Annotated in this window: 49 protein-coding genes (1 of these 49 running past the window's edge); 27 read left to right on the forward strand and 22 right to left on the reverse strand. The window is 56.3% G+C overall.

Features of this window, described 5'->3' with window-relative positions; translation table 11 throughout:
- On the forward strand, positions 1–199 hold a 199-nt coding region (locus VFE46_15860), incomplete at its 5' end, for a hypothetical protein (GenBank protein HZZ29474.1).
- Positions 200–372: 173 nt separating this feature from the next.
- On the opposite strand, the gene VFE46_15865 is transcribed toward VFE46_15860, so the two are convergent.
- A complete protein-coding gene (locus tag VFE46_15865; protein ID HZZ29475.1) occupies positions 373–2,199 on the reverse strand; it encodes a PHP domain-containing protein in 1,827 nt (608 codons plus the stop codon).
- A gap of 95 nt (positions 2,200–2,294) precedes the next feature.
- Positions 2,295–4,499 carry a methionine--tRNA ligase gene (metG, locus tag VFE46_15870; protein ID HZZ29476.1) on the reverse strand — a complete coding sequence of 735 codons (2,205 nt, stop codon included), beginning with the start codon at positions 4,497–4,499 and terminating at the stop codon, positions 2,295–2,297.
- 578 nt (positions 4,500–5,077) lie between these two features.
- Here metG and VFE46_15875 point away from each other — a divergent pair.
- The 3 genes from VFE46_15875 (at position 5,078) to VFE46_15885 (ending at position 9,692) form a co-directional block, all read left to right on the forward strand.
- Positions 5,078–6,763 carry a thioredoxin domain-containing protein gene (locus tag VFE46_15875; protein ID HZZ29477.1) on the forward strand — a complete coding sequence of 562 codons (1,686 nt, stop codon included), beginning with the start codon at positions 5,078–5,080 and terminating at the stop codon, positions 6,761–6,763.
- A gap of 187 nt (positions 6,764–6,950) precedes the next feature.
- The gene (locus VFE46_15880) at positions 6,951–8,300 is read left to right on the forward strand and encodes a diguanylate cyclase (GenBank protein ID HZZ29478.1); all 1,350 of its coding nucleotides are present in this window, start codon (positions 6,951–6,953) and stop codon (positions 8,298–8,300) included.
- An 18-nt stretch (positions 8,301–8,318) separates the two neighbouring features.
- Positions 8,319–9,692 carry a PAS domain S-box protein gene (locus VFE46_15885; GenBank protein HZZ29479.1) on the forward strand — a complete coding sequence of 458 codons (1,374 nt, stop codon included), beginning with the start codon at positions 8,319–8,321 and terminating at the stop codon, positions 9,690–9,692.
- A gap of 64 nt (positions 9,693–9,756) precedes the next feature.
- Here the strand turns inward: VFE46_15885 and VFE46_15890 are convergent, their stop codons facing one another.
- Both VFE46_15890 and cdd read right to left on the reverse strand, forming a co-directional pair.
- A complete protein-coding gene (locus tag VFE46_15890) occupies positions 9,757–11,508 on the reverse strand; it encodes a nucleoside transporter C-terminal domain-containing protein (protein HZZ29480.1) in 1,752 nt (583 codons plus the stop codon).
- A 103-nt stretch (positions 11,509–11,611) separates the two neighbouring features.
- On the reverse strand, positions 11,612–12,049 hold the full coding sequence (gene cdd, locus VFE46_15895) for a cytidine deaminase (protein HZZ29481.1): 438 nt from the start codon (positions 12,047–12,049) through the stop codon (positions 11,612–11,614).
- A 17-nt stretch (positions 12,050–12,066) separates the two neighbouring features.
- Here cdd and VFE46_15900 point away from each other — a divergent pair, with 17 nt between their 5' ends.
- The 5 genes from VFE46_15900 (at position 12,067) to VFE46_15920 (ending at position 15,021) form a co-directional block, all read left to right on the forward strand.
- Complete coding sequence (locus tag VFE46_15900; protein HZZ29482.1) at positions 12,067–12,705, forward strand: class I SAM-dependent methyltransferase; 639 nt, start codon at positions 12,067–12,069, stop codon at positions 12,703–12,705.
- 121 nt (positions 12,706–12,826) lie between these two features.
- Entirely contained in the window at positions 12,827–13,663 is an 837-nt protein-coding gene (locus tag VFE46_15905) for a hypothetical protein (protein HZZ29483.1), read from the forward strand.
- A gap of 60 nt (positions 13,664–13,723) precedes the next feature.
- Positions 13,724–14,284: a pyridoxamine 5'-phosphate oxidase family protein gene (locus tag VFE46_15910; GenBank protein HZZ29484.1), complete on the forward strand. Its 561-nt coding sequence runs from the start codon at positions 13,724–13,726 to the stop codon at positions 14,282–14,284.
- Positions 14,285–14,379: 95 nt separating this feature from the next.
- A complete protein-coding gene (locus VFE46_15915; protein HZZ29485.1) occupies positions 14,380–14,694 on the forward strand; it encodes a YciI family protein in 315 nt (104 codons plus the stop codon).
- Between the two features lie 108 nt (positions 14,695–14,802).
- Positions 14,803–15,021, forward strand: coding sequence for a hypothetical protein (locus tag VFE46_15920; GenBank protein ID HZZ29486.1), 219 nt, complete (start codon positions 14,803–14,805; stop codon positions 15,019–15,021).
- 286 nt (positions 15,022–15,307) lie between these two features.
- Here VFE46_15920 and VFE46_15925 read toward each other — a convergent pair whose 3' ends face one another.
- The 4 genes from VFE46_15925 to deoC are packed head-to-tail and all read right to left on the reverse strand — an operon-like array spanning position 15,308 to position 18,606.
- Positions 15,308–16,597: a thymidine phosphorylase gene (locus VFE46_15925; GenBank protein HZZ29487.1), complete on the reverse strand. Its 1,290-nt coding sequence runs from the start codon at positions 16,595–16,597 to the stop codon at positions 15,308–15,310.
- Entirely contained in the window at positions 16,594–17,430 is an 837-nt protein-coding gene (locus VFE46_15930) for a purine-nucleoside phosphorylase (protein ID HZZ29488.1), read from the reverse strand. Before VFE46_15930 ends, VFE46_15925 begins: the two co-directional genes overlap by 4 nt.
- A gap of 56 nt (positions 17,431–17,486) precedes the next feature.
- Positions 17,487–17,846, reverse strand: coding sequence for a four helix bundle protein (locus VFE46_15935; GenBank protein HZZ29489.1), 360 nt, complete (start codon positions 17,844–17,846; stop codon positions 17,487–17,489).
- A gap of 49 nt (positions 17,847–17,895) precedes the next feature.
- Complete coding sequence (deoC, locus tag VFE46_15940; GenBank protein ID HZZ29490.1) at positions 17,896–18,606, reverse strand: deoxyribose-phosphate aldolase; 711 nt, start codon at positions 18,604–18,606, stop codon at positions 17,896–17,898.
- A gap of 208 nt (positions 18,607–18,814) precedes the next feature.
- On the opposite strand from deoC, the gene hisI reads away from it, so the two are divergent.
- Positions 18,815–19,210 (forward strand): phosphoribosyl-AMP cyclohydrolase, encoded by a 396-nt coding sequence (hisI, locus tag VFE46_15945; GenBank protein ID HZZ29491.1) that lies wholly within the window; start codon positions 18,815–18,817, stop codon positions 19,208–19,210.
- Between the two features lie 49 nt (positions 19,211–19,259).
- Here the strand turns inward: hisI and VFE46_15950 are convergent, their stop codons facing one another.
- Positions 19,260–19,667, reverse strand: coding sequence for a thioesterase family protein (locus VFE46_15950; GenBank protein ID HZZ29492.1), 408 nt, complete (start codon positions 19,665–19,667; stop codon positions 19,260–19,262).
- 296 nt (positions 19,668–19,963) lie between these two features.
- Between VFE46_15950 and VFE46_15955 the strand changes: the two genes are divergently transcribed.
- The 4 genes from VFE46_15955 (at position 19,964) to VFE46_15970 (ending at position 22,525) form a co-directional block, all read left to right on the forward strand.
- Positions 19,964–20,455 (forward strand): acetolactate synthase, encoded by a 492-nt coding sequence (locus VFE46_15955; protein HZZ29493.1) that lies wholly within the window; start codon positions 19,964–19,966, stop codon positions 20,453–20,455.
- A 4-nt stretch (positions 20,456–20,459) separates the two neighbouring features.
- Entirely contained in the window at positions 20,460–20,630 is a 171-nt protein-coding gene (locus VFE46_15960) for a hypothetical protein (GenBank protein ID HZZ29494.1), read from the forward strand.
- A 13-nt stretch (positions 20,631–20,643) separates the two neighbouring features.
- Complete coding sequence (locus VFE46_15965; protein HZZ29495.1) at positions 20,644–21,429, forward strand: CPBP family intramembrane glutamic endopeptidase; 786 nt, start codon at positions 20,644–20,646, stop codon at positions 21,427–21,429.
- Positions 21,430–21,781: 352 nt separating this feature from the next.
- Positions 21,782–22,525: a hypothetical protein gene (locus tag VFE46_15970; protein ID HZZ29496.1), complete on the forward strand. Its 744-nt coding sequence runs from the start codon at positions 21,782–21,784 to the stop codon at positions 22,523–22,525.
- Between the two features lie 117 nt (positions 22,526–22,642).
- Here VFE46_15970 and VFE46_15975 read toward each other — a convergent pair whose 3' ends face one another.
- Entirely contained in the window at positions 22,643–23,218 is a 576-nt protein-coding gene (locus tag VFE46_15975; GenBank protein HZZ29497.1) for a hypothetical protein, read from the reverse strand.
- Between the two features lie 567 nt (positions 23,219–23,785).
- Between VFE46_15975 and VFE46_15980 the strand changes: the two genes are divergently transcribed.
- The 3 genes from VFE46_15980 (at position 23,786) to VFE46_15990 (ending at position 28,449) form a co-directional block, all read left to right on the forward strand.
- Positions 23,786–25,261 carry an aldehyde dehydrogenase family protein gene (locus VFE46_15980; protein ID HZZ29498.1) on the forward strand — a complete coding sequence of 492 codons (1,476 nt, stop codon included), beginning with the start codon at positions 23,786–23,788 and terminating at the stop codon, positions 25,259–25,261.
- A 196-nt stretch (positions 25,262–25,457) separates the two neighbouring features.
- On the forward strand, positions 25,458–26,090 hold the full coding sequence (locus VFE46_15985; GenBank protein ID HZZ29499.1) for a Uma2 family endonuclease: 633 nt from the start codon (positions 25,458–25,460) through the stop codon (positions 26,088–26,090).
- Between the two features lie 61 nt (positions 26,091–26,151).
- A complete protein-coding gene (locus tag VFE46_15990) occupies positions 26,152–28,449 on the forward strand; it encodes an FdhF/YdeP family oxidoreductase (protein ID HZZ29500.1) in 2,298 nt (765 codons plus the stop codon).
- Between the two features lie 37 nt (positions 28,450–28,486).
- Here the strand turns inward: VFE46_15990 and VFE46_15995 are convergent, their stop codons facing one another.
- The 5 genes from VFE46_15995 to VFE46_16015 all read right to left on the reverse strand — a co-directional run bounded on the left by VFE46_15995 (position 28,487) and on the right by VFE46_16015 (position 35,947).
- The gene (locus VFE46_15995; protein ID HZZ29501.1) at positions 28,487–30,178 is read right to left on the reverse strand and encodes a S8 family serine peptidase; all 1,692 of its coding nucleotides are present in this window, start codon (positions 30,176–30,178) and stop codon (positions 28,487–28,489) included.
- Positions 30,179–30,339: 161 nt separating this feature from the next.
- Entirely contained in the window at positions 30,340–33,078 is a 2,739-nt protein-coding gene (gene mutS, locus VFE46_16000; protein HZZ29502.1) for a DNA mismatch repair protein MutS, read from the reverse strand.
- A 71-nt stretch (positions 33,079–33,149) separates the two neighbouring features.
- A complete protein-coding gene (fliG, locus tag VFE46_16005) occupies positions 33,150–34,151 on the reverse strand; it encodes a flagellar motor switch protein FliG (GenBank protein ID HZZ29503.1) in 1,002 nt (333 codons plus the stop codon).
- A gap of 383 nt (positions 34,152–34,534) precedes the next feature.
- Positions 34,535–35,026 (reverse strand): 6-pyruvoyl tetrahydropterin synthase family protein, encoded by a 492-nt coding sequence (locus VFE46_16010; GenBank protein HZZ29504.1) that lies wholly within the window; start codon positions 35,024–35,026, stop codon positions 34,535–34,537.
- Between the two features lie 9 nt (positions 35,027–35,035).
- Positions 35,036–35,947: an alpha/beta fold hydrolase gene (locus VFE46_16015; GenBank protein ID HZZ29505.1), complete on the reverse strand. Its 912-nt coding sequence runs from the start codon at positions 35,945–35,947 to the stop codon at positions 35,036–35,038.
- Positions 35,948–36,168: 221 nt separating this feature from the next.
- Between VFE46_16015 and ppk1 the strand changes: the two genes are divergently transcribed.
- Positions 36,169–38,439 carry a polyphosphate kinase 1 gene (gene ppk1, locus VFE46_16020; protein ID HZZ29506.1) on the forward strand — a complete coding sequence of 757 codons (2,271 nt, stop codon included), beginning with the start codon at positions 36,169–36,171 and terminating at the stop codon, positions 38,437–38,439.
- A gap of 13 nt (positions 38,440–38,452) precedes the next feature.
- Here ppk1 and VFE46_16025 read toward each other — a convergent pair whose 3' ends face one another.
- A complete protein-coding gene (locus tag VFE46_16025) occupies positions 38,453–40,084 on the reverse strand; it encodes a hypothetical protein (protein ID HZZ29507.1) in 1,632 nt (543 codons plus the stop codon).
- A gap of 215 nt (positions 40,085–40,299) precedes the next feature.
- On the opposite strand from VFE46_16025, the gene VFE46_16030 reads away from it, so the two are divergent.
- Positions 40,300–41,286 carry a DnaJ C-terminal domain-containing protein gene (locus VFE46_16030; GenBank protein HZZ29508.1) on the forward strand — a complete coding sequence of 329 codons (987 nt, stop codon included), beginning with the start codon at positions 40,300–40,302 and terminating at the stop codon, positions 41,284–41,286.
- 20 nt (positions 41,287–41,306) lie between these two features.
- A complete protein-coding gene (gene rnpA / locus VFE46_16035; GenBank protein ID HZZ29509.1) occupies positions 41,307–41,738 on the forward strand; it encodes a ribonuclease P protein component in 432 nt (143 codons plus the stop codon).
- 2 nt (positions 41,739–41,740) lie between these two features.
- Here the strand turns inward: rnpA and VFE46_16040 are convergent, their stop codons facing one another.
- Positions 41,741–42,577, reverse strand: a complete 837-nt coding sequence (locus VFE46_16040; protein HZZ29510.1) for a segregation/condensation protein A — start codon at positions 42,575–42,577, stop codon at positions 41,741–41,743.
- 155 nt (positions 42,578–42,732) lie between these two features.
- Here VFE46_16040 and sucC point away from each other — a divergent pair, with 155 nt between their 5' ends.
- On the forward strand, positions 42,733–43,917 hold the full coding sequence (sucC, locus tag VFE46_16045) for an ADP-forming succinate--CoA ligase subunit beta (protein HZZ29511.1): 1,185 nt from the start codon (positions 42,733–42,735) through the stop codon (positions 43,915–43,917).
- Between the two features lie 18 nt (positions 43,918–43,935).
- Entirely contained in the window at positions 43,936–44,814 is an 879-nt protein-coding gene (sucD, locus tag VFE46_16050; protein HZZ29512.1) for a succinate--CoA ligase subunit alpha, read from the forward strand.
- A 19-nt stretch (positions 44,815–44,833) separates the two neighbouring features.
- Here sucD and VFE46_16055 read toward each other — a convergent pair whose 3' ends face one another.
- Both VFE46_16055 and VFE46_16060 read right to left on the reverse strand, forming a co-directional pair.
- Positions 44,834–46,048, reverse strand: coding sequence for a DUF6268 family outer membrane beta-barrel protein (locus tag VFE46_16055; protein HZZ29513.1), 1,215 nt, complete (start codon positions 46,046–46,048; stop codon positions 44,834–44,836).
- An 8-nt stretch (positions 46,049–46,056) separates the two neighbouring features.
- The gene (locus VFE46_16060) at positions 46,057–47,232 is read right to left on the reverse strand and encodes a hypothetical protein (protein HZZ29514.1); all 1,176 of its coding nucleotides are present in this window, start codon (positions 47,230–47,232) and stop codon (positions 46,057–46,059) included.
- A 322-nt stretch (positions 47,233–47,554) separates the two neighbouring features.
- On the opposite strand from VFE46_16060, the gene VFE46_16065 reads away from it, so the two are divergent.
- Positions 47,555–48,754 (forward strand): phosphatase PAP2 family protein, encoded by a 1,200-nt coding sequence (locus tag VFE46_16065; GenBank protein HZZ29515.1) that lies wholly within the window; start codon positions 47,555–47,557, stop codon positions 48,752–48,754.
- A 65-nt stretch (positions 48,755–48,819) separates the two neighbouring features.
- Here VFE46_16065 and VFE46_16070 read toward each other — a convergent pair whose 3' ends face one another.
- Positions 48,820–51,294 carry a HEAT repeat domain-containing protein gene (locus tag VFE46_16070; protein HZZ29516.1) on the reverse strand — a complete coding sequence of 825 codons (2,475 nt, stop codon included), beginning with the start codon at positions 51,292–51,294 and terminating at the stop codon, positions 48,820–48,822.
- A gap of 166 nt (positions 51,295–51,460) precedes the next feature.
- A complete protein-coding gene (locus VFE46_16075; protein ID HZZ29517.1) occupies positions 51,461–52,852 on the reverse strand; it encodes a hypothetical protein in 1,392 nt (463 codons plus the stop codon).
- A 152-nt stretch (positions 52,853–53,004) separates the two neighbouring features.
- On the opposite strand from VFE46_16075, the gene VFE46_16080 reads away from it, so the two are divergent.
- From VFE46_16080 to VFE46_16090, 3 genes are all read left to right on the forward strand, one after another.
- Entirely contained in the window at positions 53,005–53,997 is a 993-nt protein-coding gene (locus tag VFE46_16080) for a histone deacetylase (GenBank protein HZZ29518.1), read from the forward strand.
- 243 nt (positions 53,998–54,240) lie between these two features.
- Entirely contained in the window at positions 54,241–54,795 is a 555-nt protein-coding gene (locus VFE46_16085) for a prepilin-type N-terminal cleavage/methylation domain-containing protein (GenBank protein HZZ29519.1), read from the forward strand.
- Between the two features lie 133 nt (positions 54,796–54,928).
- Complete coding sequence (locus tag VFE46_16090; GenBank protein ID HZZ29520.1) at positions 54,929–55,522, forward strand: hypothetical protein; 594 nt, start codon at positions 54,929–54,931, stop codon at positions 55,520–55,522.
- A 26-nt stretch (positions 55,523–55,548) separates the two neighbouring features.
- On the opposite strand, the gene VFE46_16095 is transcribed toward VFE46_16090, so the two are convergent.
- The gene (locus VFE46_16095; protein ID HZZ29521.1) at positions 55,549–57,393 is read right to left on the reverse strand and encodes an adenylate/guanylate cyclase domain-containing protein; all 1,845 of its coding nucleotides are present in this window, start codon (positions 57,391–57,393) and stop codon (positions 55,549–55,551) included.
- Positions 57,394–57,427: 34 nt separating this feature from the next.
- Here VFE46_16095 and VFE46_16100 point away from each other — a divergent pair, with 34 nt between their 5' ends.
- Positions 57,428–57,671 carry the start of a hypothetical protein gene (locus tag VFE46_16100; protein HZZ29522.1) on the forward strand. It continues 494 nt past the right edge of the window, so only the first 244 of its 738 coding nucleotides appear in the window; the start codon lies at positions 57,428–57,430; its stop codon lies beyond the right edge, outside the window.

Here is a 57,671-nt window from a genome sequence, read left to right on the forward strand (position 1 = left end):
CTCGGCCCGTTACGATTGCGGCGGCGAAGATCATTACCACCTCCGCGATTTGAAAACCGGCGAGGTGCGAGATCTGCCGGTTGATTTCGACCCGCGATTGCTGGAAAAGCTCAACCCGCAACTCTTGGAAAAACTCGCCCGCGACGGCTTTCAAGTGACCGGTTACCGCCTGGAAGTGCTGGGACGCTTCAAGCGGTAGCGCGGAATGTTTAACCACAGAGGACGCGGAGGAACACGCAGGCCGGAAATTTATAAGGAAACCAGGAACCTAGGAAAGCAAGAAAGGAAGATCGGACAATCTCTTTGCTCCTGCTTTCCTGGCTTCATTATAAAATCTTTCTTCTCTCCATCCTCTGCGGTTAAAAAATCCGCTCACTTGCGTCCCAGCAGTTTTTTGATTTGCGTCCACGGCCGGGTGTTGGCCACGTCGGCTTTGGTTAGCCCTGCTCGCCGGGCTTGCAGAATGCCGAACCGCATGACGTCCAAGCCCGCCACGCTGTGGGCATCAGTCGAAATAACCACCGGAATGCCGCGCTGCCGGCAGGCGGCGCAGTGAATGTCGTCCAAATCGAGCCGAGCGGGATTGCTATTGAGTTCCAAGATTTTTTTGTGCTTGAGCGCGGCTTCGTAAACCGCTTCCAAATCGACATCGTACGATTTGCGGCGGTTGATGATGCGGCCTGTCGGATGGGCGATGGCGCACACGTTCGGGTTGGCCAACGCATCGACAATCCGCTTGGTGATTTGCTCGCGCGGTTGGTTCTGGCCAAAGTGAACGCTGGCGACGACCCAATCGGCCTGGCTGAGGCATTGATCGTCCAAATCGAGCGAGCCTTTTTCCAGAATGTCGACTTCTACGCCTTTGAGCACCGTGAAGCCTCGCAGCTTTTCGTTGAGCTTGTCGATTTGTTCCCACTGTTTTTTCAGCCGGTCCGCATTCAAGCCGTTGGCCACGCTCACACGGGGCGAATGATCGGTAATGGCAATGTACTTCAGCTCCAGCGATTGAGCGGCGGCAACCATTTCTTCCAGCGTGGCCTTGCCGTCGGAGGCATCGGTGTGCATGTGCAGGTCACCGATCATGTCGCTCAGCTCGATGAGGTGCGGCAATTTGTTTTCCGCCGCCCAGGCAAATTCCCAGCGATCTTCTCGCAATTCAGAGGGAATCCAGGGCAAATCGAGCGTGGCGTACACGTCTTCTTCCGTGCGCCCAGCGATGTAAATTCCCTCGACGCTGTCGTCATTCGATTCTGCGACCGCCGCTTTTTTCGTTGGTTTGGTTTTCGTTTTTTCAGTCGAGGCGGTTTTTTTCTTGTCCTTTGCTGGCACAACTACTTGGAACACGCCGTATTCATTGATTTTCAAACCCCGATCTTTCGCCATGCCGCGGAGCACCACGTTGTGTGCCTTGGAGCCGGTGAAATAAACCAAGGCCGCGCCGTATGACTTGGCGGGCACAATGCGTAGATCCACCTGCAGGGCGTTGGCCAACTGGACCGACATTTTTGTTTCGCCGCGCGCAAGCACGCTAATGACGCTTTCAAACGCGCCGAAGTGATCCATCACTTCCGTCACGCGGTCGCTTTCGACCAGCATGTCCAAATCGCCGATGGTTTCTCGCCCGCGGCGGTAGCTGCCGGCCAATTCCATTTGCTGCACATGTTTGCAAGCCTGCATGTGCGCTAGCAGCGCCTGGGCATACACGTCGGCTTCGGCCCAATACAACCGAGCCACTTCCGGCGAAGCAGCGAACGCCAATCCGGCGAGAATGGCCGCCTCGGTCTTTTCACCAAAGCCCTTCAGTACTCGCACCTGCTGCGCTTCGCAGGCTGCTTTCAACTCTTCGAGGGTTTTAATTCCCAACTCTTTGTGCAGAAGCGCCGCTTTTTTCGGCCCCACGCCGGGAATGCGCAACAGCGCCAGCACGCTGCTTGGCACCTGGGCTTGCAATTCCACCAGCATGGGAAGCGAGCCGGTGGCCACCATGACTTTGATTTTCTCGGCCAGCTCCGCGCCGACGCTGGAAATTGCCGTTAGCTTTCGCTCTGGATCCGCCGCAATTTTTTCCAGCGGCTCCGATAAATCGCCAATCGTGCGCGAAGCATTTCGATACGCTCGCACCCGGAATGGATTGGCATTTTGAAATTCCAGAATGTCGGCGACCAAATCGAAGGCAGTGGCAATCTCGGCGTTTTTCATACAAAAGCAGGCGGCATGCGGCGGGGGGCAAAAGTTCGGATTTCAATTCACCCGATTTTGAACCGCCTGCTGCCTGCTGTCTACTGCCCGCTTCGCTAGTGCACGCGGTGGCCGGGTTTGGCGCCGCTGTCGGGCGAAAGCAAAAATACTTCGTCGCCGCCGCCACCGGCTGCCGTAACCATGCCTTCGCTCAAGCCAAACTTCATTTGCCGCGGTTGCAAATTGGCCACGCAAATTACGAGCCGGCCCACGAGTTTTTCCGGCTGCGGGTATGCTTTTTTGATGCCGGCAAACACGGTTTTCCGCACATCGCCGCCGAGGCTCAGCGTGAGCTTGAGCAACTTGCGGGCGTCGGGAACTTCCTCGGCAGTGAGAATGCGGGCCACTCGCAAATCGATTTTAGTGAAATCGTCGATGGTGCATTCCGCGGCGAGCGGCTCGGCGGCCAGCGCCTCGGGACCATTGTTGGAAACAGACGAGGTTTGAGCTGCGAGGGAGGAGGGATTAGCCCCGGCGGCCACGCCGGGTGAAGCGGATGTAGTCGACTCGGTTGGTTTACTCTCTTCGATCATGGCTTGCACCTGTGCAGGTTCAACTCGGGTGAGCATTGGTTTGAATTTGTTGACGCGCGTGCCTACCAGTGGCGTTTTGGCTTGGTCCCAATGCGTGATTGGATCGTTGAGCAATTCGCCGGCTTGCTTGGCCAGTTCCGGCAAAACCGGAGCGAGGTAAATGGCGAGTTGGCGGAAGAGATTCAAGGCGACTGTGCAAATATCTTGTAGCTCTTTGGCGCGAACCGGATCTTTTCGAAGCGCCCAGGGAGCTTTTTTGTCGACAAATACATTTGCTTGGTCGGCCAAAAACATGGTTTCGCGCATTGCACTGCCGAAATCACATCGCTCATACGCATCTGCAATAATGTCCCCATAATCCCTAGCCGAATTGAAATAACTCCAACCTGTTCGTACTTCAAGACTTTCTGGGCCTGAATCTTTCTCTGAGTAAGGAACGTAGTTATTCGACAATCCCGTCTCTTCCACAAACCTCGCGGTGCGGCTGGCGAGGTTCACGACTTTGCCGACGAGGTCGGAATTCACTTTCATCACAAACTCGTCGGGGTTCAAGTCAAGGTCGTCGACGCGCGAACTGAGTTTGCTAGCGTAGTAATAGCGCAAGTAGGCCGGATTCAGATGCTTCAAGTAAGTCGACGCTTGGATGAACGTGCCCTTACTCTTAGACATTTTCTCGCCGCCGACGGTGAGAAAGCCGTGAATGTGAACTTTCGTCGGCAATTGAAAGCCGGCGATTTGTAACATGCCGGGCCAAAACAGCGTGTGGAAGTAGGTGATGTCTTTGCCGATGAAGTGATGAATTTCGGAAGCTGGCGCGTCATCGCTCCGCTGCGCATCGCGGCTAAACGGTGAGCCGATTTGCGAATTCCCGTTCCGCGGCCACCACGTTTCAAACTTCTGGCCATTTTTTTGGCACCACTCGGTGAGCGAGGCCATGTAGCCGATCGGGGCGTCGAACCATACGTACCAATAATTGCCGGGGCTGTCGGCAATTTCGAAGCCGAAGTACGGCACCGGGCGGGAAATATCCCAATCGTGCAGCGGCTCGTTGAGAAAATGCCCTTTCAAATAATTGGCCACTTCGGATTGCAGCGGCGAGTGTTCGTCGCCGGTCTGTGACCACTGGCTCAAGAATGCGTGCAGCTTTTCCAGCTCAATAAATAAATGTGGCGCACTGCGCAGCTCCGGCTTGGCCCCCGAAAGCGTGCTGACGGGGTCGATCAAATCGCTGGGGCTGTAGGTTGAGCCACAGTTGTCGCACGTATCGCCGTATTGATTGGGCGATTTACACTTGGGGCACGTGCCCTTCACAAATCGATCGGCCAAAAATGTTTTTGCCGCCGGATCGTACAATTGGGTAACTTCGCGCTCGCGCACCATATCGGCGGCCCGCAGCGATTTCCAAAATTCGCCGCACAGCCGCCGGTTTTCCGAACTATGCGTGCTGCCGTAGTTGGCAAAATCGATGTGAAAGCCCGTGAAATCGCGCAGGTGCTGCTCGCGCATGTCGGCAATCAGCGCTTCTTCGCTGCGGCCTTCTTGCCGGGCGCGAATCATAATGGCCGTGCCGTGTGTATCGTCGGCGCAAATGAAAATGCAGTTATTGCCACGCAGCTTTTGGAACCGCACCCAAATGTCGGTTTGGATGTACTCGACCAGGTGGCCCAAATGGATGGGCCCATTGGCGTAGGGAAGCGCGGCGGTAACAAGAATTTGGCGAGCGGTCATGTGAACTTGGGCTGGGCTGCTGGCGCAATCGACTGGTGAAGCCGGACATTGTAGGGCAGATATGGCCTACCACGGAATGGGAAATTTTGGCCGCGTTTTCACCACAAGCGCGCAGTCAGCGAGAGAGCAGGATTAGCCGCAAATGAACGCGAATGCACGCAAATAAAAACGGAAGGCCGGCAATGCGTCACAAGTTGTTTATGTTCATCCTTATATATTCGCGTTTATTTGCGTTCATTTGCGGCAGTAACGAAAGCTGCTCCGTGTCTCGGTGCCTCCGTGGTGAATTTCCGTTGAAAAAATCGGAAAGCTGCTCTTGCACTGAAAATGGGCGGCGGTTGCTCTTGTGACAACGACGCCGGTCTACGATGATCTCACCTCCCAGACTCCAGGGAAGGGTGTTGGGTTCGCGGCAACGAGCCGTGTCAGCCTGTTCCGAGGAACGCAATTCAGCCTGCCATGCGGACTGAATGTGAGCCATCGGTGGTCGGCAAGGAAGCCGACTTCAGGCAGACACCGGCCGCGTTTTCGTGTTTGCGCTCCCTGGAGGACACCATTGCGATCCAAGGAGGGAGCGCATGAATTTGGCATTCCTTGCGGCGGCGATGATTTCGTTGGCCGCCCCGGGCGATAGTACCTTCATTCCGACAGCCGAGCCGCAAGCTGCAGCACTGGGCGATTGGCCAATTTCGCGCGGCGGCGAAATGCAATTCGTGCAGTTGGGCTATGCGCCAACCGGCGACACGATGCTTTTGGATTTTGGCGCCGAATGGTGCGGCTTCTGCCGGCAAATGAGCCCCGTCGTTGGCTCCATTCAGGCCGAAGGCTACCCAGTGCGCCGCGTGAATGTCGATCAGGAGCGCGCACTGGCCAATCGCTTTGGCGTGCAAGGGCTCCCCTGCTTCATCATGCTGGTGAACGGCAAGGAAGTGGATCGAGTGGAAGGGGCCACGGATCGCAACCGGTTAATGGCCATGTTTACCCGCAACGGCGTCGGGCCGGCGGTGAATGCAGCGCGCGGGCAATCGCCGGGAATGGTCGCCACTTCCGGCGCGGCAATTCCCTTCCCGCCCACGCAGCCAGCTTCGGCTTCGCCGGGCGATCCAAATGTGGGATCCGGCGGCCGTTTTGTTTCCCGCACCGATACATTGGCCAGCAATGGCACTTTTTCCGCGCGCAATTCAGCGATTCCTCAATACAACGATCAGCGAAACGATCCGCGAGATAACCTGCCCGTCAGTTCGCCGATGGAGAGCACTACCAGTTTGCCGCAAGCATACGATGCTTTATTGCGGGCTAGTGTGCGTTTGAGAATCGAAGATGAAACTGGCATTTCGCGCGGTTCGGGAACCATAATTGACTCCCGGCAAGGCGAAGCGCTGATCATTACCTGTGGCCACATGTTCCGCGAAGCGGCGAAAGATGGAAAAATTTGGGTCGATTTATTCGGGCCTGGCGCTCCGCAAGGCGTGGCGGGGAAAGTGATCGATTACGATTTGAATTCGGAAGTAGGCTTAATTCGCATTGCCACGAAGTATCCTCTGACAGCCGCCCGGTTAGCGCCGGCCGGTTATGTGGTCCGAGCTGGAGATAAAGTGATCAGCATGGGCTGCGATGGCGGAGCTGACGCCACGCCGCGGGAAACCCGGGTGACTTCCATCAACCGTTATGCGGGCGCAGCCAATTTGCAGGTGGCCTTTCAACCGGTGCAAGGCCGCAGCGGAGGCGGGCTGTTCACTCCCGAGGGTTGGGTGGTGGGCGTGTGCTTTGCAGCCGATCCCATAGCAGGCGAAGGATTGTTTTCTGCTTTGCCAACGCTGTGCGCAGAGTTGGATCATGTCGGCTTGTCGTTCGTGTATACAGGGCCATCGGCCGAAGGGGTCCAGCTTGCAGCCGGCGGCCGACAACCGCGGCATAGCATTGAAACCGCACAAGTCGAAAGCCAAAGCTTCGATGGCAAGCGGTATTCGCCAGATGGCGGCAATGTCATGCGCGATCGCCAAGTGCAATTGACCGGCCAAATTCAGTCGGTTGGAGTGACGCCCACGGCATTATCGGACCGCGGTGGGCAGCAATTATCGCCCGACGAACTGGCGGCACTGCAAGCGATTAGTCATGAAACCGAAGGGGCCGAAGTCATTTGCATTGTGCGGCCGCAAGGAAATCCGCAAGGGGCGAGCGAGTTTATTGTCATAAACCACGCCTCGCCCGCCTTGTTGGAGCAACTGACGGCCCAACAGTCCCCAGCGACCGAGCGGCGCTAAGACCCGGCGGTGATCTGCGCCCAGCGGTGGTTCGATCGGACCATCTGAATTGATCGGCTTTGCCGGCACATTCGGCATCGTCGGCGAATCTGCTGTAATCTTGGGGCCAAGCACGCTCTATGGCCTAAAGTTCCCTAGGCGCGATGCCACGTAAATGGGGCGGACATCGAGGGGAGCTTTGCACATTGTGTTGGGCTTTTTGTTGTTGATCGTCATTAATTTGACCGTTGGGTACGCGCTGGCCTTGTGCTTGCACCGGCCAGATTTGCTTCCCGCGGCGGTGCGCGAACGATTCCCCGCATTCGCGTTGCCGACGCTAACTTCCGCCGCCGCGATGCCAAACGTTGCTTCCGCATCGCTTGTGCAAAATTTCCCGGCGGCCAATACCAACATGACGAAGCCGTTCCCTTCGCCGACAGCCGATCCTGCATTGTCAACAACTATTACGCCGCTGGATTCACCCCGGGCCAAACCGGCTAGTCAGCAACCATCTTCGGCCCCGCAGACTGGCGCGGCGGAACACGCGGTGGTGAAGTTTCAAGACGATTTGCAAGGTTATCGCGACAATCTGAACACGCTGAACGAGCAAGTACGCCAGCAATCGGCCGAGCCAAATCCACGCAATGTGCAGGGCTTTGTCACCCAATTCGATCAACTGACCGACCATTATCTGCAGCGGCAAGAAGAGCGGTTGCAATCGCTCCAAGGAAATTCGGCTTCAGCCGACCCTGCTTGGGCCCAGCCGTGCCTGGCTGCCGCACAGCACCAGGCGGCGGCAATCGAAAGCACTCGGGAAACGTTGTCGGGGACGGGCGAGTTAGCCGACGCGGCTGCCGCTTGCCGCCAATTCCTGTTGGCGACCGGCAACTTAGCCAGCGCCAACCAATCACTGCAGGAGGAGCTCGATCGTACTTTGAACCGCGTGCGCGCAATGCCGCCCACCGCAGGCAACGAATCTTTAATTTCGAGCGAAGCATCCGCGCCCGAGGCTGGCGCCGAGGCGCCCGAAGTAATGTCGTCAGATAATTTGGAGCGTGCGGTCGCGGAATTCATTGAACTGCAGGCCGAGGGCGCGCAAAAATTCAGCGTGGCCCTGGTCGAAATTGATCAATTGGCCACGATTAACGCGCAACATGGCCAGGCAGTCAGCAATCGCATTTTGCAGGCCATCGAGCAAACTTTTATTTCGCTTACGCCCCGCAGCACATTGGCCAAAGATTCCCAACGGCAGCAGTTGCTCTATTTTCAGCTTGATGTTGCCGTTCGCGATGCCACGCGCGGCGTGGAACAAGTACGGCAACGCATTGCCGCCGCCAACTTTCAGCACGACGAAAACCGGGTATTGGTGACCATCAGTTGCGGCGTGGCTGAAGCCATCGGCGAGGAGCAACCCCAAGACATTGTCGCACGATTGCTGGCCATGCTCCGCGAAGCTCAGCGATATGGACGCAATTGCACGTTTTTCCAAGAAGGCAAACATTCCGCGCCTGCCATTCCACCCACGGTGGTTGTGGAAGCCCGGGTAATCGAAGTGTAGCGAAAGATTGAAATTACCATGAACACGATCTCCAGCAATTCCGACGCTGTGGCCAATCCATCGGGCGTGGCGACTTTAAGCAATGGAAGCCAAGAAGCCGCCAATCAATTGCAGCGACGAGGCGAAGTGCTGGTAGCGCTGGGACGCCGGGCAGTTGCCGTGCCCGGCTGGCGTACGCTGGCGTACGATGCGGCGGCATTGGTGGCGGAAACACTGAATACGGACCAATTCGGCGTGGCCGAGCTCTCGACCGATCGCACCAGCCTCACCGTGCGCATGGCCGCCACCGACAACGAAGCCCAAGAACATGCGCTGCCGCAGGCCATACCGTTCGCCGAAGCGACATCGCTGGCTGGTTACGCGCTGAGCATGGCCCAGCCCGTGGCGACAGACGATCTTTCCATCGAGTCGCGCTTTCAAGACCGGTTGCTGCGGCATCGCGGTCTGCAATCTGCCGTGGCAACCCCGCTGTTGCACGGCAATGCCTCGTTCGGCGCGCTCATCATTGCCGCCAAGCAGCCTAGGGTGTTCGCGATTGACGAACTGCAATACTTCGAAACCATCTCCCACATGGTCAGCGCCACCATCGCGCATGAACGCGCTCGTGAGGAATTGGAGCAGGAACGACGCTTTCAAGGCGCCATGCTCGATTCCACCCCCGCGCTCATCCTGACGCTATTGCCCGGTGGCCAAATTGCTCAGGTAAACAAAACGGCTTCGAAAATTTTAGGGTTTAAGTCGGGCGAATTACAGGAACAAACCCTGTGGAACGTATTACTCCCGTCCGACGAGTTAAAAGCCTTTCAGCAGGCCTTCGGACAAGTGGCTCCTGGCGGCAATCCCGTGCTCGTGGAAAGCTGGACACTGACGAAAGCGCACGAACGCCGCAAAATCCATTGGTCGCTGGCCGGATTAGCGAACAAAATCGGCCAGCTGGATCGCATCGTCATGACGGGAATTGATGTCACTCGTCAACGTGAAGTGGAGGCCGAGCTGGCTCAAGTTCGTGGTTCCACCGCCGGCGATGCCAGCCAAGAGCCCCAGCCGTTTAGTGTCATTCCGGCCGGCAAGCACGGCGATCGCCGGCAGCGCACCCGCCGGGCCTTCCCCTACGTGCAAAAAATTGCCCCGCTGATCCCTGGAACATCACCTGAAAATCATGAATACCGCTCGGTCCGCTGCCGCGACATTTCGCCGACGGGTTTTTCGTTTCTCTCGCCCACGCCGCCCGATTTCCAAGATTTAATCGTGGCGCTGGGCGCCGATTCCACGACGACCTATTTGGCCGCCCGGGTCATGCACGCCACGATTGTGGAGCGCGACAACAAAGTTGCGTACATTGTCGGCTGCCGCTATTTGTCTCGCGCTGAACCGGATGGTCCCCAAGCGTAATCAGACAGCTTCGACGATCGCCTGAAGGCCCAGCCTGCCGGCTAATTTTAAATAGCGAGCGTAACTACTTCGCGGCGGCCGATTTCTTGTCCGTCGAGCCTTTCGCTGATGGGGCCGGGACGGACGGGGCCGGCGCGGATGGGGCTGGGGCGGACTTCGCGGGCGATGCTTTCTCCGACGATGTTTTATCGGTCGCGGACTTTTCCGTCGAAGCCTTGTCGGAAGGCGCCACCTGACTTTTTTCTGACGATGCAGGAATAGCATTTCCCACGGGAATGGCTTGTTTTTGATCCGTCGCGGCGGCGGTTTCCGCACCGGTAGTCGAAGTGGCCGCTGAGGGTGCTTCGGCCGTGCTGGGCAAAAGTATCCCGGCAATCGACGCATTGAGCAGCGTGGCAGTAAAGCCCACGAATAATGCTCGCATCCCCAACCGCGCCAAATCGTGCCGGCGATTGGGCGCCATGCCGCCGATGCCGCCGAGCTGTATGCCCACCGAGGAGAAATTTGCAAATCCGGTTAAGGCAAAAGCGGCCAATTGAAACGACCGCGCACTCATTTCATTGCCCGCAATCATGTCCTTCATTTTCAGAAATGCAACGTGTTCGTTGATGGCCAATTTCGTTCCCAGCAAACTGCCAACGTGCCCTGCATCTTTCCACGCCACGCCCATCAAAAACGCAACTGGCGAAAAGATCCAACCGAACATTTTGCTGAGCGAAAGGCCTTCCATCCACGCCGGCGCGGTTTCCACCGTGAAGACGTGCAGCCAAATCAACAGTGGCCGAATGCCCGAAAGCAGCGCGTCGAACATAGCGACAAAGGCAATGAACACAATCAGCATGGCGGCGACATTTAGTGCCAGGCTCAATCCGTCCGAAGTACCAGCGGCACACGCATCCACCGTGTTCACATACGGCGATTTGTCCATTTTCATTTCGCTTTGGCCGCCCGTTTCCGGCTTGCTGACTTCCGGCAAAAACAGCTTCGACAAATACAAGCTGCAGGGGCAAGCCATGACGCACGTGGTAATCACCGCCACGGGATTGGCCCCATAGCTGATGTAAACCGCCATCAAGCCGCCGGAAATGTGCGCCATGCCGCTGGCCATGAGTACAAACAATTCGGAATTCGTCATCCGTGGCACGTAGGGCCGCACAATCAGCGGCGCTTCGGTCTGTCCCATAAACACGTTGGCGGCGACCGAAAGCGTTTCCGCGCCGCTGGTGCGCATCAAGTACAACATCACTTTGGCAAATAGCTTGACCAACCGCTGCAAAACGCCAAGGTGGTAAAACACCGTGAACAGTGCCGAAAAGAACAGAATCGGTGGCAGCGCCACAAACGCAAACTGAAAAGCGTATCCGGTCGGAAATAGCCGCGCCCACGTGCCTCCGGCATCCGCAGGCCGTGGATCATACAAGTTGCCAAATACAAACTTTGAACCTTCCTGCACAAAGTTCAACATCTGCTGCACTACCCAGCCCATGCCCTCAATTGCCGTGTGCACAAATCCTACTTTCAGCACCAAGATCGCCAGTATCGCTTGCAGTCCAATTCCCCAAACAATCGTGTGCCAATTCACGGCCCGTAAATTGGCGGAGAATACGGCCACAATGCCAAAAAAGAAAATCACGCCTGCCACAGCCTGCCCATGGGGACCAATGGTCTCGCGTGCATAAAATGCGGCCAAGCCGATTCCAACAATCACGGCCAAAATCGCCAAGCGCCAACTGATGGGCGTCGGCTTGTAAATTTCCGCGGGCGGCGGAGCATCGTGCACATCGACGGGGGTTTCCAGCGATTTCGGCGGCTGCATGCGATTGAACCTAGATAAGGCCAGCGTGCGGGTTAGAAAAGAGAGGCGTAAAAAGATGATAACTTGCCGTTTGCCGCTGCACCACGGGGTGAGGCAAAGCCATTCAGGTCGAGAAAACAAACCGCCCCGGCAGTAGGGTTTGCATATTGGTCTCCTGCACACCTTGGGGGGCGTTGGGCCGGTCGGAATCGACGAGCAGAATCGGCAATTCGGGGGCAAATTCCACCAGCACCTGCCGGCACGCTCCGCAGGGCGAATGTCCGCCGGGCGTGGCCACGGCCATGGCAATCCAATTGTTGTCTGGGCCCGTTTTGCCTTCCCCCGCAGCCACCGCACTGACAATTGCCGACCGCTCCGCACAAATGGTCAGCCCGTAGGAAGCATTTTCGACATTGCAGCCAGTGAAGATTTTTCCAGACGCCGTAACCAAAGCCGCTCCCACATGAAACTTGGAGTACGGCGCATGGGCCTGTTGGCGAACTTCACAGGCGGCCAAAATCAGCTTTTGACGCTGATCTGGGGTCAGAGTTTTTGTGGCCATGATGCTTGTTGTATAACATGCAAACTGCCATTCCTCAACAGGCCAACTTTCCGCTGTGGTCTTCCATGGATCTCAAAACTTTGCGCGCTTACGAGCAACATGCCCATGCGTTTGCCAGCGATTGGCACGCACAGCCGCCGCCAATCGATTTGCACGCGGTTGTTCGAAAGTATTTTGTACCCGGGGGCCGTACCGCCGATATTGGCTGCGGCAGCGGGCGCGATACGGCCTGGCTGGCGGCCGAGGGATATCCTGCCGTCGGCTTCGATTCTTCCGCCGCGCTATTGGCCGAAGCCCGGCGACGCTACCCGCACCTGCGGTTTCAACTGAGTGCGCTACCCGATCTGCCGGACATTGCAGACAACAGTGTTACGAATGTTTTGTGCGAAACCGTCATCATGCATTTGGATTCCACGCTGATCGATCTGGCTGTTCGCAGGCTGATGGCTATTTTGGAGGCTGGGGGAACGCTGTATCTCAGCTGGCGGGTGACCAGCGGCTCCAATCAGCGCGATGAACACGGCCGGCTTTACACGGCTTTTAATTCCTCGTTGGTCGTCAACGCGCTGCCGAATACAGAAATTTTGCTCGATGAGCAAGTCAGCAGCGCGTCATCCGGAAAAACCGTTCATCGCGTGGTGGTCAGAAAGAAATAATGGTTTGCACCCAGACAGCATGATGGCCTGCTTCACGGCATGAATTTGGCCTGCCCGCTGCAAACCTGCTATGCTGTTTCCTGCGGAAGCGATCAGGCAAAGTAGTACCAGGAGATTTTTGATGAACGCCGCGAAGTGGTTCGTCCCGTTAATGTTATTTGCCGGCGCAACTTGTTGCTTCGGCCAAACCACACCTCCGCCGACTAGCGCGCCCGCTGCAAAAGCCGCCTATGCCGCGGCAGCCAAAGCGTACGATATTCCCACGCGCAAGGGCGTGACCGACAGAGTGCTGGTTCTTGCACCCAACGAACCCAAAGCGGCCGTTATTTTACTGGCCGGCGGCAATGGCGGCCTGCAATTAACTCCCAGCGGCGGCATCACCACGCTGGCGGGAAATTTCTTGATCCGCAGCCGGCAGATGTTTGTCGACGCGGGATTGCTCACCGTGATTGTCGATGCTCCTTCCGACCATCAAACGGCGCCGTTTTTAATTGGCTTTCGTGTCACACCGCAAAATGTGGCCGATATGCAGGCGGTGATTGCCTGGGTGAAGAAACAATATAAATTGCCCGTGTGGCTGGTCGCGACCAGCCGCGGCACGCAATCGGCAGCGTATGTGGCGACTTCGCTGACGGGCGCCGACGGCCCAGACGGCCTGGTGCTGACCTCAAGCATTCTTAACGACAACAAGGAAGCGGCGGTTCCCAGCATGGCTTTGAATCGGGTGCGCATTCCCGTGCTGATTGTGCACCACACGCAAGATGGCTGCAGCAAATGCCCCTACAGCGACGTGCCGGCCCTGCTGGCCAAATTTTCCGCCGCGCCTAAAAAGCAATTGATCCCCATTAGCGGCGGGCAAAGCACCGGCGACCCCTGCGAAGCCAGGTCGCACCACGGCTTCAACGGGAACGAGCAGGAAGTGGTGACGCAAATCGCGAATTGGATTACCGCAAAATAGTTTGACCTACACTTGCATGGGGCATTCATCTCGACGGAAACGAATCGGAGGCGCCGGCCCATGGCCAAGTTTTACAACGAACTGAACGACATGCTGCGCGAATTCATCGCCGCGCAACACATGTTCTTTAATGCGTCGGCGCCCAACCAGGGCCGCTTGAACATGTCGCCCAAGGGGCTCGATACGTTCCGGATTCTCAGCGATCGTCGGGTCGCATATCTCGACCTCACCGGCAGCGAGTGCGAAACTGCCGCTCACCTAGCCGAAAACGGCCGGCTGACGCTGATGTTTTGCAGCTTTGACGAAAAGCCGCTCATTTTGCGGCTGTATGGCCGTGGATGGGTCGTTCATCCGCGCGATGAGCAATGGGCCGAGCTGCGGCCAAATTTCCCCGATCTTCCCGGCGCGCGACAAATTATTGTGCTGGATATCGAATCGATTATGACCACTTGCGGCTTTGCCGTGCCCCGGTACGAGTTCCTTGGACAGCGCGCCACGCTGAACGAATTCGTGTGCAAAATGGGGGACCAAAAAATGGACGAATACCGCCGCCAAAAAAATCAAACCAGCATCGACGGCCTGCCGACGCTTTTGTTTGAAGACGCGCCGCAACAAGTTTAATCCGCGGTTCAGCCGCGAGAGCGTCATAAAGCCGGCGATGGTATCGCCGCTCGTTTAGGGTGGTAGCATTTAGCGGAGCGCGCAAAAACCCAACCATGCACTACTTATTATCTTACGAAAAAGCCCTCGACCACGCCCAGCGCGAGCCGCCGCATCAGGCTGCCCATCGCGATCATGTTCGCTCAGCACTGTCTCGCGGCGAGTTGGTTCTCGGCGGCCCGCTGCTCGATCCGGCCGACGGCTCCAACATGCTTTTATTCCGCGCCGACTCCGCCAGCGCAGTGGAAAAGTTTGCCAAAACCGATCCGTACGTGACCGGCGGCATCATCACCCGCTGGCACATCCGCCCCTGGCAAACCGTCTGCGGCAAAGGCGCCGAATGTTTGCTGCCGGATTTTAAGGTTCAGTAGGTTAGGAAGGAACATCATGCGCGAACGGAGGGACCTAAACGGCGTATTGAAAAGCAAATTGTGCGATCCAAATCACAAGGACTATAATAGTTCTAGCAGGAGAACAAGATGACTGATTCACTTCAACAAGCCTTCGCCGAGGCAGCAAAGCTTCCAGCAGCGGAGCAAGAGCTTTTGGCCACACGAATGCTTGCCGAAATGGCAAGTGAAGATGAATTCGATCACCACATTGCCCGTACGTCCGACAAACTTGCAATATTAGCGCGTGAAGCACTGGCCGAGTACCGAGCCGGATTGACCGAAGAACTCGACCCGGATCGTCTATGATTTCCCGCACGACGCGCGGCTTTCGAGAATTGTTCGCGACATTGCCGGCACAAGTCCAGCGGCAAGCAAGGCATTCCTATCGACTGTTTCGGAATAATGTCGAGCACCCTGGTTTGCACTTCAAGCAAGTCCACACCGACCCACCAACGTTTTCAGCACGCGTAGGTATCAGTTATCGGGCAGTCGGCGTAAAAGATGGCGACGTAATAACGTGGTTTTGGATTGGTTCACACGCTGATTATGAAAAGCTGCTTAAACAGCTATAAGGCGATCCCTGCAAGAACCACTAATTCGCTCCAATCCGCTCGACGATTAGCAGCGAGGGAGAAATCGGCTGCTCGGAAACGGTGATCGCCTCGGTCACCATTTTTTTAGCCGTCTCGGCTTTGGCGGGCGGGGCGAAGAGGCGCACTAGCGGTTGCCCCTTTTCGATTTTGTCTCCCAGGCGAACCAGCATTTCCAGGCCAGTGGAAAAATCGAGCTTGTCGCCCAGCTTTTGCCGGCCGCCCCCAAGTTCGATAATCGCAAAGCCAAGCTGCTCGACGTTCATGGTGGCAATGCAACCGGCACGGGAAGCAGTGACTTCGGAAGCCGGGGCGATCGGGCGTTTGGCATCGAGATTGCCGCCTTGGGCTGCGACCATTTCGCGGAATTTTTCCAGGGCTTTGCCGGAGCGGATCAATTCCAGCAAGCGATTGCCGGCGGCGGTGGGCGATTGTTCCAGCCCGGTCGAAACCAGCAGCTCCGCGGACAGCGCAATGCACAGCCCGAGCAAATCGTTGGGGCCTTTCCCTTGCAGCGTGGCCACGCTTTCGTCCACTTCCACGGCGTTGCCCGCCATGCGGCCATGCGGCTGATTCATGTCGGTCAGCAGGGCCGTGGTGCGTACGTTCATTCGCTCACCGGTGGCCACCATGGCCTGAGCGAGCGCGCGGGCATCTTCTTGTTTTCGCATGAACGCGCCGCTTCCCCATTTCACGTCGAGAACCAAGGCGTTCAATCCCTCGGCCATTTTTTTGCTCATGATGCTGGCGCAGATGAGCGGGATGCTGGGCACGGTACCGCTGACATCGCGCAGGGCGTACAGTTTTTTGTCGGCTGGCACCAGATCGGCGGTGGCGCCGGTAATGACGCAGCCGACTTTTTCCACAACCTGGTGAATCTCTTTTTCGTTCAAATTAGTGCGGAAGCCGGGGATCGATTCCAGCTTGTCGAGCGTGCCGCCGGTAGCCCCCAGTCCGCGGCCGGAAATCATCGGCACTTTCAGGCCGCAACAGGCCAGCAGCGGCGCGATGACGAGCGAAGTTTTATCGCCAATGCCACCGGTGGAATGCTTATCGACCAGCGTGCCAAAGCCTGCCGGCCACTGTAATGTGGCGCCGGAGCGAAGCATCACGTCGACCAGGGCGGCCGTTTCCGCTGGATCCATGCCGCGGAAAAAAATGGCCATGGCCAGGGCCGACATTTGATATTCCGGCACTTCGCCGCGAACGAAGCCCCCCATGAATTCAGCAATTTCGTCGGTCGAAAGCGCATGGCCGTCGCGCTTTTTCATGATCACGGCGACAGGATTCATGATTTTGCCTCTTGCTCCAACACGCCCAGCACGATGGTGCGCACCTTGTGTTCGGCGGCGGCGCCAATGGCGACCACTTCCTCGCCGGTGGTTGGCTTGGGATTGGGATCGTCGGGCCGGCACTCGTTGGTCACCGTCGAAAGCGCCAGCACGCGCAAGCCAGCATGAACGGCCACAATGACTTCAGGCACGGTCGACATGCCCACCACGTCGCCGCCGATTTTACGCACGAAGCGCTGCTCGGCCCGGGTTTCGTAATTCGGCCCGGAGACGGCCGCATACGTGCCACAATGGGCCACAAAATTCGATTTCCGCGAGATTTCCAGCGCACGGCTGATCAGATCACGGTCGTAGGGCTGGCTCATGTCGGGAAAGCGCGGGCCGAGCGAATCTTCGTTGATGCCGATCAGCGGATTGCCCAACATCAGGTTGATGTGATCTTCCATCACCATTACATCACCGGAGCGATAGAGCGGGTTCAATCCGCCGCAGGCGTTGGAGACAATCAGCAGGTTGATGCCCAAGGCCTTCATCACGCGCACCGGCAGCGTGATTTTCCACATGGGATAACCTTCGTAAAAATGAAATCGGCCTTGCATGGCCACTACCGGCAGCCCGGCGAGCGTGCCGCACACCAGTTGCCCTTTGTGGCCGATGGCGGTGGACACAGGAAAGTGTGGGATTTCTTTGTACGAAATGTTCGTGGGCGATTCGATGGAAGCGGCCAGATTTCCCAGTCCCGTGCCAAGGATAATGCCCGCTCGGGGTGTTTGCGGCCAGCGAGCGCGAATGAACGCAGCGGCGTCGGCGATTTTGGGAAGTTGGTGGAGCATAAGGAAATGCAGAAAGCAGAAGGCAGAAGGCAGAAACAGTTGGAGAACTGGTTTGACTACTCCTCTTTTGCGTTTTTAATGATGGTGACAAAAATTGCGATTAACTCTTCGGCTTCCGCTCTCAGCGATACCAACCGATCGGGCGTAATAATTTCTCCGTCTTGCAACAATTCAAACCAGTACGAAACTTCTTCCAATTCCATCAATGCAATGTTTACTTTAGCAGCGAATTCATGACCGCTACGTGCTCTCGTCGCTTCCCTAAAATTTGCGCCGACTCCCATGCCCGCGCGAAGCAATTGATCGGCGATCCGTTGTCCTTCAAGCGTTTTAGGCAAAGCCCGAGCAAGCCGCAAGATACGCAGAGCAAATTCTTTTGTTCGCAGTTTTAGATCTGCCCAGCGCTCATTTGGCATTTCAACAGTTCTTTCTAATCTGCCTTCTGCTTTCTGCCTTCTGCCTTGGTTAGTATCCGGCGCCGGTCGATTTTCCGCCGCCGATGATTGGTTCCGGTGCGCTGGTGCCAAGGCGCGTGCAGCCCAGTTCCTGCATTTTGAGCGCTTCAGCCTGCGTGCGCACGCCGCCGGCCGCTTTAATGCCCACTTGCTTTGGCGAGTGCTTCCGCATCAAGGCCACATCTTTTTCCGTGGCGCCTTTGTAGTTGTAATCGCCGCTGGCTTGCTTGACGAATCCGAAGCCGGTGGAAGTTTTCACGTAATCGACTCCCAGCTTGCCGCAGATTTCGCAGAGCTTGATTTTCCACTCGTCCTTGGTGAGATAATCATTCTCGAAAATCACTTTCAAAACGGCTTTATGCTGCCGGGCTACGTCGAGGACAGCTTTGACGTCGCGCTCCACAAAATCCCAATCTTCGCTCATGACTTTGCCGATGTTCACAACCATGTCGAGCTCGGTGGCGCCGTGCTCGCAGGCCAGCTTGGCTTCGGCGGCCTTGATTTCCGGAGCGTTGCTGCCGTGTGGAAAGCCAATGACCGTGCCCACCGCCACGCCAGAACCACGCAGGCGGTCGGCAGCCAGCTTCACGGCGTACGGTTTAATGCACACGCTGGCCACACTTAATTGCTTGGCCTTTTCGCAGCCTGCGTGCAGTTCCTTATCGGTCAGCGTGGGATGCAACAGGGCTAGATCGATCAATTTGGCAAGATCAGCAGACATGGGCTCACTCGCAAATGAATTGATGGGATGAATCCTGCATTTTACGCGGCAGAAACTCAGTGCCAAGTGGCGAGAACCGAAACATGCGTGCTGCGAGCGTGGCCATTCGCCGGCCGCGCTGGCCGGTGAACCGTTCGTCGGCTATCCTTGTCTTGCCCTTCGCAACTGCCATATTCTTTTGTGGGCCCTCCACACGGAACCGCAGTCCATGGAACTATCGCTAAACATTCCCGACTTTTCCAAGGGGGATGGCCTGCTGCCGGCCATCGCTCAAGATGCCCAAACCGGCGAAGTGCTGATGCTCGCTTGGATGAACGCAGAAAGCTACGCCCAAACAGTCGCCTCGGGACAGGCGGTTTATTACAGCCGATCGCGCGGGAAGCTGTGGCGAAAAGGAGAGGAAAGCGGGCACACGCAGCAAGTCGAAGGAATTTTCGTCGATTGCGACGCCGATACCATTTTGCTCAAAGTGCGGCAAGTTGGCCCTGCCTGCCATGAAGGCTATCGCAGCTGCTTTTTTCGCCAACACTCGCCCCAAGGGTTTGAGATTGTGGCCCAGCGGCTGATCGATCCGTCGACGGTGTACAAAAGCGGCCATCCATGATGGGCCGGATTAATTCGGCCGTGCATTGATCATGACGCTTTGCTCTGATTCATTTTCCTTCACTCTCCGACGCGTCGGGCAGCAACCAATCGGGAATGCGTTTCGGCTTGCCACTGCGATCAATGCACGCCACAATGCTGCGGCCCCGGGCCAGCAACTCGCCATCTCGGAACACTTCGTAAGCATGCTCCATGCGCGCTCCTTTGGCTCGCACCACACGGCACCGCACGGTAAGCAAATCGTCGAAGCTGGCGGGCAGAAAATATTCGCAGCCGATTTCCACTACCACGAGCATTAAGCCCGACTCTTCAACCGCACGATAGCTTTTCCCCACGGCACGCAAAAACTCCACGCGGGCCTGTTCAAAGTAGATGAAATAATTTGCATGATGCAGCCGGCCTTGGCCGTCGGTTTCCTGGTAACGCACTCGAATCTGCGTATCGTGCTGGGAAAGCATGGGGTGGGGAACTGGTGGTCTGGTGCCTGGTGGTCTGGTGTCTGGACCTGAAAGTCTAACGTGGATGCGGTTTGAGCATCGACAACAACCTTAATCGATTTTCTGGACCGATGCGATTGCGAAGTCTGGCTTTGCTGTCCGGTGAGCGCGCCCTTTAACCCTAAGGCCGCTTTACCGCAGCACGTTGACGGAACTTTTAGCAGCCTTTATATTTGCAGTTCGTACGCATGCATCCTGGGAAAGGTTTACTCGACGGTTTGCCGCCGGCTGGCTCTTTCTAGCGTTACAAATACCGCATGAGTTTTGGAGAAGGCACTAGCACCGATTTTGCCACCATGCGAGGACGAAACTATCCGTCCATTCGCCAATTCACGGTTTTTTTGGAGAACCGCGTTGGCCAGTTGCTGGAGGTGGTGCGGCGGTTCGAGGGAAGCCGGGTCAAAATTGTCGCGCTGTCAATTACCGATTCCTCCGAGTGCTGCTTCGTGCGGTTCTTGCTCAGCCATCCAGAGCAAGGACGGGAAATCTTAGAACGGGCCGGCCTAGCGATGATCGAAAGCGATTTGATCGGGGTAGAACTGCCCGAGGGGCATCAGCCGCTATTGCAAGTGTGCACCGCCCTGCTGCAGGCCGAGGTGAACATCATTCAGGCCTATCCACTACTGGTGCGTCCGCATGGGCGGCCGGCGGTGGCGCTGATGGTCGACAACATCGAAATGGGCTTGGAAACGCTGGGCAGCAAAGGTTTCACCATGATTACCGAAGCCGATTTATCAGAAGACGAGTGACCAAATGGCAAGCAGGTTTGTTGCCGCGCTGACGTTGGTGATTGGAATTGTGGCACTCGTCCTCGGATTTTTAGATGGCAACTCACTGGAAGCGGTAAAGTTCGGCATCGCCGGTTCGATTTTGATGGCCGGAAGCACCATCGCCTTGGCAATGATCGAAAGGCCAAGAGCATAATCCGCCGGCCGAGATGACAAACTCCGGAACCGCTTGGCGATGCTTGAATTGGACAGCGTTGATATTTGCGCTGGTTTATCCGGCGCTGCTCACGTGGGTCTACTTCACTCTCTTGGCCAGCGCAACGGAGGCAGTCCAGCGGGACGCGTATGGAATCGGCAAAGCAATTCAATTCGGCCTGCCGCTGGTGTGGGTTGGCTGGGTTTGCCGGCTGCCGCTGCGCTGGCCGAAATTTACTACCCGCGGTCTGGCGGCAGGCATTATTTTTGGATTGGTGTTCGGCGGCGCGGCGGTGGCGATTTATTTCGAGTGGTTCAAATCTGCAGGGTATTTCCACGATGCCGCCGGAAAGATGAGCCGCCGGTTGGCCGAAATGGGAGTACAAAAGCTGGCCATTTATGCGGCCGTGGGGTTGTTTTATTCGCTGATTCACTCGCTGCTGGAAGAATATTACTGGCGGTGGTTTGTGTTTGGGCAACTGCGGCAATGGCTTTCGTCACGTAGCCCAGTTTCTCCGAAACTGGGGACCGAGTCTCGGAGAGACTCGGCAACGTGGACGGCCATCGCCATTTCCAGCCTCGCTTTTATGGCGCATCACGTGATTGTGCTGGGCACGTATTTTGGTTGGGTCAGTCCTTGGACGTATTTGTTTTCGATCGCCACGGCCATTGGGGGTGCCTTTTGGGCCTGGCTCTATCAGCGCAGCGGCTCAATTTACGGCCCTTGGATCAGCCACTTGCTGCTGGATGCTGCCATCTTTGGCGTGGGTTATGACTTGATGCGCACGGCGACGGGCTAAAGTCATTCGCGGGTGCCGGCTCAAGCAGCGAGCGAAGGCAACATGCGATGTTGCCAACCAGCCACCGGGTTTCGCAAGTGCATCGCGCAATCAGCATGGACGCCCGCTTTCGTCCCTAATTTACCACCTGCGCTGCCCGGCGGTGTATGACGCGGACCCGCCAATGCGGCAAAAAATCATCATAATAATCCATTCGCCGCCGACACCGCTGCAACCCATATTTGCCTGGCGAGAGCGCCGTGCTGCGATGATCACCCGTCGATACTCTTGGCGATCTCAATTTCAGCGTTCTTGTCGAAGCGATGCATTTAGCACGCTTCTTTGCTTCATTACTATTCACGGGAACATACGCATGTGCTTGAAAAACCGATTTTATCTGGCGGTTGCGGTCAGCGCGTTGTGCTGTTCGTCGGCATGGTTGATCGCGGCCGGAACAGCAAAGGCAGAAGATCAAAACACACCGGCACTGCAAAGCAATCAGCCAGACAACCAACCGACCGAACAAGCGAGCGACCCATCAAGCGCCGCGCCCGTTCAATCCACCGAACCGCAGCCGATTCAACTTTCCGGAAAAGGACGACAGGCCTCGGAAAAGTTCCAGCTGCAGCCGGGTCTGTGCGTGATTGAGCTCAATCACGACGGCGATTCGAACGTCATCGTAAAGCTGCTCGACAGCAACGGCAAGGAACTCGACACCGTGTTCAACCAAATCGGCAGGTTCAACGGCCAGCGCGCCATTAACGTGCCCAAAGGCGGCACTTGCTTGTTGGATGTGCAAGCCGATGGCAATTGGTCGGCCAACATCCGTCAGCCGCGTACCACCGAAGGCCAAGGCACCCCTTGCACGCTGGAAGGCCGCGGGTACAAGGCCACGCCGTTCTTCAAGCTCGACAAGGGTTTGGCCGAGTTCAAATTGAAGCACCAGGGCGAGGAACGCTTCAAGGTTGTGCTGCTGGACCAGAACGGCCGCCCGATCGAATATTTGATCAACACGATTGGCCCGTTCGATGGTTCCAAGCCGGTTTCGATTGAAGAGCCGGGCTTGTACTTCTTGAACGTCAGCGCCGATGGCAATTGGACGGTCGACGTGCAATAGTTCGTAAAGCACGGAGCAAAATCGTTACGTAGAAAAACAGCAAGCCCGGGGACGGAAATCCCCGGGCTTGTTTTATTGGTCACGGATTCATTGCGAAACCACGCCAAGCGAACGAAATTACTTCAAAATCTTGGCGGTGTCTGCGACGATTTTTTCATCCATCTCGTCACTCAATTCGCCAGGCGCAATGGCGCGGTTGGCCACGACGGTGCCCTTCACATAAATCAACACGGTAGTTTCCACCTGCGGATTGATTTTATAGGCTTCCGGGCCATTGGGTTGCTCGGCAGGCACAACAAAGGCCACATTCTCAACCTTGGTGTCGTTCACGATTTCTTTGCTGGACTTCGCCAACTCGTCGGGCTTATCGCCCAATAAGCTCACGAACGACGCCATGTTGTGCTCGTCTTTGTTTTGGGCCACGACGGCATCTAAGCGCTTTACCAAGCGGGCCAGCGCGCGATCGGGCTTGCGGGAAAAAACCATCACCACGGGACGGTTTCCCATTTTGCAGCGGTAACAAAGCTGCTGGCCAACAGGCACGCCATCGTCAGGAGCGCCGGCGACTTTGGTCACTTGGTAAGAATCGAGCGTTTCGCCAGGTTGCGGACCACTGCGGAGTGCTTCAGCACGGGTGGCTGATGCCATCATCAGCACTGCCAGCGACAAACCCCATGTTGCAACTCGGTTCATCTTTTCAAACTCCTATCGGGACACAAAAAACGCCAGAAGCTAACGCTTCTAGCAATCAAGCACGGAAGCCAGCTTTCCGCCGGGCGAGGCTTCCGTGGAAACATTTAATTCAATTGTGGCAGGGAGGCCAACTTGTGGGTAGGACCAGACCATGGCTGGCAAGCAGCGCTGGCTGGTAAGGCAGGCTGTTTCATTTCGCCAATTTGGCGAACATCTGTCTGCCTTGATGGTATGACAATCGTTAACTTAGATCAAGGATACGACGTTTCGCCCCACTCGCAACTAGGGTGCAGCCGTAGGGCTTGTACCAAAATAAGCGGGGTCCAAGGGCCTCACAATGCGAAATTTGCAGTTTTATTGAAGTCGCCCGGCGGCTGCTCCAGGCTGCTGTTGCCCGCTCCCTGAGAGTTAACATTCTTGCATATCGAACGGCCACTTCGGTAGAATTTGTGTGGTGGGAAGAGCGATTGCATTCTGCAGTTTACTTTCCCCTACTTTTGACTGTACGCTGCCAACTTACGCTCGCACAGCCTTCCGCATATTACATCACACATCGGAGGTGGATTTATGGCGACTGCCGTTGAACCCAAAACACGCAAACCGCAAATTCGAGAAACGCAATGCTTGATTGGCGGCAAATGGCAGCCAGCCAAAAGCGGCAAGACGTTTGAAACGATCAACCCGGCGACCGAAGAAGTGATTGCCAAAGTGGCCGAAGGGGATGCCGCCGATATTGACCTGGCCGTGAAAGCCGCCCGCAATGCGTTTGAAAGCGGACCGTGGCACAAAATGGATGCGCGTGACCGCGGGAAGTTGATGAATCGCCTGGCCGATTTAATCGAAGAGGAAATCGACGAACTGGCTGCGCTGGAAACGCTTGACAATGGCAAACCCATTCGCGACAGCCGGGCAGCCGATTTGCCGCTGACCATTGATTGCCTCCGCTATTACGCCGGCTGGGCCGACAAGCTCCACGGCCAAACCATTCCGGTGCGCGGCAATTATTTCACCTACACTCGTCGCGAACCGGTGGGCGTGGTCGGCCAAATTATCCCTTGGAATTTCCCAATGCTGATGGTGGCCTGGAAATGGGGTCCCGCCTTGGCTGCCGGCAACACCATTGTGATGAAGCCCGCCGAGCAAACTCCGCTCACTTGCCTGAGGATGGCTAAATTAGCGCAGGAAGCCGGCTTCCCAGATGGCGTGATTAACGTCGTTCCCGGTTATGGTCCAACCGCGGGGGGCGCACTGGTGAAGCATCCCGACGTCGACAAGGTGGCCTTCACCGGCTCGACGGAAGTCGGACAAATCATCATGCGTGACGCCGCCGGCACATTGAAACGAATTAGTTTGGAGCTGGGTGGCAAAAGCCCGAACATTGTGTTTGCCGACAGCGATTTGGATGCCGCTGCCGCCGGCGCTCATCTCGGGTTGTATTTCAACCAGGGCCAATGCTGCTGTGCCGGCAGCCGGTTGTTTGTGGAAGATAAAATCCACGACAAGTTTGTCGAAAAAATTACGGCCATGAACGGCAAGCGCAAGCTGGGCGATCCGCTCGATCCGACGACCGAGCAAGGACCGCAAGTCAACAAAGAGCAGTTCGACAAAATTTTGGGTTACATTGAGTCGGGCAAAAAAGAAGGCGCCAAGTGCGTCACCGGGGGGGAGCGATTCGGCAACAAGGGTTACTTTATTGAGCCGACGCTGTTCACGGGCGTGACCGACAAGATGAAAATTGCCGAAGAGGAAATTTTTGGCCCAGTCATGTCAATTTTGCGGTTCAAAGATGTCGACGAAATTGTCCAGCGTGCCAACAAAACCAATTACGGTTTGGCGGCCGCCGTGTGGACCCGCGACGTGGCCAAAGCCCACTTGCTGGCGAAGAAGCTCAAAGCCGGCACGGTGTGGATTAACTGCTACGACGTGTTCGACGCCGCCGCCCCGTTCGGCGGCTTCAAGCAAAGCGGCATTGGTCGCGAATTGGGCGAACGCGGTTTAGACGCCTATACCGAATGGAAAACGGTGACTGTGAGCTTGGATTAAGACGACCGAACTTTTTAATTCAGCACTTAAAAATGTGGCTTAGCGCCCACAGGATAATTTATCCTGTGGGCGTTTTGAGTTGGTTCGATATATAATTGGCGAAGGAATCGAACGGCGGGCGTTTTCTTGCTTTGCCTAAAATAGCTATATTTTTATCATCGAGAGTGACATACCGTTGTCATACCCGTCGGTAATCATGAGTATCCAGCCAAGTATCACTGCCATTCCGTCAACCCCGGGCTCGATACCTGTCGTTAGTGGTGCAGCAGTATTGCGCCGGTTTACGGTCGACGAATATCATCGGATGATAGAAACTAGTATCTTGGACGAGAACGATAAAGTGGAACTGCTTGATGGCTGGATTGTCCAAATGCCTCCTGTCGGCCCATCTCATTTTGCATGCATTCAAAGAATCGCTCGAGTACTCAGTTCGCTACTACCGAAAACCTGGCATGTTCGCCCGCAAGGACCGCTTACTTTGTCCGCCAGCGAACCCGAGCCTGACGTGACAATCGCCAAGGGGGATATTCGCGATTGGACGGACAGGCACCCTGGTGGCAGTGATGTTGCGCTGGTGATTGAAGTTGCCGATACTTCGTTGGCCCGAGATCGAAATGCTAAGCAGCAGCTTTACGCTGGCGCGGGAATTGCCGAATACTGGATTGTAAACTTGGCTGATCGTCAACTTGAAATACACCGCGAACCTCAGACAACGGCCACAGGGCCAGAATACCGACGTCGCGAAATCATTGCGGCTTCGGAAAGCGTTCGTCTTGTGATTGAAGAACAAGAGGTTGGCGAAATAAAAGTTGCCGAACTGTTGCCATAGCGCGAGATTCTTGGTACGGAGATTTTCTGGTATGCGCTGAGTTGCTTTCTCCATTTAAAACATGCGTAAACCAAAATCTGGGGGTGGCTGGCAGGCGGTGTGGTACACGCTCCGCAAGGCGCGGGAAGCCGGTGGCCTGTGGCGATTCTGGAAAGCCATGCGCAGCAAGAACGCGTGCAAAACCTGTGCGCTGGGCATGGGCGGCCAGGCCGGCGGCATGGTGAACGAGGCGGGACACTTTCCCGAGGTCTGCAAAAAATCGCTGCAAGCCATGGCGGCCGACATGCAGGGGGCCATCCGTAGCGAATTTTTTTCCACGTATTCGCTGGCCCAGTTGCAGCATTTCTCGCCGCGAGAACTGGAAGCCTGTGGCCGATTGACGCAACCGCTGCTGCTGGTGTGCGGCGAAAATTATTATCAGCCCATTTCCTGGGACGCGGCCCTGGAAAAGATCGCCGCGAAGCTACGTGCGACGACCGCCGACAACACGTTTTGGTACGTTAGTGGCCGCAGCTCCAACGAAGCCGGCTTTCTCCTGCAACTTTTCGCGCGGCTGTACGGCACGAACAACGTCAACAATTGCAGTTATTACTGCCACCAGGCCAGTGGCGTGGGTCTGGGCAGCGTGCTCGGCAGCGGGGCAGGCACCGTGCAACTGGAAGATATTGAACAGGCCGATTTGTTTTTCTTAATCGGCGGTAATCCGGCCAGCAACCATCCGCGGTTGATGACGTTGCTGAAAAACCTGCGCCGCCGCGGCGGGAAAATTATTGTCATCAATCCAGTGAAGGAAACCGGCCTGATCAATTTCCGAGTGCCCAGCGACGTGCGCAGCATGTTGTTCGGCACGGAAATCGCCAATTGGTACGTGCAACCGCACATCGGCGGCGATTTGGCGCTATTCACCGGCATCGCGAAACGAATTGTCGAATTGGGCGCGCGAGATGAACAATTCCTTAGCGACCATTGCCAAGGCTGGCCGGCGCTCGACGAGAAATTGCGCACCACATCGTGGGATGAAATTGAACAAAAATCGGGCGTTTCGCCGGCGGAGATTGACGATATCGCCCGTCGTTATGCCGCTGCTCAGCATGTCATTTTCGCCTGGACCATGGGCATCACACATCACACCCACGGCGTGCAAAACGTGCAGGCCATTGCCAATGTTGCACTATTGCGTGGCATGGTCGGCAAAGCGGGTGCGGGCTTGTTGCCGATCCGCGGCCACTCCAACGTGCAAGGCATGGGCACGGTCGGCGTCACGCCGCAACTGAAGGAAGCGGTTTTCCAAAGGTTGCAGTCGCACTTCGGTGTGAAGCTGCCGACAGCATTGGGCATGGACACGATGACTTGCATGGAAGCGGCGGCTGCAGGCAAACTGAAATTCGGTCTTTGCCTGGGCGGGAATTTGTATGGCTCCAATCCTGATGCTGCGTTCGCGGCCGCCGCACTGGGCAAGCTCGATTTGCTCGTCTATCTCAGCACAACACTCAACACAGGCCACGCGCATGGGCTCGCCCAAGAAACCATTATTCTACCGGTTCTAGCTCGCGATGAAGAGCCACAGCCGACCACGCAAGAGTCGATGTTCAGTTACGTGCGGCTGAGCGATGGCGGCCCGCAAAGACACGAGGGCCCCCGCAGCGAAATTGAAATCATCGCCGATTTAGGGCACCGCGTATTAGAAAACAGCACACCCATCGATTGGCGCGAAATGAGGCAGACCAAAGAAATTCGAGCGGCGATTGGACGGATTGTGCCGGGGCTAGCGCCGCTGGCGGAAATCGATCGCACTCGGCAGGAATTCCAAATTGCCGGGCGCACATTTCACCAGCCGCGGTTTGCAACCGCCAGCGGCAAAGCACAATTGTTCGTTCACGATCTGCCGGAGTTGGCGGGAACAAATTCAGTCAAGCAATTGCGGCTGATGACCGTGCGCAGCGAGGGGCAATTTAACACCGTGGTCTATGAAGATTACGACATCTACCGCGGCATCGACCGCCGTGATGTTGTTCTGGTGCATCCCGATGACATCGCTCGCCTGGGCTTGCAAGCCAACCAGCGCGTTACCGTCCGCAGCCAAATCGGGCAAATGCCTGGCATGTTGGTCTCGCCGTTTCCGGACATTCGGCCGGGCAACGCATTGATGTATTATCCCGAGGCCAACGTGCTGGTTCCGCGCACGGTCGATCCGCAATCCAAAACCCCGGCTTTCAAAAACGTATTGGTCACGCTGGAGCCGCTGGATGTGAGCCGGCAGACGAATGACCGAACCACCGCGCTTACTACCGCCGCAAACAGAAACGGCGAGACTGCCACCGATTTGCCAAATAGTCGCAAATCGATGCGCGCGTGTTAGTGTGGGGCCGAAAATTCTTACTCAGCCAAGCAGTGACCTAACGCCGCTTGAATTTGCGAAAGCCGACGAGTACCGCGCCACAAACGGCCAAGAATATTGCCGACGGTTCCGGCACCGCTGCAATGCTCCAGGCCAGGCCATATTGTTCGATCGGCGGCGCGCCAGCGATGGCAACATCGTTGACCTGGATGCTTACCGTGCCTGATTGCGGTAGGAGAAATTCCAGTAGTTGCTCGTTGTCGGTGGTGCTGATGGAATCGGCCACGAGGCTGCCGTTGACCAACACGCTTAAATTCAAGTCGCTCAGTATTTGGGGGGTGAAAATATCTGCGGAATCGGCAATGTTGTTGTGGTTACTGTCGGTCCAAGTGATGTGGCGAAGCCAGTCGAGCGTGACATTGATTTGGCTGCCAGCCGCTTGCGGCGCGTTCAAGGTGTAGGTAGTGGTGGCTGTGCTGGAAATGTTATTCAGATCCCAGCCAATGGGATTCACTGTTCCGGCCCCCTGCTGGCCGGCGGTGTATTGCTGAAAAAGTTTGGCGCCGTCGACCTGCCCGGCGCCGGAATCAACATCCAACGGAGCTGTCACCTGCAGCACGCCACCCACCATGCTGCTAGCGCGCGGTTGCCAAGGAGCGCCCGGACTGAGGTTCGGCGGGCCGCTGGTCGATGGGAGCACCTTCCCCAACACTTGATCGGCACTATTCATCATCGTGGCTTTAATGACCAAGGGGCTGGTGCTTAGTCCGTGGCTTTCGCCGTAGCCAATTTCCTGAGCCATCATGCCGGCCACCAGTGCCGAGGAAACACTGGTGCCGTTGATACCGCTGCTCCAATAAGTTGCCGGATTGCCGGGCGTAAATTCGTTGCTGGCCAGCGTGGTATTCGTGCCCGGGGCAACTAAATCGGGCTTGTCGCGGCTGCCAATTCCGGTGGGACTGTTGATTGGGCCTGACGCACTGGTGCTAAACACCTGGTTGTAATTCAACACCGTGCTGGCAGTGATGGGGCCTGCATTGGGATCTCCTACCGGCACTCCAGTGCGGCCGACGGTGACCACGTTGTACGCGCTGCCAGGACTGCGAACGGGTGCGGGTGGAAATTCTTGAAGGAGAACTTCATTGTTGGAATCGCGTGTTGCAGTGATATTGCCGGCCGCAACGGCAATGTTCACGCCTTGTTGGGCGGCCCAATCGAGAATTAAATCGATTCGGTCGGTACCGTTGGTATTGACCCCTGCTCCCCAGTTCAGCGACAGGTTAAGCACATTCGCCCCCTGTGAAACTGCATAACCGACGCCGTTCATCACCACGTCGTCCGTGCCAAACATATCGTTGACATCCAGCACCCGGGCATTGATGTACTGCGCATCGGGAGCCAGCCCAGTATGCGTAGGGTCGTTGCTCAAAATGGCGCTGGCCATCAGCGTGCCGTGCCCTTCTACAGAATTATCGGTGGCCGATGTGTCACCATCGCCGACGAAGTTAGCGGCGGCCAGCAAACGAGGGTGGCCCAACGAGGTGTTCCCGGCGAGCACGGGATGAGTGGACGCCACGCCGCTGTCGACAATCCCGACAATCACGCCAGTGCCGCTGCCGAATTCTTGGCGTGAAATGTCGCCGTGAATGGCCAACACATCGGCGTCGTCCGCATCGCTTGGCGATGGGCTGAGCAAAACTGCTGCCAGCAATGCCATGCCTGCCAGCAGCACAATATGAACCACCTTCATTGCGTTCTCCGTTCCACACTTGGCCCTGGCGCCTTGTGCCAAAGGCCCCGATTGCTCCTTTTAGCATCTTACCAAGCGATTCAAAGCAATGCCCGCTTTTGGCAAAAAAGGAGACCCTAGGGGCAAAAAAGCCCCGAACTGACGAAAGCAAGCGCCGCCGGTTAGCGCGGCCGCGTCTGAGGCGTGCCTGGAAGTTCGCCCAGCAATTCGCTCTGCCACTCGTGCAACTTTTGCAGTGCCGCCATTGGGGTAAGCGAGTCCAAGTCTAAGCAGCGGACTTTTTCCACCAGCGGATGTACTTCTGCAGCAAACAGGGTCAACTGCAAATCGCCTGCGCGTGTTTTTTTCCCCCGCACGCCAATTTTCGGCCGCCCTTCGCTATCCAAATGCTCCTGCTCTAGCTGCGCGAGAATTTGTTTGGCCCGATGGTTCACTTCTGCTGGCACGCCGGCCAGTCGGGCCACGTGAATGCCATAACTTTTGTCAGCCGCTCCTTCCAATATTTTGTGTAAAAACACGACCTGCTCGTCCCATTCGCGGACCGCCACGTTCAGATTGCGGACGCTCGACAACGTTTTGGCCAAATCGGTCAACTCGTGGTAATGCGTGGCGAAGAGCGTGCGGCAGCCGCTGTGATCGTGCAAATACTCGACCACCGCCCAGGCCAGCGACACGCCGTCGTAAGTGCTGGTGCCGCGCCCAATTTCATCTAAGATCACCAAGCTCCGCGGGGTAGCGGTGTTCAAAATGCGGGCGGTCTCGGTCATTTCCACCATAAAGGTACTTTGGCCGCGGCTCAACTCGTCGCTGGCGCCGACTCGGGCGAAAATGTGATCGGCCAATCCCATCGTCGCTTCGCGCGCCGGCACGAAGCTGCCGATTTGAGCCATGAGTGTCATCGATGCGACCTGGCGAATGTACGTGCTTTTGCCGGCCATGTTGGGGCCGGTGATGAGCAAAATCAGCCCTTCGTCGGGCGAGGCCACGGTATCGTTGGGCACGAAAGAACCGTCGGGCAACAGGCCGTCCAGCACCGGATGCCGACCATCGCGAATGGCCAGCACCGGCTCATCCACCAGCGTCGGCCGGCAGTAATTGCGGGAGCGTGCCAAATCTGCCAGGCCGACCAGCACATCCAATTGCGCCAAGGCTGCGGCAGTGGCTTGCAGCCGACGCACTTGGCCGGCGACAAACTCACGCAGTTCCATAAACAGATCGTATTCAAGGTGCTTGGCGCGTTCATCGGCGGTTAGAACTTTTTCCTCGTACTCTTTGAGTTCCGGCGTGATGTAGCGCTCCGCATTTTTCACGGTTTGCTTGCGGATGTAGTTTTCAGGAATTTTGTATCCATGGCTGTGGGTGACTTCGATGTAGTAGCCAAAAACCTTATTGAAGCCGACCTTCAAATTGGCGATTCCGGTTCGCACTGCCTCTTCCGCCTGATAACGCGCAATCCATTGCTTGCCGCCGGTGGCCAATTCGCGCAGGCCGTCCAATTCAGCATGGTAGCCGGGTCGAATAATGCCCCCCTCGCGGCTTTGCAATGGACAATTTTCCACCATCGCCGTTTCCAAGCGCTCGCGAATTTCAGGGTACAGATCTATCTGGATGTCCAGATGCGACAGCAGCTCACTGCGCCGACCGGTAATTTTAGCTTTCAGCGCCGGCAAGGCCGCCAGAGTTTGACTCACGTGACTCAAATCGCGCGGACTGGCTCGACCGGTGATGATTCGTGCCAGCAGCCGTTGAACATCGTAAATGCCGCGCAGCTTTTCGCGCAGATCGCCGGTCAAGCGAGCATCGGCCACCAACTCCGCAATCGCATCCAGCCGCTGGTTAATGGGTGCGATTTCTGCCAGCGGATTGGCGACCCATTCGGCCATTAAACGCGAGCCCATTGACGTGACTGTCCGATCGAGCACCGCCAACAGCGTTCCCTCACGACGGCCATCACGGAGCGTATGCGTGATTTCCAAACTGCGGCGTGTCGATTGATCGATTTCTAAAGTACTTCCGGCGTGATAGCGCAGCAGGCGATCCAAATGCGAAAGCGACGCTTTTTGCGTTTCGCGCAGGTAATCCAAAATCGCGCCTGCTGCCCGAATGGCGAGTACATCGGTTCCCGCATCGAAACCAAAGCCTTCCAGAGTAGCGGTGCCGAAATGGGAGGTCAGCAATTCGATCGCAGTCGGCAGCGAAAATGCCCAGACGGGGCGCCGCGTAAACAATGTCTTTTCCTGGAGTTGGCCGTTCGAAATTACCGGCGATGCGTGGCCAGCGGCCAGCGGTAAGTGGCCGGTGGATTGGCCATTTTGATTGCCGACCTGTCCAACTTGCGGAATGCCTGCCAGCGGAACGGGCAAATCTTCTTCAATCAAACACTCTGCTGGAGCGATGCAGGCCAATTGATCTGCCCATCTGCTTTGCGGAACGGTGGCCGCTTGAAAGCGTCCGGTCGAAAGCTCAACCCAGGCCAAACCGATGTTTCCTTCAGCCTGTTCTCTGGGCGACGTGACAAGCGCCGCCAAATAATTATTTTCCCGTGGATCGAGCAGCGCCTCGTCGGTCAACGTGCCGGGGGTTACGACCCGAGTTACTTCGCGCTTCACCAGTCCTTTGGCTTGCCGGGGGTCTTCTGTTTGCTCACAAATGGCGACGCGCAGGCCCAGCGACACCAGCTTCGCCAAATAGCTTTCCAACTGATGGTGCGGAAAGCCAGCCATGGGGACGGCGTTTTCGCTTTTGTCACGACTGGTCAGCGCCAAACCCAACAGGCGCGCGGCCGTGCGGGCGTCGTCAAAAAACAGCTCGTAAAAATCCCCCATGCGAAATAAAAGCAGCGCATCAGGGCATGCCGCCTTGGCATCCTGATACTGGCGCATCATGGGGGTTTCGACCATGACGCCGATGTTAGCAAAGGGAAGCAGAGTTAGGGAGTGGGGCGCTGCCCCCGTCGTCAAGGATGCACTTCTTACGAAATAAACTGCTCTTCTTCTTCGCCGGCGCCGCGGGTGATTTCGCCACTGTCCTCCAGCCGGCGAACCAAATCGACCACCTGCTGCTGCATTTGCTCCACCGAGCTGCGCTTGACCGGCCCCAAGTATTCCATTTCCTCCTTGAGCGTTTCGGAAGCGCGGGCCGACATGTTTTTCATAATCTTCTGCACTAATTCCTCGCTGGCTCCCTTCAGCGCCATGGCCCATTGCGAGGTTTCCACATTCTTGAGCACGGTCTGAATATCTTTGTCGGAGAATTTTGTCAGATCTTCAAATACGAACATCAATCGCCGGATTTCTTCCACCAGGTCAGGATCATCCTGTGCCAGGTGCTCCAACAACGATCGTTCGGTGGCGCGATCGATGACGTTCAAAATTTCGGCCACGCTGCCGACGCCGCCGGCGTTTTCGAACTGCTGGCTCATGACGCTGGCCATGCGGTTTTCCAAGCCCTTTTCCACTTCGTGAATGATTTCCGGGTTCGTTTGTCCCATGGTGGCAATGCGGCGAATAACGGCCAACTGCCGCTCACTGGGCAGGCCAGCAATGATCCCGGCCCCTTGGGCCGGCGGCAGGTTGGAAACGATCAGGGCAATCGTTTGCGGATGCTCGTCGACGATGAACGTTAGCAAGTTTTGGCTGTCGACTTTTTGTAGGAACCCGAAGGGAACCGCCTCAATTTGCTGCCGAACGTTGTCGAGCGTATCGGTGGCATTTTTGCCCATCGCTTTTTCGACCAAGATTTTGGCCACTTCCAAACCGCCGGAACTGACCGCCAGCGCGCCGGGGGTGGCGTCGGCGAATTCGTTAATGATGGCTTCCTGTTCGTCGCCAGCCGTGGTGCCCATTTTGGCAATCTCAACCGAGACAGCTTCCACTTGCTTGGGTTCAAGCTTAGCCAGGATTTTGACCGCGTCCTCTTCGGGAAGGCTGGTCAACATGACAGCGGCTTTGCGAATGCTGGAAGTAGCGGCCACGGAACACTCTCACTTTCGCAACCAGTTGGAGATAATACTTGCCGCTGCGTGGGGCTCGCGCCGGACGGCAATCCGCAAGGCAATTATGCTGGCCGCTAGCTTGCGCTGACTGGCGCTAGCGGCAGCTTTTTGCGTTGGGAGGTCATGCGCACTATCGATGGCTTTTACAACTCGCATAAGCGGCTTGCCTTATTAGAATTCTAGCCTGAAATCTCGATCGGAATTCGATAGGGTCGGTGGCCATTATCGACCCGTGCTGGTGGAAAACTTTAACGATTATAAGAAGTGTATGCTGTCGCAGCACTGCTGGCATGGATGGCTACAGGCATCCCGTTGAGCTCGGGCTCGCCCAGTGTGGATGAGCAAACTGCTTGGCCTGCTGCCTATCGATTGGACAGTTCGCACACGCCGATTTGGCCGTAGCATTCGTCAACTTCCACGCGCAGTCGATCGGCCTGGAACGAATAGCGCTGCTGCAATTCATCAAGCAGTCGCCGGCCAATGTATTCGGCCAATCGTTCAGCCGTAGTGTTGGCGAGCGGTAGCAACACACAATCGCCCCGTGGAAAAACCCAGCGGCGATTTTGGAACACCGCTTCCACACTGCTCTCGTTGGCGATGACGCGGATTTGCGCATGCTCGGTGGGCAAAAGAACGTAATGATCGAGCGCTTTGACAATTTCCTGCAACGTGTCGCGCAGCGCAATGAAATCGATCACCCACTGCTCTTTGCCCAGCGGCCCAAACACTTCCGCCGCCACACGGTAGTTGTGGCCATGCAGCCGTTCGCAAAGATTTTCGCCGAGCGTAATGAAGTGTGCGGCGCTAAACACCAGGAAATCTTTAGAAACACGAACGTGAAATTGTTCAGCCATGACTATTCGTTAACTTAAAGTGGCGCTCAGGCTGGGCACTGTCTTGCCCAACGGATGGCGCGAAATAAATTCTTGCAGGGAGGCAATCACTTCCTGTGGATCATCTTCGACCAACCAATGCCCGGCCTCTGGCAGCCGTCGCACTTCGGCTTGTGGAATTAATTCCAAAAACCGCCGTAAATACCAATCATGAAAGCACCAATCTTGCATCCCCCACAGCAGCAACCAGGGGCGATCGGCCAGTGTGTGCAAGGTTTGTTCCATATGCCGCAGTGTTTCGTAACTGGGATGCCCTGGATTACGTGGAATATCTTTGACGAAGCGATCGACCGCCACACGGTTACGCCATGAATTATACGGAGCCAGGTAACCGGCCCGGACCTGCGCCGACATGTTCTCTCGCTTTTCTAATGCCATCCGCAACGCTGCTTGCAAAAATGCATTTCCGCCCCGAACGGCCAGCGTGCCTAACAAGGGCATGCGCGCTAAACGGATCCGCCAGGGAATATATGGCGAATGAAATGCGGCGGTGTTCATCATCACAATTCGAGCAAATCGATTGGGCGATTGCAGCGCGGCCCCAGCGCCGATTGCTCCGCCCCAATCGTGCGCCACTAGCGTCACGTTTTTCAAATCGAGCGATTCCACCAGCCGACTGAGATTTTCGATATGCTTCGCCAATCGGTATTCATACCGCTGCGGTTTGTCGCTCAGCCCGCAACCCATGTGGTCTGGCACAATCAGCCGGTAGCGATTGCGCAATGCGACGACCAAGGCACGCCAATAAAACGACCAGGTCGGGTTGCCGTGCACCAAGAGCAGCGGCTCTCCTTGCCCTTCGTCGAGGTAATGATACCGCCTTCCGTCGAGCATTAATTCGTGCGACGCAAACGGATACAGCGCTTGCCAATCGGAATTCATGGGTTGTGTTTCGCTTAAATTTGCGCGATTTTGTGCGGTAAATCAGCGGTTTCGCGTTGGTCCTGGGTGAATGCTAACCTTTTCATAATACGGCAATAGCGCGGCCTGCATAGCGGGGCTTTTCCTGCGTATCTTGCGGTTCGTAAGATATGTGGAGGCGGCCAATGGGTCATCCGCTCGCTGAATTCGCTTAGTCGTATGCTTGCCCATCGAGGATTTTCATGCACGATCAAAACTTTCCTCCCGATTTATTCATTAACCGCGAGCTAAGCTGGCTGGATTTCAACGCCCGCGTGCTCGAGGAAGCGGAAGATACGCAAACGCCGCTGTTGGAGCGGGTAAAATTCTTGGCGATCTTCAGCTCCAACTTGGATGAATTCTTTATGGTCCGGGTGGCGGGTTTGCGTGAACAAGCGTTCGGCGACGGCGCCCCGCAAGATTACAGCCCCGACGGTCTGCGAGCCATTGCCCAGTTACAGCGCATCACCAAGCGGACTCAGGAATTGGTGGCCGCGCAATATCGCTGTTGGAATGAAGCAGTGCGGCCGGCGCTGAATCGGGAAGGCATTCGCTTGCTCACGCCGGCGGAATTGAACGAAGAACATCAGCCAGCACTCGATCGGTTTTTCCGAGAAAGGGCCTTGCCTATTCTTACGCCTATGGCAATCGACCCAGCCCACCCTAGCCCGCGCTATCACAATCGCGGACTGTATTTGGCTGCCATGCTAGAGCGTCGACGCGGTCTGGGTCCAAAGCAATTGTTCGCGGTAGTGCAAGTGCCGCAAGTGCTGCCCCGATTGGTGCCCCTGGGCGTGGGCGACGATGCCCAATTCATTTTGCTGGAAGATTTGGTATCCACACGGCTGCCGGAATTGTTCGGCGGCTTCGACGTTCACTCTTGGACCACATTCCGCATCACGCGCGACAGTGATATTGATTTGCTGGAACAAGAATCGGATGACATGCTGCGGTTAATTGAAGATCGCTTGAAAACGCGGCAGCGCGGCGAGGCCGTGCGGCTGGAACTTTCCGCCGGCGGAAGCGAAGAACTCAGCCGCATGATTATCGACGATGAAGCCATTCGCGATAACACGCCCGAGGGCTACAGCGAAGTTTATCGCATTCCCGGGCCGCTGGACCTTTCGGCCATGATGGAATGGGTGAAGCTTTCGGACCGGGAACAGTTACGTGATCCGCCCTTCTCGCCGCAAATGCCGCGCGGCCTGCGGCGGCGTGACGATTTGTTTGCTACCATCGCCCGGCGCGATATTTTAATTCATCATCCGTACGATTCATTCGACGCCGTCGTCGATTTTGTCACCAAGGCAGCCAACGATCCCAAGGTGCTGGCGATCAAACAAACGCTGTATCGCACCAGCGGCGATTCTCCTATCACTCGCGCATTAATCCAAGCGGCCGATAATGGCAAGCACGTAACGGCGCTTGTCGAATTAAAAGCCCGGTTCGACGAAGCCAACAACGTTTCCTGGGCCCGACAACTAGAACGAGCCGGCGTGCACGTGGTGTTCGGCTTTTTAGATTGGAAAACGCACTGCAAGTTGTCGCTGATCGTTCGGCAAGAAGGAAACTCGCTCAAGCGCTATGTGCACCTGGGCACCGGCAATTACAACCAGATTACGGCTCTGGTATATACCGACCTGGGGCTGTTTACCGCTGACGAAGATATTGCCACGGATGCTTCGGCGCTATTCAACTTGCTCACGGGTTACTCGCAGGGACACCAATGGCGCAAGCTCGTTGTCGCCCCGACGGATTTGCATCGGCGTACTTTACAACTCATCGAAGAGCAAATTCAACTCGCCCATGAAGGCAAACCTTCACGCATCTTTGCGAAAATCAACGCGATTGTCGATCATCGCGTGATCGAATCGCTGTATCGGGCGAGCCAGGCGGGCGTGCCAATTGACATTGTGGACCGCGGCATTTGCTGCTTGCGGCCAGGCGTGCCTGGCATTTCAGATACCATTCGGGTCCGGAGCATTGTCGATCGGTTTTTAGAGCACAGCCGAATTTATGTGTTCGGACCCGATGCGGACGCCAAAGTGTTTTTGTCCAGCGCCGATTGGATGCCGCGCAATTTTTATCGCCGCGTAGAAGTGATGTTCCCGATTGAACAAGAAGATTTGCGCGACCGAATTCTGCACGAAATTGTGCCGGCCTATTTAATGGACAACGTGAAAGCCCGCATATTGCAATCCGATGGCACTTACCTCCACAAGCCGCTTTGCGAGGGAGAAACGCCTTATCGCGTGCAGGAACGGTTGTTCGGCTTGCCTCCCGGAACAACGACTGCCGCCAACGACATTCGTTTGGCGACTACAATTAGCAGTAACGGCAGCGCAGCGGATGTATCGCTTGTTGAAAACCATCCGATTTCCGAAATTCACGCTGTCGAAGGAAACGGCCAATCCGGGACCGGCTCATCCCACCCAGAACATGCTGAATTGCGAACCGACTCCGGTTCGAATTGACGGTGCCCCTGATTCAATCCTCAGTGGCTTTCCTCAGCATTGCACGCCAATACTCTTGGGCTTGCTGCACGCAGTGAATCGCGTCTTGGGCAGTTGCCGAGTCGTCGGCTTTCAACGCCTCGACAATTTCTGCTGATCGTTTGTTCGTCCAATCAAGAAAAAACTGTACGCTTGCGCGGCTAATGTGCGGATGATAACCAATTTCGACATAGTAAGGCGCCGTGGTGGCGTAGCGATAGGTTTGGGAATTATCGGTAATAGCCCGCACTAAAAACCAACCACTGGCATTAAATTTCAGCGGCGGCAGCTTTCCCCCGGAAGAGCGAAAATCATCTAAATTGGCTTCGATTTCGCTACGGCCGTTTTTGATCACCTCCAGGTAACGAATCTTCTCCCGTGTAGAAAGCGTCAGGGCAATCAGCAACTCGACGGTTTTCCCATCATCTGCTTTGAAGACGTAACCCGGGAGCTGCCCCTCGACGTTTGGCCGAATGAGCGGACCGTTGGTGATGATGGCTCGTCCGGCGTGCAGTGCGTTCCACCATTGATCCCACGCGAGAGCGCTTTCTTTAGCGTCACCGCCCTGTTTCGTTGAAGCGGAGGATTCTGAGCCGCTTTCATTAACAGCAGACGGCACATTCACATATACACGGTTGTAACCCACCGGATTATTGTTGAATCCCGATCCGCTTCCGGCAGTCGGCGGAATACGCAAACCGCAATTCAGCAAGTGGTAATAAATTTCCTGCGACCAACGGCCATTGCCGTACGGTTTGGGAAAGGCCGACAGATCGCGCGGCCAGCCGCCGGCCTCGTTGTCGACGACTCCGTCACGCTGCATGTGACGATTGGCCAATTGGATGGAATCGATTTGGCCGGCCGCAATCCAAATGGGCAAATCTCGCGCAAAAAATGCCCCCGCATCAACCCAAACTTTCTGTTCCCCACGGGCTTTTTTCACTACCGGAAGCCAAGGCAAGCTGCCTAAAACGTTGGCCACGGCTTTGGATTGACCCGCAGCAGCGGCATCAATCAGCTCCAGCGGTTTCTCAAGTCGGAACAGCCGCAGCGTAGTTCCCGGTGCTGTTAATTCACCGCCGAGGAGGCTATAGAAAAACGAACCGTCAAATTGCTTTACGGCCCTTTGATGGACCGCTGCCTTTTGCGGGCTCTCGATGCCTACCGGATTTTTCGTAGGCGGCTCTTTTTTGTTGGACCACGTAATCAGTGGCACGACATGCACATCGTCAGCCCGCATAACCAGTTCCAAATCTTTGGCGGGCCGATCGACATCCAAATCGCCGCTGTACCATCCCTCCTGGGCCATGTCGACGAAGCGTCGCATTTCCACGGTTTTCGTGTCGTCGGCGAAATTCTCGATTTCGAAATGACCGTTTTGATCCAAGTACTCCGGGCCGCGTTCGATCAAAAACTCATAGCCGCCATTCGGCAGCCGCAAAACGAGCTTATCGTAGAACACAAAATGATCGCCCAGCGTGGGTACCCCGGGTGGCTTTACCGGCTTGCCTTGTGCGTTTTTCAAGTGCATTCGAACGGCCAATGGTTGGCCAGTGTCACGGTCTACCACATGGATTTCTAACTGCCCGTTGGCGCGCAGCTGGGCCGCAGTGAAAACAGAAAGCACGAAAACAATAGCGCCGAAGCAGAATTTCATAAGCTCGCGTGGCGTAAAGTCGTTATTCTCAAGCGTAGCACGGCCCACGTTCGAAATCGCTTATCTTGATGTAAACCACGTATACAACCTAGAATAGTTTGTGGACGAGAATGGCATTTTGCATTGTCGTTTAACCCGCGAATTTCGACAATTTTGCGGTAACCTTTGAAGATTGCAACTACCGCATGGCTGACGACTATTACGAAACGTTGGGAGTTGCCAAAAACGCCTCGCAGGCCGACATCCAAAAGGCGTACCGCACGTTGGCGCGCAAGTATCATCCCGATTTAAATCCCAACGATAAAACCGCCAAGGAAAAATTTCAAAAAGTGCAAGCCGCGTTCGATGTTCTGAACGACACCAGCAAACGCGAGCTGTACGATCGATACGGCAGCGCGTTTGAACAGACTGGGACGGGCGCCGGCGCGGGACCTCATGCCCGGCAAGCATGGCAGGCGCAGCAAAGGCCGGGTGGATTTGAAGAAATCGATTTGGGAGATTTATTCGGCCAAGGCTTCGGCGGAAGCGGCGGGAGTGGTGGCAGTCCGTTCGCTGATTTGTTGGGCGGCTTTCGCCGTGGAGCGCAAGCTGGCGGAAAAGGACGCCGCGGCAAGCCCATCGAGCAGCCCGGGCCCGATGTCGAAAGCGAAATCGAAATTCCCTTTCAAACGGCCATTCAAGGGGGCAAAGTAGAAGTGGGTGTACAACGCTCCGCAGGAAAAACGGACCGGATCGAAGTCAAAATCCCGGCGGGAATTCGCGACGGGGCAAAAATTCGCTTGCGAGGTCAAGGCGGCGCGGGTGAAGGCAATGCGCTGGCAGGCGATTTGTTGCTGACCGTTCACGTGGCCACACATGCCTATTTTCAACGTCGCGGAAACGATTTAATTGTCCGCGTGCCGATTACCTTGACCGAAGCAGTGGCCGGAGCAAAAGTCGATGTTCCTACGCCCAACGGCGCCATCTCGCTGCGAATTCCCCCGCGCACCAGCGGCGGCGCCCGGCTCCGCGTGCGCGGCCATGGCGTGAAGCTGAAAAACGGCACGACGGGCGATTTATATGCCGAAGTTCAAATTGTGCTGCCGCCGGTCATCGACGATGCGACGGTGGAAATGATCCGTAAGCTCGATCAAGAGCATCCCACCAATCCGCGACACGAGCTGCGTTGGTAGTACAACCGCATTTTGCCCCGATGGTCGATCAATCGTTTCCCAAGTTGTTGCGATTGCGCTCGCGAACTGACTTTCGGCGAGTGTACGAGCGCCGCTGCGCAGTCGGCGACAGTCTCATCCGCCTGCTGGGGCGTTTAAACGACTTGCCGCATGCTCGGTTGGGGTTGTCGGTTTCCCGAGATTGCGGCAATGCCGTCGTCAGGAACCGTTGGAAGCGATTGCTCCGCGAGGCATTCCGGCTATCTCGCCAGAAATTACCTGACGGATTGGATTTTATCGTGATGCCGCGCGCTGCGGAGCCGCCGAATTTGGAATTGCTTTCCAAATCGCTGGTGCAACTGGCGTGGAGGTTGCAAAAACGGCTAAAGCAAGACGATTCGACCGCTCGACGAAATGCCCAAGCGGAAAAATCTCGCCCTCAGACGCGGGGGCGCAAAGACGTAGAAGAGTGACCTTATTCTTTCCGTTTGCGGCCTTTACGCCGTGGCTTAGCTGGTTGTTCCATTGGAGCGTTGTCGCCCGATGTGTCCTGCGCTGTGATGTTTTGGGAAGCGGCTAAATCCAAGGGTTTGTCCGCTGACTCCCCCGGCAAAATCCAAATCTCCTCGAACAGTTCTCCTTGTTCCAATCGCACGCCGTGGTGACGTACCAGTTCCAGCGTTGCCAAAAACAATCCTACCAAAGTCGATCGATTTGTGTGTGGGCTAAATAATTCCGACATCGCCAGTTTGCCGTGTTGCTTCAATTGCCCGTGAATGCGCTCCATGTAAACGTGAATGGGGGTGTCGTCGTAAACGATGTTCGACGGGCCCGACGCGGCTTGCTCGCGCAATATGCGGCCAAAGGCGCTGACTAAATCCCACAGCTCAACTTCGTGAATGGGTTCCTCTGCCGGATCGCGCTCGCGCTGCTGCGTGTCGCTGGTTAAGCGTGGAAAATGCTGCTGCCATTGTCGGCCGCGCTCCTCGAGCATGCTGGCGGCGTCTTTGAACTGCTTGTACTCCAGCAGGCGTCGAACCAAATCGCGCCGTGGGTCTTCCACGGGCTCCTCGATTTCCTCCGTCCGCGGCAAGACGCTTCGCGATTTGATTTCGATCAGCGTGCTGGCCAATTCGACGAAGTCGCCCACATCGTCCACATTAAGCTGTTGCAACACTTCCAAGTATTGCAAGAATTGATCCGTGATGGGCGCAATGGGAATATCGTTGATTTCGACTTCATGCTTGCGCACCAGGAACAAAAGCAAATCGAGCGGCCCGCGAAACTCATTAAGTTCGACCTGAAAATTCATGGATCAATTAGGGCACGTAAGGGGCAAGCGAGCGGGCAAAGGAACTCATTGACCACCGCGGAATGCAACCCTTATAATCCGCAATTCGATTCATTGATGCAATCGAAAGTCGCCCTCCCTGATTCTTTGCTAGCTGCCGATCGCTAGCCGCTTTCATGAAAATTCACGAATTTCAAGCTAAACAAATTTTCCGCGATGCCGGCGTAGCCACTCCACGGGGCATGGTTGCCCGCACCGCCGACGAAGCCGCCAAGGCATTCCGCGAGTTGGGCGGTTCGCTCGCCGTGGTGAAAGCTCAAATTCATGCCGGCGGTCGCGGCAAAGGCACGGTAAAAGCCAATTCGCAGCACGGCGTGCAGTTGGTTAAATCGGCCGAAGAAGCCGCGAACGTGGCCCGCAATTTGTTAGGCCAGCCGCTGGTGACTATTCAAACCGGTCCGGAAGGACAAGTTGTTCGCCAGGTGTTGGTTGAAGAAGGCTGCGAGATTGCGCGGGAATTGTATTTGGGAATTCTCGTCGACCGCAGCGTCGGCGGACCGGTGCTCATTGCCTCGCCGGCCGGCGGCATGAACATTGAGGAGGTGGCCGCCAAAACACCGGAGTTGATTTTCAAAGAGCCGTTCGATCCCGAAGCCGGCTTGCAGCCCTATCAAGCGCGCAAAATGGCCGCAAAGTTGTCCCTGCAAGGCAGCAGCATCCGCGCAGCTGAAAAATTCCTCCGCTCGGTCTGCCGCGTGCTGGTGTGGAAAGATGCCAGTTTAGTCGAGGTCAATCCGCTGGTCGTAACAAAGTCGGGCGATTTGATCGCACTCGATGCCAAGATCACTTTCGACGACAACGCCTTGTTCCGGCATCCCGAACTGCTCGAAATGCGCGACATTGCCGAAGAAGAACCCACCGAAGTGCGGGCTCAAAAGGCCGGTCTAAGCTATGTAAAGCTCGACGGCACCATCGGCTGCTTGGTAAATGGCGCTGGCTTGGCCATGAGCACGATGGATCTCATCAAACTACACGGCGGCGAGCCAGCGAATTTTTTGGACGTGGGCGGCGGCGCCAACACCGAGCAAGTAACCGAGGCATTCCGCATTTTACTTTCCGATCCCAATGTGAAGGGTGTGCTGGTAAATATTTTTGGCGGCATCATGCGGTGCACCATCATCGCCAACGCTTTGGTGGAAGCGTACAAAACCGTCGGATTCAATGTCCCGCTGGTTGTGCGGCTTGAAGGAACGGAAGTGGAGGAAGGCCGAAAAATCATTAAAAACAGCGGCGTGAATATCGTCACTGCCGAGGGATTAACTGACGCAGCGAAAAAAGTGGTTGCGGCCACCGCACGCTGAACTTCGTTTGAAATTCATATGAGCATTCTCATCAACAAAAACACCCGGGTCATTTGCCAAGGCATCACCGGCAAGGTAGGGCAATTCCATACCAAGGGATGCAAGGAATACGGCACGAAAATGGTCGGCGGCGTGACACCGGGCAAGGCGGGTGAAACCGTCGAAGGCCTGCCGGTATTCGATACCGTGATGGAAGCGGTGAAGCAAACCGGCGCCGATGCCACCATGATTTTCGTGCCGCCGGCTTTCACCGCCGACGCCATTTTGGAGGCGGTCGACGCGGAAATTAAAACGGTCATCGCCATCACCGAAGGCGTGCCGGTGCTCGACATGGCTCGGGTCTATCCGATTGTGAAGCGCAGCAACTCCGTTTTAGTGGGTCCCAACTGCCCCGGCGTGATAACGCCCGGCGAATGCAAAATCGGAATTATGCCCGGTTACATCCACAAGCCCGGTAAGGTAGGCGTAATGAGCCGCAGCGGCACGCTCACGTACGAAGCCGTGTGGCAGCTCACGAATTTGGGGCTTGGGCAATCGACCTGCGTGGGCCTGGGAGGCGATCCGATCGTCGGCACTTCGTTCATCGATTTGTTCAAAATGTTCCAGGCCGATTCAGGCACGGAAGCAATTTTGATGATGGGGGAAATCGGCGGCACGGCCGAAGAAGAAGCCGCCGCCTACGTCAAGCAGCATGTGACCAAGCCGGTGGCCGCGTTTATTGCCGGCCGCACCGCCCCGCCTGGCAAGCGCATGGGGCACGCCGGTGCGATCATTAGCGGCGGCAAGGGAACGGCGGAGGAAAAGCTGGCCGCGCTGAAAGCTGCCGGAATCGAAATTGCCGAAAGCCCCGCCGACATGGGCGCTGCTGTCCAACGGGCCGTGCAGCGCAAAAAATGAAACCGTCGCTTCGAGCGATTCAATACGACAACCCCACGCGAACCATCATCGTGCCGGGCAAGTTCTGGTCGGGGCCAGTTTGGTACTGCAATTGGCGGTCGAAAACATAGCCGATTTCGGCAAAACCATTTAGGCTAAGATCCAAGCTTTTGTGCTCGACCCCTAGCATGATTCGCAGGTCGCTGTAATTCAAGATATTGTCGACGCCACCCGTTTGCTCGATGGCCCATTGTCCGCCGCCAAATTCGCCGGCGATGTATACCCAGCGCTCGTATGTGGGCTCGCATTCTACACGGTATGCAATTCTGGGCTTGGGGGTAATTAGCTCGAATCGCGTATCTTCATTGGGGGTCCAAATGACACCGCCGGCCGGTACTACGTTGGCATTCAACCGGCCCCAGTATGCGGCGCCCACGGCAATTTTCAAATTCGGCGACCAGGTGTAAACCACCACGGCGTGCGATTCCAGGCGAAACGCTTGCGAGCCGTTGGCGTTTTGATAATCGCTGTGCCAGCCGGGCGTGACCATGAGATCGGCCCCCCAGCAATCGTTGATTTTGCCCAGCCAGTGGAATTCCACGTAATCATCGTGCACCGTGGAGGGCAAATCAAAGTGCGGCGCGTCGAGCACCCAAAAATCGGTGCCGGGCTCAATCAACAGCGGCGAGTCACGCGTCGGACACGGTACCCCAAACACGCCGTAAATTTCCGTATCTTCAAAACCGACGTTGTTACTTTCGTCGAATCGCGGCAAATACGTCGTGGTGGCGGAAATTCGCTGAAAGAAACCAGCCCGTTGCGGCGGCAAGCTTGGCTGCTGCGATTCGGGAATCAAAACGAAATTGTTGGGCTGATCGAGCAATGGCTCCGTGGCATCGCGCGGAAATGAGGCTAACTTCGTCGGCGGATGATTGGGGTCGTTCTCGTCGTACAATGGCGCGCTCGCCGGCGGCGCGGCCGGCCACGGCGTAAGGGGCGGTTGGATCGTTGCCGAGTTCAAACTCGGCGGCAATGGCGTCAGCGAATAAGAAATGGAATTGCCCGTGGGAGGCTGCGAATAACCTGGCTGCGCGGACGTGAAATTAGACGCCGATTGCGCGGTTGTGCTTGTCCGATACGGTTCACCAGGCTGCTGTGCCTGCGCGCAGCGCACACAAATTGCCAACGCCACGGCGATCTGGCATTGCAGCAGGATCGTTCCTAGTTTGCCGCGAGGAATGCGAAATAGATTCATATTCACAATTAATACGAAATGCCCGCGCCCAGCAGCACGGTATCGGATAAATCAAAATTACCTGGATTATTGCTGCGGAATACCAACCGACGATCGAATGCATAGCCAACTTCAACGTACCCGCGCATGCCCGATTGCGTTTCCGGCAGCACATCCAGCCCAATGGCAAACCTCAAATCGTTGTAGTCGAAATCGTCGGAGCCGACGCCGGGACGATTGATGGTCCATGCGCCCCCTCCGTATTCACCGCGAATGTATGCCCAGAGCGTGTGATTGCCAACCGTCGAACAGCGATGGGCCAGTTTAGGGGCGGGAAAGAAAATTTCGTAGCGTGAGTCGGCGTTGGGCGTCCACACGATGCCGCCCGCGGGCAACATCTTTACCAAATTGCGATCGAGGTACCACACCCCCAACTTGAACTGCATCGTCGGAGTGAGCGTGAGCACGCCTAGTCCACGAGCCAAAATGCGAATGCTTTCGCTGCTGGTGTGTTGAAAATCGGTATACAAACCGGGACTAACTTCCAACTCCGCTCCAAACCAATTCGAGATTTGCGGATTCCAAGCGGCATCAATGTAAGCCCCATAGGTTTGGGCGGGCAGATCAGGGCCGAAAGGAACCGGCTGGCCAACCGGATCAGGGCCGTCCCATAAATTCAACTGAAACCCTGGAGTAATGAGCAACGGATTCGGATTCCAATAAAACGGAATGGCAAACGCTGCCCACACGTTGATGGTGTTAATCCCCAAGGCGGTTTCGCCACCGCCGCGCGCCAGCCAAGTTTCGTCCGCATGAATTTCCTGAAAAAATCGCATGGTTTTGGTCCACGTGTCGGTAATCGGCGCGAACGTAGGACCGTTGTAAACAGGCACCCCATCGGGATATAGTGCCGCGGGCGCGCCATTGTAGGGCGTGCCATACAGCGGAGCAGGCGCGGGCGCGTAGGGGGAATACGCTCCGGGCGCCCCATAAGGCGCTGCCGGGGGCAATGCGGGAGCGCTCATCGGCGGCGCCGTGCTGGGAATGGAATACGGATCAAACGTCGGCGGCGGAACCGCGGGGCCCGATGGATAAGCAGCCGATGGCGCAGGCGTGGGAAATTCCACTCGCTGGCCTCGCGCCTCTCGCAATGAAAAGCACGTGCCGCAAATCAAAATCACGATTGCCAGCCGCGGCTTGCTCACCGGGCTATCCTCAACATTGAAGTTCGATGCAAGACGATGAATTGATTCCGTGCCGAAAGGCTGATCGCCGGCCTCTAACAGCTAGCAGCGACGAGAAAAGAGCGTGGGTAAATACCGGTTACGCCACAGTCGGTCAAGAGCAGATGTGCTCGCAGGGTGGATCGCTAGCATTGGTGAGCATCACTTTATGAAGAATTTAGAAGAACGGCTTGTGAGGCGGCATTGCGCTGGATACTCTTGCCGGTCTTATCACATCTTTGTTCTCGTGCTGCGCGCCCAGTTGATTCGCGTCGTGTCAACGGGCTGCGCTCAGACTGCACTCATGAAAAGGCCGCTCATCATCGCCCTGTTGATAGGGTTAGTCGCCGGCTGCGCTGAGCTGCCGCTCGATCATGCTGCGCACCAAGATCTGGCGCAGCAAGCAGATGGTAGGCACGCAGATAAGACCTTAAGCGCGCGAGCTGTCAACGAGGAAACCGACGAACAGGCTGAAGCCGATGAACCATGGGCGCCTGTTCTCATAACCGACAGCGTGTTGGAGTCTGATTCATTCGGCAATGTTACCTTAACGAACGACCAATTAGCTGCATGCCATCTTTCTGCTCCCTCGTACTGGAGTGAGCTTTCTTTGACGAATGACGCGGAGTCAGACGATCAAGTGCACTTATTGCCGCCAGTAAACGACGGGCCAGCCAAACATAGTGATTCTTCAGAGGCGCAGGAGCCTGTCGACCTTGGTAGCGGCGGCGACCACGCTCCTCAGGATGCCAACGCCCCGCCATTATTTATGAACTTGCAGGATCATCCGCTGCTGTTCAACTTGCTCAATGATCAAGCCAATTTTTACCGGCGCGGCAGCTTAGAATGGCTTGCCGTCGGCGTGGGAGGTGCGGCAATTTTGGCCAATACGCACGCAGACGCAGGGTTCGGCGATGCGTATGGAGAATTCCTTCGACCGTCGGACACCAAATTGGATTTTCTCAAGCAATTTGGCAATGGTGTGTACGTGATTCCAAGTCTGTCGGCGATTTGGTTGTTCGATTATGGCATCGACTCATGGCTCAGCAACAACGAGAGTGAATTCGCTTGCACTGCCTGGCTGCAGGAATGGAGTGGCCGATCGTTGCGCGGTCTAATCGTGGGAGGCGCGCCCGTCGTTGTGCTGCAGTATGCCATCGGCTCCGCGCGTCCCAGCGAGGGAATCGGCTCCGGATGGCACCCACTTCGTCATCATAACGGCGTCAGCGGTCATGCCTTCGTCGGCGCCGTGCCGTTTTGGACCGCCGCACAAATGACCGATTGCTGCGCATTGGACGTGTCGTTTTATGCCGCCGGAACTTTGGCCGGTTGGGCACGCATTCACACGGATACCCACTATTTGTCGCAAGTGTTGCTCGGCTGGTGGCTGGCCAGCATGTCGGTTTCAGCAGTCAATCATACCGAGTGGCAAAAACACCAGTGGTATACGGTACCCACCGTGGATGACGATGGCGTCGGCATTGCACTATTGCACTTGTGGTAACGTGCGATCGAATTCAATCGCCTTGCCGGCGCATCTACCAGTTGGAAAAAGGGCCTGTATCAGCGTTACGGGTTTTGCCGACTATACCATTGTTTCCAACGTTGCACTTGCTCGTCGAGCGTTGCCGAGCCACTTTCACCGGCGTCTACAGGGGCTTCGTAGGCCGCGGGCTGCGAACCGGAAGCTGCAGGCGGATTGCCCGCTCCGCTAAGGCTGCGCAAGCTTAGCAGGGCCGCACGACGGACATCTTGCTGGTCGTCCAGAAGCTTAACTAGCGTCGGTAATAGAGGGTTATCGCTAAGACCGCCGCCATCGAGCTTGCCGATCACTTGGGCCGTTTTGCGCCGGATTTGCGGGTCATCATCGGCTGCCAAGCGTTCTAAAGCCGCCCAACCCGACTCCAATTTCCATCGAGACAGCGAAACGGCCGCATCAAGCCGCAAGGAATGGTCGGACGCCGTCAGCAAGGTTTCCAATGGCGCTGGATCGGCCAGCGGCGGACCTGTTCCCAGTGCCTGCGCAGCCGCGTGCAACACCGAAAGGTTGTCGTCACCGAGCGCCGCTACCAGCAAATCAGATTGCTGCGCATCCGGATATTGGGCGAAGTACAGGCACGCTCGGCGGCGGATTTCGGCAGATGGGTGGCTCATTCCCGCTGCCGCCAACAATCGGGCTGGCTCACGCGGATCGTGTTCAATCAGTTGATAAGCCGAGAGCCATTGAATTGGATCCGATTCCTTAACCAACAGTTCCGAAATGCGTGCCAGCGCCACGGTAGATAACTGCCTCTCGCTGGAAACTTTTACGATTGCCGCCAATGCCGCTCTACGATTCGCCGGCGCGGCATCGGCTAGTTGATTGATCAATTCGAATTCTTTTCCACACTGTGGCAGCACGTCGCGATAAATTCTGGCAGGCAATGGTTGATCATGTTCCGCTTGTAGCGCGTCCAATATCGGTAGCAAATCTGCGCCCAGCGCCACCAGGGATTGCGCTGCCGCCGTTTGTTCCGCATCGCTGGCCCGCGGATCGCCCAGGCGATTTATCAGTCCGAACACTGTATTTTTTCGCTCGTCAGAAATTTCGGAAGTTCGTTGTGACGCCGATACCAAGGCTTGGGTGTCGATATTTCCAAACTGTGCAATCCATTGCTGCTGCAATTGGACCGCAAGTTCCGTACGGCGCTGTTGGGGAGCATCGATGGGAAACCCTGCGGCGGGGGCCCAACGGTCTGACAACAATGTTGCAGCATCTTTCCGCGGAGAGTAATTCGGCGAATCCAACACCGACAGCAGCAGCGGGCCGGCGGTTTCTATTTGCCACGCAGCGGTCATGCGAATGGTTGCACGTTGTACTTCCACACTGCCGTCTGTGAGAAATTGCCGAGCTAGCGCAACGGATCGGCGATCGGGATGTTTGGCCAGCGAAGCCACCACTGCCGTGCGAACTCGCCAAGAAGGATCGTGGGCGGCGCTCTCGACGTTGTCTCGATCATCCAAATTCGCCAGCGCTTGAATGGCTGCCACGCGCACTAATTCGCCGTGGTCGCCAGCCAATCGCTTCAGCCTAGCGCGGTCCTCGTCGGCGCCGACTTGCCCCAGCAGTTCAATTGCCTTGGAGCGAACGGAAAAGTCAGAATCGGAAAGCGCGCGGTGAATTTTGTCGAGCGCTTGCGGATCTTTTCGCGCGGCAATCAATTTCAAAGCGGCGATGCGAACTTGCGGGTCCGCATCGGAGGTCAAATCCAGAGCCAGCGGCGGCAACGATGTTGCATCGGTTTTAGCCGCTGCCGCATTCGAGTTCGTCATGGCTCCCAATGCTTCGCGCTTGACCACCGGAGCAGGGCTCTTCAAAGCATCGACAATTCGGGCGTCAATTGTTCCGCCGGACGAATGCGCCAGCGCCCGGACAAGCTCCGCATGAATTTCCGGAATGTAGTGCGATCGATTGGGGCCCGTGCATTGACTATATTGATCGATTAGGTCGTTCAAAGCGGCGGTCGCCGCCGTACTGTGTACCTCGCCCAAGGCCTCCGTTGCGGCACGGCGGACTGCCAATTTGAGGTCTGGAGCCTGGACTGCGGAGGTTAAAGTTTTTTCGGGCGAGCCTGCTCCTTGGCGGGACAGGGCAATGGCGGCATTCACGCGGACAATCTGCTTTTCCGATTGCAACGCCAATTGCCAATCGGGCTGCTGATCGATTGGTCGATCCAGGATGTCCTCCAGCGCGTGGTGCCGCCAACGATAGCGCGGCGCTTCGGCATGATCGGGTGGTGCAAAGTGCTCGAGCGCATCGGGCGATTCGGGCATGGCCACCGCCAATACCCAGTTGTCATCGTCCAATGGTTTGAACGAGTCGAGAACAGAATTTGCCGCTGGTTGCGAGCCGGGGTTAGGCTTAGATTTAGCCGTTGCCGTTTTGTCTGCCGCCGCGCCAGACGTTGGGTGGTTGCTAGTAGTTGACTGCGGTTCAGCGGCAAACGTTCCGCCGGTTGGTGACCAACGGGACGACTGGCAACCGGCGGAAATTGGCAATGCCAACAGCAACCCAATCCGCGCAACACAAGCGCAAAAACTACCGTGGCGGCAGTTCGATGACAAACAGTGCAATGGCAAGCAGTGCATCACGGCGAATTCCTTTCGCCTCCGTTCTCATCCATGAAACTGATTCAAACTTTCAAACTAGACGCCCTGTGCGGCGGACGCGTTAATTCAGCCCGAGGGGATTTTCCGGCTGTTGTGCCGGAGTGGTGGCAGGAGCCGTTGTGCCCGGCGCTGCCGGACCTCCGGCCGCTCGTTGCACTGCCGCGTCCAAACTATTCCCTGCATTTGCCAGGGCGTCTTCAATGGGTTTTTGCCGGTCGATGGGAATGACCACCGGCGCGCCGCCATAAGCCGGCGTTGTGGGGGTCGGTGGATCTGCCTGCTTAGTGCCGCACGCTGCAATGAGATTATCCAGCGGGCCGATGAGCGAATCTACATACTGTTGCAAGTCCGCAGTGGCCGACATGGCACGCACGCCCCCTTTGCCATCGCTTCCGACCAAGCCTTGGCGAATATCGCCCAGTTGCTGAGCCAATCGGCCCACGACAATGGGCATGTTATGCGCGGCAGCGGTTTCGAGTTCCTTCTTGTAATCATCGACGGCAATGTTTCCCAGCGTTTTTGCCAGCGCCGCAGGGTCAAAATTTTGCGGCACATTTAATTTGATTGTGGCCAGCGCGCCCGCGGCGGCAGTCCGAATTGCCATGGACGTGGAATTGTCTTTGATGGTGTCCAACAGCGCCTTGGAGACATCGGCGTTGGGCGGAGGATTGTTGAGAGCGATCAAAACATCAATGGCCCGACAGCAAATCCAATCTTTTCCATCCTGCGTAGTGCCTGCCAGATCGTTTCGTTTTTGCAAAGCATCCACGGCGGCGCTGATGGCCGCTTGTCGATGGTCAGCGTCAATGCCGTTTTGCGTGGCAAAGCGTACCAGGCCGCGCCAGGCCGGAACACGAACGGCGTCGATCGAATTTTTTGCCGTCGCATATTTCCACAGGTATGGCAGCGCCGGTTTCCATGGCGCGCCGGTCGATTCGGAATCGTTCAAATCGCCCATCATGAGCAGGGCGTTGGCTCGTACCACGGGATGAAAATTGCCGCTGGCAATTTGATCCATTTTCTTCACCGTCAGATCGTTCAAGTGCTCGTGTGCGGCGGGGTTGGTGGCTTTATTCAAAAACTCCCGCTTGAAGCGCACTCGTAGATCCGACAATTTCACGCCGTTAATCCCCTCGGCCAATGGCGATACTGTTCGCGTGCCAATTTTGACATCCTTCCACTGCGCGAACATGGGAAAGACAATGTCATTAAAGTATTGGTCAAATGCCGCAGCATCGAGCGGATCGCCGCCAAGCATTCCCAAGATGGATTTGGTCTTGTCGTCCAGAGCGGCGCTGGTCAATTGCGACCAAGCTTGCACCGGCTTGTTGTTCGCCTGGTACAGCGGTAGCTCCTCATAATCTTGGCCGCTGGCAGGAGAGCCGGCGAGCAAGAAAATCGCCACAATCGCCAAGGCCGAAGACACACGCGAAAAACGACAATGCCCAATCATGGCCAAACTCATTTTAAAAACGCAGAGTTATTCCGAAGTTTTGACATGGCCGCAAACACCGTAAGAGAAGACGCCAGCATGGTTTGCGACACACCTGCCCTCCCTTAAGCGTACTTACCCACGCCGGGTGCTGTCAAGGTAGATCAGGTAGAATGACGCTGCCGCGAAGCCCATTTCACTCGACTTTTTTGCACACCACGCCGTTGACCCTGCTGTACTATCACGACCGCTTCCTCGACCATGAAACAGGTACCCACCCGGAGCGCCCGGAGCGGCTGACGCAAGTCATGCGGCATTTGGAGCGGCAAGGCTTGGTAGCATGCTGCCATAGGGCGGAATGGGAGCCCGTTTCGCTCGCTCGGCTGTCCCGAGTACATCGGCCGGAATATGCGGCCCAGGTGGAGGCTTTCGCTCAGCAAGGCGGCGGTCGACTGGAAGTCGATACCGTCGTTTCGCCCGTTTCCTATGCTGTCGCCCTGCTGGCGGCTGGTGCGGTGGCAAATGCTGTCGATCGCCTGTTGCATGGCGAAGATAAAAACGCGCTATGCCTGGTGCGCCCACCGGGTCATCATGCCCTGGCAGCCGGGGCGATGGGTTTTTGCCTGTTTAACAACGTAGCGATTGGTGCACGCGTGGCCGTTGACGAGCATCAATTGAACCGCGTATTGGTTATCGACTGGGATGTGCATCATGGCAATGGCACACAAGCTGCATTTTGGACCGATCCCCAAATTGGATTTTTTTCAATTCATCGTTGGCCGTTTTACCCTGGCAGCGGCAACCGCGACGAAACTGGCGCCGGCTCCGGCTTGGGCGCAACCGTGAACGTGCCGGTCATCTTCGGCACTTCACGCCCAGATTATCTGGACCAATTTCGTTTGGCGTTGGAATCATTTGCCGACCGTCTGCGACCAGAGTTGATATTGATTAGCGCCGGATTCGACAGCCACCGCGACGATCCGGTCGGTTCGCTGGGCTTGGAAATCGAGGACTTTCAAACTCTAACCCAAATTGTGCGGGCCGTGGCCGACACGCACTGCGGCGGCAAAATGGTAAGTGTTCTGGAAGGGGGTTACAACCCGGGAATCTTGGCCGGCTGCATGGAGGTTCATTTACGCGAATTAGTTGGCTTGAAAAAATTGTAATCGCACAAGCCCCGATTTCGCGCTCGTCAATTTTAACTTTTCAATTTTTTCCGAAACCCGCCACACGCTCTGGGGTTTGGTAGGGATGAATCTTTCCGGGCTCGAATGGCTCCGTGCTTGCTAGCACGATATAGCCTTCGGATTCTTGCCTTGCTCGCCATCGAACGTGATTGCGTTGCAATTTCGTAATTTTTTCGGATCAAGTCTAAGTGTGGAGATACTATGCGCTCGAATTGGAAAAGGGTGCCTCAATCGCAAGCTGCTCAGGGGAGTTGTGTTGAAAAATCTTCGCGCTGCGGCTTCACTCTGGTGGAGTTGCTGGTGGTATTGGGCATCATCGGAATTCTGCTGTCGCTGTTGTTGCCCGCGGTGCTGCGATCGCGGTTGAATGCGCAAAAAACGCAATGCCAGTCACAACTGCGGCAAGTCGGGTTGGCGCTGGAAAACTACATGAATGCGCAAGGCACGCACGGCAAATACCCGAATGCGGCCATTCTTCCTACGGCCACGCCGAATTTACCTAGCTTGCTCACAGTGCTCGGCAAACACATTGAAGAAAATCAACAGGCGTTCGATTGCCCGGCAGATCAAACATATTTTCCCGTCCAAGGGCTAAGTTACGAATACGCCAACACCACCCTGGCCGGAAAAACGCGTGTGCAAGTGCTGCAAACCGCCAGCGGCGTGCCCCTGAAAGAAGCTACGGTGCAGGCAGCCTATGATTTCGACGATTTTCATGGTCCGGCGGGAGGGCCAACTTCGCGAAACATTTTATTTTTGGATTGCCACGTGGAGTGAGCAAATAACATATCGGGTGCGCAGTGCGGCATGTCTCGTGAAACGCGTAAAAACACAGGGTGCTGTTTGATGAGCTACGTGCCGCATAGACGCCACAATAAAAAAAGACCGGGCGCAACCTAGGAGCACGATGATGCGGAAGCGAAAAATTGTTATCGGCCTGGTCATCAGTTGCCTCACCATGCTGGGCACCGCGTGGCTGTTCGGTTGGTTCAGCGGCAATCCGGCGCTGGGCGAAGTACAGCAACTACAAGCACAACTGGCGGACCCAAATTTGAAAGATGACGCGCGCCGAGCGTTACTGGATCAAATGCGCGCCAAGCTGAACTCCCTGTCTCCTGATGCCCGGCGCGCAATGTGGGACAACAACCGGGAAATATTCGAGAATCGCATGCTGTCACACATGAAAGATATTCTGGCCATGTCCACGGCGGAGCAAGCCAAGGCGCTGGATGCCGACATCGATCGCATGGAAAAAGCGCGCGCCCAAATGCAAGCCAATGCGCAAAGCAATGCGGCTACAACGAACGCCCAAAATTCAGCGCGTCGGCAAGGAAACCGCGGTCAAGCGCTCTCCGATGATCAGCGAATCAGCCGGCTCCGAAATCGCTTGGATCGCTCCACGCCAGAAATGCGCGCGGTGCGAAATGCATATACCCAACTCGTCAATCAGCGCCGCCAACAGCGCGGCCTGCCCCCGCTGACCGCCGGCCGACCTGTCCGCTGAGCGGCTTCCACGGAATGCGGTCGCCGCTACTTTGATTCTAGCGCCACGACGCCGTCCCAATTAGGCGGGGGGGTCATGTTCCGTTGATTGACATAAGCGGCCAGAAAATCTTTCACGCGATCCTGTGCCGGCACGCGCTGCAATAGATCGACCGTTTGGCCCCACTGTCCGGCAATAAACGCATCCAACGCCGCCTCGTAGTCGCGCAAATTCTGATCGCTGGTGTCGGAAAATTCATGCTGCGGTGGCAATAGCTCGCTAATTTCCAGCGCCGATGCTAGGCCGTACGGGCGGACTTTGGCTACACGCCGCACACGACCCACGGTCGACGGTAACTGGCGACGAAGTGCGCTGGCGGTGGGAGGATCGAGCAGAATAGACGCATGCACAAATTTGGTCATCGATTCGAGCCGAGCGGCTAAATTTACCACCGGCCCAAACACGGTCACCTTCACATGATCGGTGGTGCCGATTTTACCCGCCACCGCGCGGCCCGTGGCCACGCCAATGCCAACGCGAAAATCGGCTAGCGGATGGTCGGGCTGACGGCTGGCCAATTCGAATTGCGCGCGAATGCCCAGCGCCGCCAGCGCGGCACGTTGCGGAGTATCAGCCTGTGCTAAAGGCCAACCCCAAAAGCCCATGGCCGCATCGCCTTGAAAATCGCCAATGACGCCGCCGTGATCAAGAATTTGATGCGTCATGACGCCGAGTGCTTTGCTGACTCGTTCCAACAGGCCGAGCAAATCGCTGGCGCTGCGCTCGCTGGTACGAGAAAAACCGCGCAAATCGCAAAATAACACCGAGACTTCCGTTTCCCGCGGAGCAAGCACCGTTTCCGGATCATCCGTCGACAAAGCTTCCATCACAACCGGCGCAAAGAATTGGCTCAGCCCTGCCTGCCGGCGCCCCAGGCGGTTCAATTCGCGCAAGCTACTGAGGGTGGCTGCGGCCAATTCCGTGAATTTAATGTCGTCGCGGAGATCGGCCACGTTAGACCGGCCCGCTTCGTCGGGCGAGTGGTGATTAAAACGACCTGCCAAATACAACGCCCAACCGCGGCACGCATCGCCAGGCAACGGGGTGCAATAAGCCCAATCGATGCTTTCTGTAGCGGTGTAATCCCGCGAGGGAGTTTCAGTCCACATGTGCAACACGGTTTCGCTCTGGACAAGCGCTCTTTGAATCAGCCGTTGGCTTGGCTGAAAATTTGCGCCGGCCAGACGGCGACTGTCCCAATGCAGAAGGCGAATGGGGCTGGTTGGACGAGTTGTTTTCAATGAATTTGTGTTCGCTGCAACGGCGGGATCACTAGGTGGTTGAGCTTCCTCGGTGCCGCCAGGCATCTCGTAAGCAATCAAGGCGGCTGCATCGGCACGCGGAACGCCGGCCAGCAACAAATTCACCAGCCGCACAAACAATTCGCTATCGGAAGCGGCGTTCTTAATTACTTCCGGCAGACGCCCAAGCAATTCGATCCGTTCCTGTGCGTTATGGAACGACACCCGCCGCAACTCCGCGGCACTGAAGACTTGCTCGTGATCGGGCTGCGGCACGTCGAGCGTGATTTGCGGATTGTCGGCCGACAGTGTGAAGCTGGTGTTGCCAATCACAAAGTGCTCGCCGGGAATCATCTGAAACTGCGTGGCTATATTGCCGTTCAGGAATACAGGATTGCGGGCCGTGGGCAACTGTTCTACATGCAGCGCTGCGCCATCCCAACAAATGCGAATATGCATTCGCGAAATGCGGTCGTCCCACGGTATTGACCAAATTCCCGCCTCTCGGCCAATGGTCACCGGCAGATTTTTGGGAATCCGCCGCCGCCAACGCTGCGAAAATTCCTGGCCTTGGGCAATAAGTTCGGGCATTGATAGATAAAAGTGAAGCTCGGATAAGGAAAGGTTGCTCCCTCGGGATTGTCTTTCCATTTTAACGATTGCGGCGGTCATTTTGCATTCTAATTTTTATTTCAACAACATTCTGCCACCGAATAAAAACAGCCGCTGCTGGAATGTGGCCTCCAGCAGCGGCAGAAACCAATTGGCAAACCGCGGATGCATAAACTCAATTCCGGGAAAGCCAGCGATGGCATTACTTGCTTTTCTTGCTTACGCCTACCGCCAAGTTCATGTGTTGGGGAAAGCAA

The sequence above is a fragment of the Pirellulales bacterium genome (assembly GCA_035656635.1).
In the GTDB taxonomy this organism is placed as follows: domain Bacteria; phylum Planctomycetota; class Planctomycetia; order Pirellulales; family JADZDJ01; genus DATJYL01.

Bases quoted from the DNA above. Each gene is read 5' to 3' on its own strand.
- VFE46_15865 (HZZ29475.1), bottom strand. From the start codon at position 2,199: ATGAAAAACGCCGAGATTGCCACTGCCTTCGATTTGGTCGCCGACATT.
- metG (HZZ29476.1), bottom strand. From the start codon at position 4,499: ATGACCGCTCGCCAAATTCTTGTTACCGCCGCGCTTCCCTACGCCAAT.
- VFE46_15875 (HZZ29477.1), top strand. From the start codon at position 5,078: ATGAATTTGGCATTCCTTGCGGCGGCGATGATTTCGTTGGCCGCCCCG.
- VFE46_15885 (HZZ29479.1), top strand. From the start codon at position 8,319: ATGAACACGATCTCCAGCAATTCCGACGCTGTGGCCAATCCATCGGGC.
- VFE46_15890 (HZZ29480.1), bottom strand. From the start codon at position 11,508: ATGCAGCCGCCGAAATCGCTGGAAACCCCCGTCGATGTGCACGATGCT.
- cdd (HZZ29481.1), bottom strand. From the start codon at position 12,049: ATGGCCACAAAAACTCTGACCCCAGATCAGCGTCAAAAGCTGATTTTG.
- VFE46_15900 (HZZ29482.1), top strand. From the start codon at position 12,067: ATGCAAACTGCCATTCCTCAACAGGCCAACTTTCCGCTGTGGTCTTCC.
- VFE46_15905 (HZZ29483.1), top strand. From the start codon at position 12,827: ATGAACGCCGCGAAGTGGTTCGTCCCGTTAATGTTATTTGCCGGCGCA.
- VFE46_15910 (HZZ29484.1), top strand. From the start codon at position 13,724: ATGGCCAAGTTTTACAACGAACTGAACGACATGCTGCGCGAATTCATC.
- VFE46_15915 (HZZ29485.1), top strand. From the start codon at position 14,380: ATGCACTACTTATTATCTTACGAAAAAGCCCTCGACCACGCCCAGCGC.
- VFE46_15920 (HZZ29486.1), top strand. From the start codon at position 14,803: ATGACTGATTCACTTCAACAAGCCTTCGCCGAGGCAGCAAAGCTTCCA.
- VFE46_15925 (HZZ29487.1), bottom strand. From the start codon at position 16,597: ATGAATCCTGTCGCCGTGATCATGAAAAAGCGCGACGGCCATGCGCTT.
- VFE46_15930 (HZZ29488.1), bottom strand. From the start codon at position 17,430: ATGCTCCACCAACTTCCCAAAATCGCCGACGCCGCTGCGTTCATTCGC.
- VFE46_15935 (HZZ29489.1), bottom strand. From the start codon at position 17,846: ATGCCAAATGAGCGCTGGGCAGATCTAAAACTGCGAACAAAAGAATTT.
- deoC (HZZ29490.1), bottom strand. From the start codon at position 18,606: ATGTCTGCTGATCTTGCCAAATTGATCGATCTAGCCCTGTTGCATCCC.
- hisI (HZZ29491.1), top strand. From the start codon at position 18,815: ATGGAACTATCGCTAAACATTCCCGACTTTTCCAAGGGGGATGGCCTG.
- VFE46_15950 (HZZ29492.1), bottom strand. From the start codon at position 19,667: ATGCTTTCCCAGCACGATACGCAGATTCGAGTGCGTTACCAGGAAACC.
- VFE46_15955 (HZZ29493.1), top strand. From the start codon at position 19,964: ATGAGTTTTGGAGAAGGCACTAGCACCGATTTTGCCACCATGCGAGGA.
- VFE46_15960 (HZZ29494.1), top strand. From the start codon at position 20,460: ATGGCAAGCAGGTTTGTTGCCGCGCTGACGTTGGTGATTGGAATTGTG.
- VFE46_15965 (HZZ29495.1), top strand. From the start codon at position 20,644: ATGACAAACTCCGGAACCGCTTGGCGATGCTTGAATTGGACAGCGTTG.
- VFE46_15970 (HZZ29496.1), top strand. From the start codon at position 21,782: ATGTGCTTGAAAAACCGATTTTATCTGGCGGTTGCGGTCAGCGCGTTG.
- VFE46_15975 (HZZ29497.1), bottom strand. From the start codon at position 23,218: ATGAACCGAGTTGCAACATGGGGTTTGTCGCTGGCAGTGCTGATGATG.
- VFE46_15980 (HZZ29498.1), top strand. From the start codon at position 23,786: ATGGCGACTGCCGTTGAACCCAAAACACGCAAACCGCAAATTCGAGAA.
- VFE46_15985 (HZZ29499.1), top strand. From the start codon at position 25,458: ATGAGTATCCAGCCAAGTATCACTGCCATTCCGTCAACCCCGGGCTCG.
- VFE46_15990 (HZZ29500.1), top strand. From the start codon at position 26,152: ATGCGTAAACCAAAATCTGGGGGTGGCTGGCAGGCGGTGTGGTACACG.
- VFE46_15995 (HZZ29501.1), bottom strand. From the start codon at position 30,178: ATGAAGGTGGTTCATATTGTGCTGCTGGCAGGCATGGCATTGCTGGCA.
- mutS (HZZ29502.1), bottom strand. From the start codon at position 33,078: ATGGTCGAAACCCCCATGATGCGCCAGTATCAGGATGCCAAGGCGGCA.
- VFE46_16010 (HZZ29504.1), bottom strand. From the start codon at position 35,026: ATGGCTGAACAATTTCACGTTCGTGTTTCTAAAGATTTCCTGGTGTTT.
- VFE46_16015 (HZZ29505.1), bottom strand. From the start codon at position 35,947: ATGAATTCCGATTGGCAAGCGCTGTATCCGTTTGCGTCGCACGAATTA.
- ppk1 (HZZ29506.1), top strand. From the start codon at position 36,169: ATGCACGATCAAAACTTTCCTCCCGATTTATTCATTAACCGCGAGCTA.
- VFE46_16030 (HZZ29508.1), top strand. From the start codon at position 40,300: ATGGCTGACGACTATTACGAAACGTTGGGAGTTGCCAAAAACGCCTCG.
- rnpA (HZZ29509.1), top strand. From the start codon at position 41,307: ATGGTCGATCAATCGTTTCCCAAGTTGTTGCGATTGCGCTCGCGAACT.
- VFE46_16040 (HZZ29510.1), bottom strand. From the start codon at position 42,577: ATGAATTTTCAGGTCGAACTTAATGAGTTTCGCGGGCCGCTCGATTTG.
- sucC (HZZ29511.1), top strand. From the start codon at position 42,733: ATGAAAATTCACGAATTTCAAGCTAAACAAATTTTCCGCGATGCCGGC.
- sucD (HZZ29512.1), top strand. From the start codon at position 43,936: ATGAGCATTCTCATCAACAAAAACACCCGGGTCATTTGCCAAGGCATC.
- VFE46_16055 (HZZ29513.1), bottom strand. From the start codon at position 46,048: ATGAATCTATTTCGCATTCCTCGCGGCAAACTAGGAACGATCCTGCTG.
- VFE46_16065 (HZZ29515.1), top strand. From the start codon at position 47,555: ATGAAAAGGCCGCTCATCATCGCCCTGTTGATAGGGTTAGTCGCCGGC.
- VFE46_16075 (HZZ29517.1), bottom strand. From the start codon at position 52,852: ATGATTGGGCATTGTCGTTTTTCGCGTGTGTCTTCGGCCTTGGCGATT.
- VFE46_16080 (HZZ29518.1), top strand. From the start codon at position 53,005: ATGACGCTGCCGCGAAGCCCATTTCACTCGACTTTTTTGCACACCACG.
- VFE46_16090 (HZZ29520.1), top strand. From the start codon at position 54,929: ATGCGGAAGCGAAAAATTGTTATCGGCCTGGTCATCAGTTGCCTCACC.
- VFE46_16095 (HZZ29521.1), bottom strand. From the start codon at position 57,393: ATGCCCGAACTTATTGCCCAAGGCCAGGAATTTTCGCAGCGTTGGCGG.